The following is a 57,671-nucleotide window of genomic DNA, read 5'->3' as shown; positions in this document are numbered from 1 at the left end:
CCCGAACAGGAACCAGTAAGGCAGTACCCAGCCTAAGAGCGCACCGCAGAAACTACGGGGCTTGAGTGCCTGAAAACGGTGAGCTTCGAATATCCAGAGTACCGAAAGGAAGGTGAGTTGGGGGAAAAGCAGGCTTCCCGCTCCGATGAAAAGGAAGGAATAGAATAAATAGCCTGCTGCCTGCGGCTGCTGATAACTTTTGAACAGGAAATAAATGGAGAACAGGAAAGCAAGGGCTGCAATGTCTCCTGCATATAGCAAGTGCATTTCCGGGCAGATAGTGACCAACAGAAAGTATATGGCTGTCTGCATGGACGCCCGCATACGGATAATGCCGAAACGGTTGTTCAGCTCTATCAGGCTATAACCGATAACGGCATAAATCAGATAGCTGACAAGTCGTTCGGCCCATGCGGGAAGTAACAAGTCGCGGGCGGATTGCCAGAGGGAGAGAGTGCTGTCTTCCACTGTTGAGGCTGTGAGGTCGGGCAGTAAAAAGGATGTCAGTACCCAACAGAGGGTACAGATAAAGACAACGATAGGCAGCGTCCACCGCCCTGCTGTTACTTGACCTTGCAGCTTTTTATTTCTCATTTAATCTCGTTCAATTATTTTTTTGTTGCTTCTGTTTCTTCTGTGGTTTCTATGGTTTCTTTCCCTTCTCTCCCTTTCTTTCCTTTCTTTCCGAATGGTTTTCTCCGAATGGCTTCCCCTCCTTCCGGGAAGGAGGGGTGGCTGAAAGCCGGGGTGGTAGGTGCGCCTATCTGTTTTAATAATAGACTTATGTATTCACCTACCACCTCCCCCTACGGGTACTCCTCCTTCCCGAAGGAGGAGAATGGAGATAGATTTGCCTCTAGCGTGGCTTTACCAAGGTGATTCTTATCTAGCGTTGACATCGTCTCTTCTCTAGAATAAACATCGCCTCTCATTTGAAACAATGCCGTCGAATGGAAGCCTTGCTTCGGCGTTACGCCGGCAGTTATAGGTCGAAGCCGATGTCGCGGCGGAAGTACTTCTTGTCGAAGTCAATCATGTCCGCTACTTTGTAGCTCTGTGCCAACGCTTCTTCTTTAGTAGCTCCATAGGAGCAGACAGCGATAACGCGTCCTCCGTTTGTAACTACTTGGCCGTCTTTCATAGCTGTTCCGGCATGGAAAATGATACTTTCCGTAGCGGCAGCCTGTTCCAGTCCGCTGATCGGGAATCCTTTCTCATAAGCTTCCGGGTAACCGCCGCTGACGAGAATCACACAACCTGCCGAACGCGGGTCCATAACGAGTGTCTTTTCGTTCAGGTTGCCTGCGGCAGTGCCTTCCAGCAGTTCCACGAGATCGCTCTGAATGCGGAGCATGACGCTTTCTGTTTCCGGGTCGCCCATACGGACGTTGTATTCGATCACCATTGGCTCACCTTTCACATTGATTAATCCGAGGAAGATGAAACCTTTGTAGACGATATTCTCTTCTTTCAGGCCGTTGATTGTCGGCTCGATGATGCGGGTGCGTACTTTCTCCATGAACACTTCGTCGGCAAACGGAACAGGGGTTACGCTACCCATGCCCCCTGTATTCAGACCTTTGTCGCCTTCACCGATACGTTTGTAGTCTTTTGCTACGGGGAGGACTTTATAGTTTTCACCGTCGGTCAGGACAAATACGGAACACTCGATACCGCTCAGGAACTCTTCAATGACAACTGTTGCCGATGCAGAGCCGAACATACCGCCGAGCATTTCTTTCAGTTCCTTTTTGGCTTCGTCCAGCGTGGGGAGAATCAGTACGCCTTTTCCGGCACAGAGGCCGTCGGCTTTCAGTACATAAGGAGCTTCCAATGTTTCGAGGAAGGCCAAACCTTCTTCAATAGTTGCGGAAGTGATACTTTTGTAACGGGCTGTCGGGATGTTGTGACGCATCATGAAGCCTTTTGCAAATTCCTTGCTTCCTTCCAGTTCGGCTCCCTGTGCGGAGGGACCGATAACAGCGATGTGTTTAAGTTCGGGGCGGTTCTGGAAGTAGTCGTAGATTCCTTTTACCAACGGATCTTCGGGACCTACTACGACCATGGCGATGTCTTCCTTCAGGGCGAAAGCGCTGATAGCTTCAAAATCAGTAGCCTTGATGTTGACATTTTCGCCTACGGCAGTTGTTCCGGCATTTCCCGGAGCAATATACAGCTTCTCAACTTTCGGACTTTGGGCAATTTTCCATGCCAGTGCATGTTCGCGGCCGCCCGAGCCTAGTAATAAAATCTTCATCTTTATACTGTTATAAGTTATACTGTTATACGTTTGATTAGGTATGGATAAGCAGCCGCTTTTTACAGGTTCTGCTCAAAGTACCGGGTGATTTTTTCGTGCAGATGTACACGGTCGCGACCTGATACGTTGTGCTTGTGGCACGGGTAGATGAACAGGTCGGGGTAGGTGCGGGCGTCTACACAAGCTTTCATGAACGACAAGGTGTGTTGAGGCACGCAAGTGTCGTCATGGTCGTCATGGATAATCAGCAGATGACCTTTCAACTGACCCGCGAGGTTTTTCAGGTTGCATTCCTTGTAACCTTCAGGATTGGTTTCCGGTGTGTCCATATAGCGTTCGCCGTACATCACTTCATAATATCCCCAGTCGATGACAGGGCCACCGGCTACGCCTACTTTGAATATTTCCGGGTAACGGAGCAACAAGGCAGTGGTCATGTGCCCTCCAAAGCTCCAGCCGTGCACGCCGATGCGTCCGCCGTCTACGTAAGGGAGGGATTTCAGGAATTCGACACCTTTTACCTGGTCTTTGCCTTCTTCAATGCCGAGGCGACGGAAGGTGGCGTTCTCAAACTCCAGTCCGCGGCTACTGCTGCCACGATTGTCGATCGTAAACATGATATAGCCTTTGTTGGCCATATACGTGTCCCAGCCACGTGCGCCATTCTGCCAGCCTCCGGTGACACATTGGGCATGAGGACCTCCGTAGACGTAAATAATGGTTGGATATTTCTTGTTCGGGTCAAAGTTTGCCGGCTTCATCAGGCGGTAGTGAAGGTCGGTTGTGCCGTCGGCCGCTTTGATTGTCCCGGTTTCAATACTTGGCATTTGATAACCTTCATACGGGTCTTTGGCAGTCAGCAGGTTTACGGTTTCTTTGAAGTTCTTTGTATCTACCAGATTGATGATGCGGGGCTGGTCTTTAGTGGAATAACGGTCGATAAGGAACGTCCCGGAAGCGTTGAGCACTCCGTTGTGTTCACTCTCTTTACTGCTATCGAACGGGCGGCTCATCTTTCCGTTGTTCACGTTTACTGCGAAATGACCGCTTCTCAAGCCCTCTATGGCGGTGAAGATAACTTCTTTCCGCTTAGCGTTGAAGCCTAATATGTTTTTTACCAGCCAGTTGCCTTTAGTCAACTGTTTTACCTTCACTGATTCGCGATATTGGGCGCCGCCGGTTCCTTCCTGAAGGTCACCGTAAATGCTTGCTTTGGTATCAAACAGATAGAGGTGATTGTATCCATCGCGCTGGCTCTGATAAATGAATTTGCTGGTATCCCACGGCAAGAATATAATCGGGTTTTGCGGCTCTACGTATTTCGGGTGAGTTTCTTCGTAGAGCACCTTTGTCAGCTTGCCTGTTTCTGCGTTGTATTGGCAAAGTTTGGCATGGTTCTGGTCGCGGTTTACTTCAATCAGGTAGAGGCTCTTCTCGTCCGGTGCCCAACTGATGTTCGTAAAGTAGCGGTCGGTAGGGTCGCCTGCATCCAGGTAAATGCTTTTGCCCGTTGCGGGGTTGTAGATACCTACCTTCACTTGGTGGCTGGTCATTCCTGCCATTGGATAGCGGACATTGTTCACTTCGCCCACACGTGCGGTAATGTCTACAAGCGGGTATTGAGTCACCATACTTTCATCCATACGGTAGAAGGCGAGCAGATTACCTTTCGGGCTCCAGAATGTACCTTTGTTGATACCGAACTCATTGCGGTGTACGGACTGGCCGCAGACGATGCCTTCGGGCTCGTTCGTCACCGCCTGTTCGTTTACGTATAGATTGTTGCCGATTGTATAGGCTACATTTCCATTGGCGGTGCAGTAGTCTTCGTTTTCCGCTTTGGCTTTAGGCTTGCGACTGCTGACAATCCGGTTGTTCTTGAAATCATATACGATGTATTTTCCGGCTATGTTCAGTAACATTTGCGGCTTTTCCGCCCATGGGAAACGTACGGAATACAAATGGGATAACTTTCCTGCCTTGTCTTCTGCAAGCGCTTTGTTGATTTGCTCACGGGTGATGAGCATTGTTTCTTTGCCTGTTTGCGGCTGGATAGAATAGATGGTGTCGATGCCGGGTTTAATACACTCGTCGCCCCACCATTGCAGCCCGTACAGGTTTTCTGCATAACGATAACTTTCACCGCCCGGAATCAGGTCTTCCAGTGTCGGTTTCTTGGTTTCTTGTGCCATAACATTGATTACAATTGGGATTGCCAACAACAAAAGGAAGGCTCTTTTTCCAACTTTACTCATTGCTCTTTTCTTTATTATTTGTTTTTAAATCCTTTTATTTTTACTCTGTCCAAAGAAGTGCTCTTTATCCGAATAGCAGCACCCAACTTGGTAAAAGCATTGAATAATCCATTAAATTGCTTTTCGTTGCTAATTTCTTGTGAATGTGCAATTAACTATTAACGCTTGTTTACTCCTCTTCCTTCTTCGGAATCCTCGGTTCCCGATTTCCTTTGAACTCTCTCGGAGCTTTCGGGTCTCTTCGGCTACGGAATTCTCCCTGCGGTTTTCTCTCTCTGTTTCCTTCCCGCTTGAATTCTCCTTCTTCCCGGCGCGGCTTGTATTCTCCTTCTCTGCGAGGTCTGGAGTCACCTTCCCGGCGCGGCCTGAACTCACTTTCTCTACGGGGTTTGAATTCTCCTTCCCGACGAGGTTTATATTCTTTTCTTTCCCTGAACTTAGACGCTTGTTCTCCTTCCGTCTCTTTCTTTTCTTCTCCTGCTTCTTCCTGACTCTTGAATTCCTTGTATTTTCCGTCAAAGATTTCATATTTGCGGAATTCACATTCCAGTGGCCCGTTGAACAAAGGAACCTTTTGGCTGGCTTTCAAACCAATCTGGTCGAAACACTCTTCCCGGTAGGAGAGAACCCATGCCTCGTTTCCTACAAACGCGTGTTTCAGGCGCTCGCCAATCATTTGGTATAGTCCGAGTAAATCATTGGTGGAAATACGCTCTCCATAAGGAGGGTTGGTGATGATGACAGACTTCTCTTTCGGCTGTTCGAATTGCTGGAACGGTTGCAGTTTCAGTACGACATCTTTCGATACCCCCGCTGCCTTTATGTTATGAGTTGCTATTTCGTTCGCTTTCGGATTGTTGTCGTATCCGTAAATTTTATGTGTAAATTCACGCTCCTGACTGTCGTCATTGTAAAGCTCGTCGAACATATCCGCATCGAAATCCACCCATTTCTCAAATGCAAATCCCTTACGGAATACGCCCGGAGCGATGTTTCTTGCTATCAATGCAGCTTCCACTGGAATAGTACCCGAACCGCACATCGGATCAATCAAGTCACATTCTCCCCGCCAGCCGGTCATCAGAATCATACCGGCAGCCAATACCTCGTTCAACGGAGCTTCTACGGCTTCCTGGCGGTAACCGCGCCGGTGAAGTGATTCACCGGACGAGTCCAAAGACAAGGTGCAGGTCGTTTGTGCGATATGGATATTCAACAATACGTCCGGATTGCTGATGCGTACAGACGGGCGTTTGCCTGTCTTTTCACGGAAATAATCCACGATTGCATCTTTCACCTTGTACGAAACAAACTTCGAATGGCGGAATTCTTCGCTGAATACTACTGCATCTATTGCAAATGTCTTGTTTACGTCGAGATATTCCTCCCAAGGAATTGCCTGTATTTCATTGTAAACTTCGTCGGCATCCTTTGCCGTAAAGTTCTTGATCGGTTTAAGAATACGGATAGCAGTACGGAGGCAGAAATTAGCCTTATACATCATACGCTTATCCCCTGTGAATGACACCATTCGGCGGCCTATTTGAATGTCGTTGGCTCCTAGTGCTGTCAGCTCTTCTGCAAGTATCTCCTCCAGTCCCTGGAAGGTCTTGGCAATCATCTCGAATTGTTCGCTCATATATAGTTATTTGGTTTTATTTTTTTGCTTTGGTTTGTACGATTCTTGCTCCTGCGGGGACGTTCTCCGTCACCCAGATATTACCGCCTACGGTTGCATCGCGTCCGATAGTGATTCTTCCCAGGATAGTGGCGTTGGAATAAACGATTACATTGTCTTCCAGTATCGGGTGGCGCGGGATGCCTTTGATCGGCTTTCCATCCGCATCCAGCGGGAAACTCTTGGCTCCCAGAGTGACGCCCTGATAGAGTTTGACGTTGTTTCCGATGATACTCGTTGCGCCGATTACCACACCTGTGCCGTGGTCGATCGTGAAGTGACTGCCAATCTTGGCGGCCGGATGAATATCAATACCTGTTTCGCTGTGCGCCATTTCCGTAATGATACGCGGAATCAGGGGGACACCCAGTTCCAGTAGCTCATGCGCGATGCGGTAGTTACTGATGGCCTTGATAGCGGGATAGCAGAAAATAACTTCGCCATAACTTTCGGCGGCAGGGTCGCCGTTATAGGCGGCTTCTACGTCGGTAGCCAGCACTCTGCGCATGACAGGCAATTTGCTGATAAACTTGGCGGCAAGGCGGGCTGCTTCTTCTCTCTTGGAATCGGAGCAGGCATTACATCTTCCTTCTATACTGGTTCCAAAACACAATCCGGCAAGGATTTGCTCGGTAAGCAAATCAAATAACTTCTCAATATTTACACCGATGTGGTAATTGATTGTCCGGCTGTTGATAGTGGAATTTCCGTAATATCCGGGAAATAAGATAGAGCGTGAAAGCTCGATAATTTCATACAAGACTTTAGCAGAGGGCAGTGGTTCGCCATCTTTGTGTTGATGAAACAGTCCTTTGTAAGATTCGCTTTCCGATAGCTCATCGACTGCCTGTGTCAAAATGTGGGTGAAGTTCAGTGGACTCATTAGGTCAGTTGCTCATATTTATATGGGGACAAAGGTATTAAAAAAATAATAAAATTGGTTGGGATTCAGGATAAATAATGTATTTTTGTCACATTCAAAACATGACATGAATAAGGGATTGATGAATGGGAGGACTACTATGAAGCTGTTTGGCTTGTTCGGGCTTTTGATATTGTTGTATTGCGGGTGTGCTGACAGGCATCGCCATAAGCCTTTTTGTGAGCAGGAACTTGTCGATTCTCTCGAAGTCCGCGTTCAGGATTCTCTTTTCTCCAATGTACTTTATTCCCGTTCGCAGGTACGTGACGCGCTGGTGCAAGTGCAAGACTCACAAGTGTATTATCGTCTGCTCGCCCTTTATGGTAAAACCTTCTTTGTTTCTTCTGATTTTGACTCCATACTTTATTACAATCGACAGGTTAAGCAATTCTCCCGCAATGTTTCCGAGTGTCCTCGCTGGAACGATGTCCTGGCCGATGTTTATAATGTTGAAGGAAACGTTTGGATGCAGTTGAACCGTCCCGATTCTGCCATACTTGATTATCAAAAGGCGTATGCATATCGTCTGAAAGGAAAGCGCCTGCACCTTCTTCCCGACATTTGTATCAATATGGCTGACGCCTGCCTGCATCGCAGTGACTTGGCGCACACTGCCTCTTATTACCGCCGCGCCTTGTTTCTCTGCGATTCTCTGAGATTGTCCGAACATACGAAATTCCCTGTCTATTACGGTTTGGGACAAACTTATATGGACTTGCGCGACTTCGATTTGTCCAACCATTATTATGAACTGGCAGGAAAATTCTTTGACGAAATGAATGTGGGAGAACGTTGGACCTATCTCAACAATCGCGGAAATCATTATTATTACAGGAAGGATTATCAGGAAGCATTGAACTATATGCGCAGAGCCAATGCCTTAGTCTCCGCCCACCCCCAAATGGTGTTTGAACAGAACTTTATCAAAGTAAACCTGGGAGAATTATACTTGTTGACCAATAACTTGGATTCAGCACAGATATGCCTGGACGAGAGTTATCGTTTCTTTTCGGAAATTCAGCATAACTCGGCTGTATACTATATCGAAACTCAAATGATTGAACTGGCGTTACAGAAAGGAAATATGGCGCTGGCTCATAAAATGATAGAACGTACCGCTCCTGTGGGACATCTTGATGCCAATATGCTGACAATACGCAACCAATATCTCCAGCATTACTTCGAGCGTGCCGGCGACTACCGCCGTGCTTATGAATATTTGAAGCGTGACTGTCGTCTGGATGATTCTATCCGTAGCGAACGGGTACAGACACGTGTCGCAGAACTGGATATGCGCTATCGTCAGGACACTATTGTATTGCGGAAAGAAATGCAGATTCAACGGCAGGCAGGTGAAGTGAAAGCTTTGAAGTTGAGCGTTTATATATGGGTACTTGTTTGTGTGCTGCTAGTTGCAGGAACAGGCGGTATCATCTGGTATATGCGGAAGAAAAGAGAATTTCTTCGTGAACGCTTTTTCCGGCAAATCAACCGTGTCCGCATGGAGAACCTGCGGAGCCGGATTTCCCCCCATTTCACTTTCAATGTATTGGGACGTGAGATTAATCAGTTCACGGGGTCGGAAGATGTGAAGAATAACCTGTTGGAGCTGGTTAAATATCTCCGACGCAGTCTTGAACTGACGGAAAAACTAAGTGTTTCCTTACAAGACGAGCTGGATTTTGTACGTTCGTATATTAATCTCGAAAGAGGACGCGTCGGCGAAGATTTTACGGCAACGGTTACAGTGGAGGAAGGACTGGATGCAAGTCGTGTGATGATTCCTTCGATGATTATACAAATCCCGGTTGAGAATGCAATCAAGCATGGACTGGTTGGGAAAGATGGTGAAAAGGAGTTGACGGTACATGTCTCTCATGAAAAGAATGGTATCTGTATTACGATTTGTGATAACGGCCGCGGGTATCTTCCGAACGTAACTTCGGCAACACGGGGAACGGGTACCGGACTGAAGGTGTTGTATCAGACCATTCAACTGCTGAATACGAAAAACAAGAGTGACAAAATACGTTTTGAAATAACCAATAGAAACAGTGGACAGACCGGTACATTAGTTTCGGTATATATCCCGTTTCGTTTTTCTTATGATTTATGATGGATACAAAAGAAAAGTACAAAGTGGTCATCATTGATGACGAACGTTCTGCAAGTGACGCTTTGCGCCGTGAACTGGAGCCTTATCGTGAATTTGAGATAAAGGGAATTGCAAGCAGTGGTGCAAAAGGGAAAAAGATGATTATGGAGTTACATCCGGATTTACTCTTTCTTGATGTGGAGCTTCCGGATATATTGGGCCTTAATTTGCTAAGTGAGATAAGGGATGATGTATTGTGGGATATGAAGGTTGTGTTCTATACGTCCTATGATAAATATCTGCTTCAGGCTTTGCATGAGTCGGCTTTTGATTTCTTGTTGAAACCTTTTAGCGCGGAAGACTTGAAAGTTGTCATAGACCGTTATCGGAAAGCGATGCGTTCTGCTGTAGTGGCGCCTCCCTCTTTTGCTTCTTCTATTATAGCTCTGATGCCGCAACAGGGAATGTTTATGATTAGCACGGTGACAGGATTCAAGCTCTTACGGCTAGAAGAAATCGGATTTTTTGAATATTTGAAAGATAAACGTCAATGGCAGGTGGTTCTGTTTAATCAAATCCGGTTGAACCTGAAACGGAACACGAAAGCGGAGGATATCGTCAGTTATTCGCAGGCTTTCGTGCAAATCAGCCAGTCGGCCATTGTGAATGTAAATTATCTGGCTATGATCGATGGAAAGTGTTGCCAACTTTATCCGCCTTTCCACGATAAAGGTGATCTGGTCATTTCCAGAAGCTATCTGAAAGAATTGCAGGAACGGTTTTATGTCTTGTGATACAGCCTACGGTTATATAAAGTGAAAACGCCTCTTCTTCATCAGGAGCGGCGTTCTCTTTTGTTAGAATATTAGAATGAGAGAGAGTTTTTGTTACATATTTGTATTATCCATTGTTACAGTCATCTCGGGTACCAGTACATAAGCACGCTTTTTAGCGTTCCATTTATAGTAATTGGTAGTGACGGTCTTGCCTTCATAAATATAGTTGATACGCAAATTCTTTACCCATTCGTCCTTGTTGCTGTCCCATTTGAGGGCTTCGCTTTCGGTCATGCGTTTATTGTCGTCGTACTTATAATTGTACTTCATATAGTTGGCAAGTGTATTTCCGTCCATTTTGTAAACGGTCTGGCCTACTGTCATGCCATTTTCTTCTATCGGATTGTAAATCAACTGACCGTCGTTGTTACGTGCGGAAGCGGTGAAAGATGCAATAAGAAGAGCAGCGGATAAAACGAACATTTTTAAGGATACTTTTGCTTTCATGGCTATTTTAGTTTTAAGTTATACTTTCATTTGTCTACTGATGTATCAGTTTTACGCTGCAAACTTACATATTAATTTGATATTTATGCATTTTGGGGAGTGAAATATTATCAAATTGTCAAGTGTGGGTGCTGGCAGTAGTTTGCTTTTTGCCAAGATTAGTGACAAAAAAATATCCGGCAGTCAATCTGCCGGATATAGAACGAATCACTTCGTTTAAAAAGAAATCTTTTTTCTAGCTTTCGGATAGCGAGTTAAATAATGTTAGTGAGCTTCGAGCCAGTTCTTGCCCCACCCGCAATCAGCTTTCAGAGGTACATGCATACGGTATGCGTGTTCCATTTCTTCGATAACAATTTCTTCTACACGTTCTTTTTCTTCAACGGGAACACTGAAGTTCAATTCGTCATGTACTTGCAGGATCATTTTGGCTTGTATTCCTTCCGTTTGGAAACGTTGATAGATACGTGCCATAGCCACCTTGATAATATCTGCCGCACTTCCCTGGATAGGTGCGTTAATGGCATTCCGTTCCGCATATCCGCGTACAACGGCGTTTCGTGAGTTGATGTCCGGCAAGAAGCGTTTCCGGTGGAAAATAGTCTCCACATAGCCTTTTTCTTGTGCAACCCGGATACTTTTATCCATATAAGCCTTCACTCCCGGATAGGTTTCGAAATAGCCGTCGATAAGTTCTTTGGCTTCTTTCCGCTCTACGTTCATCCGTTCGGCGAGGCCGAATACGGATATACCATAGATAATGCCGAAATTGGCAGTTTTGGCTTTGCGACGCATATCAGAGCCTACATCTTGCAAGTCAATCTTATAAATCTTTGCGGCGGTGGCAGCGTGGATGTCATGGTTGCTGAGGAAAGCGTCGATCATGTTCTTATCCTCGCTCAGATGCGCCATGATGCGCAATTCAATCTGTGAGTAGTCCGCAGAGAAGAAAAGGCAGCCTTCATCGGGGATGAATGCTTTGCGGATTTCTTTTCCGTTCTCGTCGCGGATCGGGATATTTTGTAGGTTCGGATTGCTTGAACTAAGACGTCCCGTGGCGGTAACGGTTTGGTTGAAAGAAGTATGTACCCGTCCTGTACGCGGATTGATGAGTTGGGGGAGTGCATCGATGTATGTTCCCAATAACTTTTTCAGTCCCCGGTGTTCTAATATCTTTTCTACCACAGGATGTTTGTGGCGAAGGCTTTCGAGCACCTCTTCCGAAGTGACGTATTGCCCGGTTTTAGTCTTTTTTGCCTTCTCTACAATTCTTAATTTATCAAACAGCACCTCACCGACTTGCTTCGGTGAAGCAATATTGAACGTTTCACCTGCCAGTTCGTAAATTTCCTTTTCGATATTCTCCATTTGTGCCGTAAAGTGAGCGGAAGATTGTTTCAGCGCTTCCGTATCCAGCAGCACACCGTTGCGTTCGATATTAACCAGTACCGGAACAAGCGGCATTTCTATATCATAGAACAGCCGCTCGGCGTCATTCTCCTTTAATTCCTTTTCCAGAACGTTTTTCAGTTTCAGGGTTACGTCCGCATCTTCGCAGGCGTAACGATAAACGTCTTTCGGGGCGAGGTCGCGCATATTTTTCTGGTTCTTCCCTTTCGGACCAATCAGTTCATCAATATGGATTGTCTGATAACGTAGATAGATTTCGGCAAGATAATCCATTCCGTGACGGAGTTCAGGTTGAAGAACATAATGGGCGATCATTGTATCGAACAACGGGCCTTTTACTTGCACTCCATAATTTTGGAGAACGATCATATCATACTTGATATTCTGTCCGACCTTCAATGAGTTTTCATTTTCAAATACCGGGCGGAACTCATTGACGATTTTTAACGCTTCTTCCTGATCGGCGGGGACCGGGACATAAAAAGCTTCATTTTCGGCAATCGAAAAACTCATTCCGACCAATTCGGCGTCCATTGGTTCGGTTCCGGTAGTTTCCGTATCTAGCGAAAGAATTTTTGATGTAAGTAACTTTTGAATAATTTCTTCTCTTTTCTCTTCTGTATCAATAAGTTGGTAGTCGCAATTGAGCGTTTCTAACGTCGCTAGATTTGAATTTTTAGCTTCGCCCGGCTCGTTGCCCGTAAAATTCGCAAATAAATCGCCTTGCACGGCTCCGCCTTCCTCGGGAAAAAGTGGGAGAGGGGCGAGGTTACTTTTTTCTGCTGCCGTTTTGTTTCCGGTTGGAGTTGTTATTCCGTTTCCGGCATTCTCTTTTTTCAGAACGCGATCGATCAGTGTCCGGAATTCCAGTTCCTCGAAAATCTGTCGGAGCGAATCTTCGTCTGCCTGCTCACGAACGAGCGAATCCATATCGAGTTGGATAGGCACGTCGATTTTGATAGTCGCGAGGAATTTTGAGAAAGTAATCATTTCCCGGTTCGTTTCCACTTTTGTTTTCAGTGCTCCCTTGAGTTGGTCGGTATGTTCCAGAAGATTCTCAATGCTTCCGAATTCGGCTATCAGTTTTTGAGCTGTCTTTTCTCCTACTCCGGGGCAGCCGGGGATATTGTCCGAAGAATCTCCCATTAGGCCGAGCATATCGATGACTTGTGCCGGTGACTGAATATCGAATTTGGCTTTCACCTCATCGACACCCATTACTTCAAAACCTCCCGTATGTTTGGGGCGGTACATGAATACCTTGTCGCTTACTAATTGTCCGTAATCTTTGTCCGGGGTCATCATATAAGTAATAATCCCTTGGCGTCCGGCTTCGGTAGCGAGTGTTCCTATCACGTCGTCAGCCTCGTAGCCTGCCACTTCCAGAATAGGGATACGGTAGGCACGGATGATTTCTTTTATAATAGGTACGGAAAGACGGATTGCTTCCGGAGTTTCTTCACGCTGTGCTTTATATTGTTCGAAAGCCTCGTGGCGGAAGGTAGGGCCGGCCGGGTCGAAAGCCACTCCTATATGAGTGGGATTCTCCTTCTTCAATACTTCTTCGAGGGTATTGACAAACCCTAGAATAGCTGAAGTGTTGAATCCTTTTGAGTTGATTCGGGGATTCTTAATAAAGGCATAATAAGCCCGGTATATCAGTGCATAAGCGTCTAAAAGAAATAATTTATTGTCTGACTCCATAGATTTTATTAATTTTTCATGGTAAAAGTACAAAAAAATACCGTATTAAGCGTTTTATTATTACTTTTGTGCTCAAATTGTGCATGAATGGACAGCATCTCTATTATCAGAACACCGATTGAAAGCGAACTTGAGGCTTTCAAAGAACTTTATGATAGTTCTCTTTCCAGTTCGAATACACTGCTTGATAGCGTAGTAGCTCATATACGCCAGCGCAGTGGAAAGATGATGCGTCCTATTCTCGTCTTGTTGGTAGCACGCCTTTATGGCGTCGTGTCTCCTGCCACTCTTCATGCGGCGGTATCTCTGGAACTTCTTCATAATGCCAGTTTGGTGCATGACGACGTAGTGGACGAAAGTACCGAACGCCGTGGGCAACTCTCGGTGAATGCTATCTTTAATAATAAGGTAGCCGTACTGACGGGGGATTATCTTCTGGCAACAAGCCTGGTGCATGCCGAGCTGACGAACAGTCATCAGATTATCCGGCTGGTATCTTCATTGGGGCAGGATCTTGCCGACGGCGAGTTGCTCCAGCTCTCAAATGTAAGTAATCATAGCTTTTCGGAGACAGTTTATTTCGATGTGATTCGTAAGAAAACTGCGGCCCTATTCGCTGCCTGTACGGAGGCGGCGGCTTACTCGGTAGGAGTGAGTGAGGAAGAAGTGAAACTAGCCCGCTTGTTGGGTGAATATATCGGTATCTGTTTTCAGATTAAGGATGATATTTTCGACTATTTCGACAGCAAGGAAATCGGTAAGCCGACAGGGAACGATATGCTTGAAGGCAAACTGACACTCCCTGTCTTGTATGCACTTAATAGAGCGAATGACAATCAGGCTACTGAAATTGCTCTCAAAGTGAAAGAGGGTACGGCTACTCTCGCTGAAATAGCTCGTCTGATCGCATTTACCAAGGAAAACGGTGGTATTGAATATGCTGTCCGGACGATGAACGCATATAAGCAAAAAGCCTTTGGGCTGTTGGCCTCTTTGCCGGATTCTGCTATCTGCGTGGCTCTCCGGTCTTATCTGGATTACGTTGTAGACCGCGAAAAATAGCGGTTATCGATGTTTGTTCAAAAGTAAATAGCACGATAATAAACGGTCCCAATCTTCTATTTTCTCTGATTGCATTGCTCGCCCGAGGAGGAAACTCTTGTCTATTTCTTCCGGCGAACGGAGTATTTTGGAGCATAGTATTCCTGCCTGCTCAATATGTTCCCATGCTTGTCCTTTGGTGATATATCCGATTTCATAAGCCGCACGTGCCAGGTTGACCAATATCCCCATATCCCATGCGTCAATTCCTCTTTCCAAGTCATTTATCCATATAATCGGGTCTCTTCTTTCCTCTGTATATTTTACGAATCTGTATAAATTGTTTCCCTGCCGGACGAAACGTTCCACTCCGAAAAAGCGTTTATGTATGATTGTTTCAAATTCGTTGATATTGTCTGACGAGAGCAGGTAGGGGAGCATGATCTGATAGGGAACCCTGTCTCCTTCATTAGTCAGGAATTGTAATAGTCCGTTGGTTGATTCGGTGTCAACGCAGTGAAATTCTTCAGACAGCAGTCGGGTTAACTTTTGCGGGTGAACTCCTGTTTCTATTGAGTTGAGATAAAAACCTTTTAACGCAGCTTCCATATAGCCAATGCGCAACCCTAGCTTTCTTTTCGTCCCGAGGACTAGATTTAGCGGATTGCGGTTTATTCTTAAGGCTTGAATATGTGCTTCCATTTTTATACTCTTATGATTAAAGTTCACTGAAAAAGCGTGGGGACTGTTGCTATATATTTTCCTGAGGCTTCGGCAAGCCGTTATGAATTATACACAAGCAACAGTCCCACGCTCCGTTCGCTATATAACAACAGTATATACATGAAGGTGCGTGAGACCCGTTTGCTTATTACCATTCATAACTTTGAATTTTGCCGAATTCCAGGAATTTGGTAATAAATGAAACGTTCTCTGGTTCAATTATTTAGCTAGATATCCACAGCCAAATCTGAGACAAAGATAATGATTTTTGCGGATTGCTTGATAACTATCTTTAGTTTTTCTTAAATAAAAAATACCGCATCGGTTCCCGTTTTGCGGAGAGCCGTGCGGTAAGGCATATTTGATTGCTTATGTAGCCTTTCCTAGAAGAATTTTATTTCTTCTCCCTTGATATCAGAGAGTAGGAGATTTGCCAGGCGGCTTGTTCCCAAGCGGAATAACCGGTTGTCCAGCCATTCTTCACCCAATACTTCTTTCACAATAGTGTAATAAATAATTGCGTCATTGACTGTATTGATTCCTCCTGCCGGTTTGAAGCCAATCTTGTTTCCTGTCTTCTGATAGTATTCCTTGATAGCTTCACACATCACATAAGCAGCTTCCGGAGTAGCTGCAGGCTGCTGCTTTCCGGTCGATGTTTTGATGAAATCCGCACCTGAATACATGGATAGGATAGAGGATTTTTTGATGTTGGAAGCGCTCTTTAGTGCACCCGTTTCGAGGATTACCTTGAGGTGGCGTTCCTTGCAGACTTCCTTCAACTCCTGTATTTCCTCACACATTGCTTCGTAGTCGCCACTCAGGAACTTGCCTATGGAGATTACAATATCTATTTCGTCTGCGCCGTCTGCAATGGCCAGTGCAGTTTCCGCTACTTTTACTTCGGTAAATGTTTGAGAAGAAGGGAATCCTCCTGATACACAGGCGATATTCACTCCGTCTACCTCCAGCGTATTCTTGACGATAGCTGCAAAGTTGGGATACACGCAGATCGCAGCTACATTTTTCAAGTCAGGAAATTCATCATCGAACTGGTTTACTTTTTCAGTAAATCGCATAACGCTTTCATCGCTATCCGTACTGTTCAGTGTAGTCAGGTCAATGCACGTGAACAGGAATTTCTTGACTTCTTCTGTGTTGTTCTCCGGCACTTTCTTTTCAATCAGGTCAGCTACGCGAGCCTGAATATCTGCATCGCTCAGATGTGTATTATACTTCGCCAGAGCGGCATCGTACTTGTTGGACAGTGAATTATTCTCCTCCATGATCGTTCAGTTTTGGGTTATTGATATGTCTTTTACTATCTCGTTTCGTTTTCTTTTCCATACTCTTTTGAAGGGCGGCAGTGACGTCTACGCCTGTCTGGTTGGCGATGCATAGGAGCACCCACAGAACGTCTGCTATTTCTTCTTCGATATTGTCTTTCTCACCTTCCTTGAAGGATTGGTCACCGTATTTGCGGGCCATGACGCGGGCCAGTTCCCCGACTTCTTCCGTCAGTACTGCCATATTGGTCAATTCGCTGAAATAGCGGACGCCGTATGTCTTTACCCATTGGTCTACCTGTTTTTGAGCTTCTTCCAGGGTCATAGTTCTTTTATTATAAGTTGTTTACGTTATTCTTTGTTTTTCGTATCCATGCATATAGTAACAGGTCCGTCGTTCAAAAGTTCAACTTTCATGTCTGCACCGAAGGTACCCGTACCGATTTCTTTGCCCAATGCGGCAGTCAAATCTTTGCAGAACTTCTCATAGAGTGGGACCGATATTTCCGGCTTTGCAGCTTTGATATAAGAAGGACGGTTCCCTTTTTTGGTGGAAGCATGTAAAGTGAACTGGCTGATAACCAGAATTTCTCCTCCGTCTTCCAGTATGGATTTGTTCATTACGCCATTCTCATCGTCGAAAATGCGCAGATTTACTATCTTCTTGCAGAGCCAGTCAATGTCTTCCTGCCCATCGGCTTCCTCAATGCCAACTAATATCAGCATTCCTTTTCCGATAGCTGATTTGCAGTGTCCCTCAATGGTCACTGATGCATGGCTTACCCGTTGTATAACTATTCGCATTGCTATTTATTCTATTTCGTGATTATGAAAGGCAAATTTACGAATTTCGAAAGAGAAAACGATGTATTGGGAGGAAAATATTATCGAAGAAGAACGTGTTGCTGCCTCTTGAAACCTTCTAATTTTAGCCTCTGTTATTCATTATTCAATCCTTCCTTCACCGTCTTGGCCTTCGCTTCCCCAATAATAGCGCTGATGTCCTCTAGCGACGCCTCTTTTATCCGCTTTACACTCTTAAATTCTTTCAAAAGAGCTGTTTTAGTCTTTTCCCCGATGCCTTTGATGCTATCCAATGCAGATGCAACCTGTCTTTTGCTACGTTTGTCGCGATGAAAACTAATCGCAAAGCGGTGTACTTCATCCTGTATTTGTGTCAGCAACCGGAACAGGGGAGTGTGTTGTTTGATCCCGATAGTTTGCGGAGGAAACCCGAATAGCAATTCAGACGTGCGGTGGCGATTGTCTTTAGCCAATCCGGCAATAGGGATATTCAACCCTAGTTCGTTCTCAATGACCTCTCTGACGACCTCCATTTGCCCTTTCCCACCGTCGGTAATGATCAGGTCGGGCAACGGCGAACTTTCTTCAATTGCGCGCTGATAACGCCTTTTTACGACTTCTTTCATCGAAGCATAATCATCAGGCCCCACTACTGTCTTTATATTGTATTTCCGGTAATCTTTCTTCGAAGGTTTGGCCTTTTTGAATACCACGCAAGCTGCCACTGCGTCCGATCCCTGTATGTTCGAGTTATCAAAACATTCAATCTGCAAGGGCGGTCTCTCCAAGTGCAGTTCTTGCTGTATTTCTTTCATCAGGCGCATACTTCTCTGTTCAGGATTCAGTTTCTCCGCCTGTTTCATGCGGTCGGCCTTGTATTGCTTCACGTTCAGGATAGAAAGATCCAGCAATTTCTTTTTATCACCCCGTTGGGGAACGGTGAAAACGACATTATTTAATTCCAGGTCAAGTTCGAAGGGGACGATAATCTCCCGTGACCGGCTTTTATAACGTTCCCTCATTTCGATAATGCCGAGCGTCAGCAATTCCTCCTTGGATTCATTCAACTTCTTTTTATATTCGAAAGTAAATGCCTGGTTGATTGCTCCGTTTGTGATATGCAGATAATTGATAAATGCGGAATTGCTGTCATCCTCCTCGATCGAAAAGACATCTATATTATGCAGTACGGCACTTACCACTTCTGATTTGGAACGGTAGTTCTCTATCAAAAGATATTTCTCTTTAATCTTCTGTGCTTCCTCAAATTTCATTTCACCGGCCAAAGTCTGCATCTTCTCCAATAGCATACGGCTAATTTCCTGCGTATTCCCTTTTAGAATCTCTTTGATTTCATCGATGTTTTTTAGATATTCTTCTTGTGACTGAAGCCCGATGCAGGGTCCTGCACAGTTCTTTATATGATATTCGAGGCATACATTGAACTTCCCGGCCCGTATGTTCTCCGGAGTGAGGTTTAAAGAACAGGTACGTAACGGATATAAATGCTTTATCAAGTCCAGCACTGCATACATCGAGGGGATATGGCTGTACGGACCATAATAAGATGAGCCGTTTCTGATAATCTTCCGGGTTCTGAATATCCTGGGAAAATATTCGTTCTGTACACAGATCGAAGGGTAAGTCTTGTCATCCTTTAATAAGACGTTATAACGCGGCTTATATTTCTTGATCAGATTATTTTCCAATAGCAGTGCATCTTCCTCTGTGTTCACCACGATATACCGTATATCAGCTATCTTGCTTACCAATACCCGTGTCTTTCCCGGCTCGTGTTCTTTGCTGAAATAAGAGTATACCCTTTTCTTCAGGTTTTTAGCCTTTCCAACGTATATAATCGTTCCTTCCGCATTCAGGTACTGGTAGATTCCCGGCTTTTCAGGAAGGTTTGCCACGATTCCTTTCAAGTATTCATTGGTTTTGTTTTCCGCTTCTGTATTCATAATCTTTAGGAATGAAATAGCTAAAATGAAAAAGGGCGTAGTATCACTACGCCCTGCAAATATAAACAAATCCTTTATAAAGTCAATACGGATTCTACTTCTACATCATCTCCGAATACTGATTTTCCGTTGAGGTCTTTCAGTTCGATGATAAAGTTGATATATACTTTCTTCGGTTTCAATTTCTTCACCAGTTCACAGGCTGCTTTCATTGTTCCGCCCGTTGCCAGTAAGTCGTCATGCAGCAGCACTACATCGTTTTCATCCAATGCGTCTTTGTGAATCTGCACTGTGTCTTTTCCGTATTCTTTGTCATAGCTTTCTTCAATAGTTTCTGCGGGAAGTTTTCCGGGTTTACGGATAGGGATGAAGCCAGCATTGAGTCGGGTAGCCAGAATCGGTCCCATGATGAATCCTCTTGATTCTATACCTACAACTTTGGTGATACCTTTATCCTTATACATCTCGTACATAACGTCCGATAATTCTTGCAAGCACCACGGATCTTTGAACAATGTGGTTACATCGTAAAACAGGATTCCCGGAATCGGAAAGTCGGGAATTTCCCGGATACTTTTAATTAGCGTTTCTTTGCTCATAATCATTGATTTATCTCGTTTCTTTAAATGCTTTGTTTCACGTGAAACGTTGCCGCTTACCGGCCCGAAAGTACCAGCAACACGTTGATGTCGCTTGGCGATACTCCCGGAATCCGGCTCGCTTGGGCAATGGTTTCCGGATCTATTTTAGTCAGCTTTTGGCGAGCTTCGGTGGATAGGGACTGGATAGAAGAATAGTCAAACTTGCCTTTTATCTTTATACTTTCCAGGCGTGCCAACTTTTCTGCTATCATTCGCTCTCTGTCAATATAACCTTGATATTTGATTAAGATTTCGGCAGCTTCCAAAATTTCTTCTTTACGGTCTTGGTTGGCACTTGTTGCTTTTTCCAGTTCCCGTTGAAATGCCGGAACGTGTTCGGCTATGTTCTCTATCGTCACCTGCGGACGGTTCAATATCTCAATTAATTTGCAACCTTGACGTAGGGGAGTTGTTCCTATCTTTTCGAGGGCATCATTAATTAGTGCCGGTTTCATCGAATAGTTTCGTGCGAAAGAAATAATCTGTTCCACAGCTTCCTTCTTGCTTTTCATCAACCGATAACGGTCTTCCTTGGCTAATCCGAGTTTGTATGCCCGTTCGGTAAGTCTCATGTCTGCATCGTCCATACGGAGCAGAATCCTGTATTCTGCGCGTGAAGTAAACATCCGGTAAGGCTCGTCAACTCCCTTGGTAACTAAATCGTCGATTAATACGCCGATATATGCTTCATCGCGTGCCAACGTAAATTCTTCTCCACCATGGCAATTAATGTGTGCATTGATTCCGGCTATTGCTCCTTGTCCTCCGGCCTCTTCGTAGCCGGTGGTTCCGTTTACTTGTCCGGCAAAGAACAAGTTTTTAATAACTTTCGATTCCAGCGTATGTTTTAATTGTGTTGGATCGAAGTAGTCATATTCAATTGCATATCCCGGACGATAAATAACCAAGTCTTTGAAAGCGGGAATCTTTTTCAAGGCAGCAATCTGTATATCCATTGGAAGCGAAGAAGAGAATCCGTTGAGGTATAATTCCTGTGTCGTTTCTCCTTCCGGTTCGAGGAAAAGCTGATGCTGGTCTTTGTCGGGGAAAGTCACAATCTTGGTCTCTATGCTGGGGCAATAGCGCGGGCCGATACTTTGAATTTGTCCGTTGAAAAGGGGAGAGTCCGGCAATCCATCACGTAAAATCCGATGTACTTCTTCATTTGTATAGCATGTCCAGCATTGGAGTTGTTTCAAATGACGTGTACTTGTATTCATGAAAGAGAACTTGTGGAAGTCACATTCTCCGTCTTGCGTTTCCATTTGGTCGAAGTGCACGCTGCGTGCGTCGATACGTACCGGAGTTCCGGTCTTCATTCTTCCGTAAGTAATCCCATGGCGGGCGATAGATTCGGTCAGTTGATAGGAAGCCGGTTCGGCCATTCTTCCACCCGGCAGTTGGTGGCGTCCTACGTGCATCAGTCCGTTGAGGAAAGTTCCCGCAGTCAGTACGATGCACTTTGCTTTGAAAGTAACTCCCCAGACGGTGACGAGTCCTGTCACCTCTCCGTTTTCAACGAGAAGTTCGCATACGGTATCTTGCCAAATATGAAGGTTGGGGGTGTTTTCCAGTCTCTCGCGCCATGACCAGATAAACTTGGCGCGGTCGCATTGGGCACGAGGACTCCACATGGCGGGACCTTTTGAACGGTTTAAGATTCGGAACTGAATAGCTGTTTCATCTGTCACCAATCCCATTTGTCCACCCAGTGCATCTATCTCACGTACTATTTGTCCTTTGGCGATTCCTCCTACGGCCGGGTTGCAACTCATCTGTCCAATCTTGTTCATGTCCATTGTGATGAGACAAGTCTTGGAACCTAAATTTGCTGCTGCGGCTGCTGCTTCACAGCCTGCATGTCCGGCACCGATTACGATAACGTCGTACTTAAAATCCATTCCTATCTTATTTATTATCAAACGCTGCAAAGTTACGGAAAAGTTGCGAGACTTGTATCTTTCAGTTGTTTTTGCTTCCGAAAATTCGGGGGAGTGTCCGGAATGGTTCGAAAAATCGCCGTAATTTTGGAGTTTAAATATACAGAATGTCTACAATCTTATCTCTTATTTATTGCTTTGTACTTGCTTTTTGGAACGGAATGCTGGAATTTTGCATCTTTAATCTTTTATTTGCTGTCTTTTTGTAAGTAGAAAAATGGGCGGTTTCTCTGATGAAATAGAAGTGAAAAGAGAAGATCTGTCCGTGATTCCATGCATTTGAATAATGAATGTCCTTATTACACCTAATCGTTCCTTGTTTTCTTGATATAAATCAAAAAAATAGGGGAAAATATGTTTTTTAGCATACTAACTATTGTTGTTTTCTAAAACAGCTATACCTTTGCAGCGTAGTTGTGAAACTACTAAGATTTTAGGTATTAGAACAAGGTAATATTAAAGGATATTAGTTTATAAAATTAAGGTATTGGATTTTAAGATTAGTTTTTAGGAAAAAGGTTGTTTTGATTAGGTATTAGTAAAAAGTAGTTTTCAGGAAACGAGTAAATGAATGATGAAAAAGAAGAATCCCATTTATGGGGATTCTTTAATGGTGGAGCGGAATAATTCGCTCTTTTTTTGTACCCCTATATCGCTGTATGCTATAAGCATGGAGTTGTTCCTATTGGGACATTTAAGTTTCTGCAAGGGAAACAGTAGTTTCTCCGGCTTGAAACTTTAGTTCCAACGGTGCGAAACTAGAGTTTCTAAGCCTTGAAACTTTGGTTTCCATTACTTGAAACTATTTGTTTCTCGGCGTGAAACACCTGCTGCCAAGGTATAATCTGTTGGCCCTGTCTAAGGGATATATTTTTAGTAGGTGGATACCGGTTGGTTTTATATATTAATTTGTTTGAAAATGGTTGGTGATAGGTGATAGGTTGGGTGATAGGTTAAGAAACAACCTATCACCGTCGGAAAGTACGATGAATAAACGGTTTGCTTGATGCCGGTGATAGGTGATAGATGATATTGTGTTTTTTATATAGAGAAAGAACGTTTTTATTTTCTATTTTGTAGGCTACTTAAAGTCTGTGTTTTTGAAAAAAACAATATATTTGCATTCGTAAATATCGATATAGTAAGTGGTTATAGCGATTTCTACGAATTCTGTATTCTTTTTTGATGAGTAGAGTGACAATATGAGTGATAGAATTGACACCATAGTAGCAGGAGTTAACCGGAAGGATGAAAAGACGTGGGGCGATTTCTACGATCGTTTTTATGCTGCTCTATGTGTTTATGTTTCCAAGATATTGCCAATTCCCGATGCAGTTGAAGATTTGGTACAGGAAGTCTTTATTTCCGTATGGGAGGGTAAGCGTACCTTCTCTGATATTAAAGAGCTTACCAATTATCTTTATCGTGCCTGTTATAATAATACCTTATTATATATACGCAATAATCAGATTCATGACAGTATTCTAAGTTCCCTTGCTGAAGAATGTCGGCAAGACGAGGATATGATTTATGCATTGACAGTGAAAGAAGAGATCATCCGTCAGTTGTATTTCCATATTGAAGAACTTCCGCCTGAGCAACGCCGGATCATTCTGTTGAGAATCGAAGGGTATACTTGGGAAGAAATAGCGGAACGTCTGGAAATAAGTATCAATACCGTTAAAACTCAAAAGAGCCGTAGCTATAAATTTCTTCGTGAAAAGCTGGGAGACTCTATTCATTCTATAATTCTCTGTTTATTTTTCTAAAAAGAAATAAAGTCAATTTGATACTTCTTTGTCTTTTTATTGATTGATTAAGATTTGTTTTCTTTGTTAAATGTGACCGTATTTCTTCATTTTGATAGCATAATGCTATATCTTTCTCTTTAAAATCCCTCGTTGGATATTCCTTCTCCAAAAAAAGATCATCTTTTTGTCACCCTTTTCTATGAGTTATGTATAGTTATAATAAAGCAAGGATGAAATTGCAATTTAATTAAAAAATAGATAATAAGATGAATAAGTTCGAAAATATATATCAAGATGCTGCTTTAATGAGAAAGTTTCTTTTGGGAGAAGCGAATGAAGCAGAACGGAAAGAGCTTGAAAAACGATTGGCGGAATGCCCGGACTTAAAGAAAGTGTATGAGCAGTTGCAGAATGGTGAAACATTGAAGGCTGCGTTTGGAGAATATAAAGATTATTCATCAAAGAAAGCTTATCAATCTTTCCTTCAGAAAATCGGACGAATGGAGAAGAAGGAACGTAAGCCTTCTATTTCCCGGGTTTGGTGGTATGCTGCTGTGGCTGTCATAGTTCTGGCTGTCGGCCTTTCATTCTATATGTCGAATTTCTATTCGGCAGTAGAGGAGAAGAGAGTTCTTATTCAGCCGGGTACACAACAGGCGCAGTTAACGTTACCTGACGGTAGCATTATTGATGTGGATAAAAAAGAAGTGAATGTGGTAGTAGATGGCGTTCAAGTAAAATATAAGAAAGGAGTACTGTCTTATCAACCAACCGTTACAACACAACATGAGGAAGAAAGTACCGAAGAAAAACCGGTTAAATCCAATGAGTTGGTTATACCGCGTGGGGGTGAAAATACCGTAATCCTGGCGGATGGAACTACTGTTCATTTGAATGCCGGTTCCAAACTAACTTATCCGGTACGTTTTGCAGGTAAGCGGAGAGTTGTGGCATTGGAAGGCGAGGCCTATTTTGATGTCGTAAAAGACGAAACACGGCCGTTCATCGTGCAGACTCATCTTGGAGAGGTAACTGTGCTTGGTACTGCCTTCAATATCAATGCTTATACCGATGCGTCTGTTTATACAACGTTGGTACACGGAAAAGTACAGTTCTCTTCATCAAGCATCGGAACTATTATTCTTTCGCCGGGGGAGCAGGCTGTGGTTTCTGCCAACGGTTCGGAAAAACGTATGGTAGATCTGGATGAATATGTCGGTTGGGTAGACGGGAGGTATGTCTTTAATAACCGCCCTTTAGGAGAGATAATGCAGACATTCGAACGTTGGTACGACATACAGGTTTATTATGAGACTCCCCATTTGCGTGACATTACTTATAGTGGTAGTTTGAAACGCTATGGAACAATAAATTCATTCCTGGATGCACTGGAACTGACAGGAGATCTGACTTATAAAATCAGTGGAAGGAACATATTGATATATGATAAGGTAGAAGAATTGGAATAATATAGAATAGTTAGAATATTAGGTACACAAAAGTTTAATCATTAATTTATGAGAGAAAAACGATGGCTGCTATGTTTTCTAGTGGCAATGTGCTGCACGTTTAGTGCATGGGCTTTACCGTCACAAGACAAGACGGTAACTTTGAAACTGCACAATGTCTCTATCGAGACTGTTTTGGATGCAGTGAAGAAACAAACAGGTGTGAATATGTTGTATAATTCACAAATGTTTAAAGGAGTGCCTCCAGTGTCGATTGATGCGAAAAATGAGAAATGGGAGATCGCACTTAAGTTGATTCTTAATCCTCAGGGATTTGATTATGTGGTGAAGGACGGCATTGTGGTGATTCGCAAAATGCAGGCGGAAAAACGGGAAAACCGTATCCGCGGTATGGTTGTTGATTCGAATAGAGAACCGATTCCCGGAGCCAGTATTATTGTGAAAGGTACTCGTACAGGTACTTCAACAAACATTGAAGGTGAGTTTACGCTGGATGTGAAAAATGACAAAGTGACTTTGGAGGTCTCTTTTATCGGAATGAAAAAACAAACACTTCAGGTGGATGCTACCCGTAAGAAGATGCTTGAAATAACTATGGTGGACGATGTGAAAACATTGGAGGATGTAGTCGTTACGGGATACAGTAATGTTCGTAAATCCAGCTTTACGGGTAGTTCTACGCAAATAACAGGTGATGAATTGCGCAAGGTGTCACAGACGAATATTTTAGGTGCAATTCAATCATTTGACCCTTCTTTCCGTTTAGTAGATAATACTCAGTTTGGTTCTGACCCAAATACTGTTCCTGAAATGTATATCCGCGGGCGTTCAGGGTTTGGAATTAAAGACTTGGATAAAGATCTATCTCGTTCAAATCTCGAAAACAACCCAAATCTTCCAACTTTTATTATGGATGGCTTTGAAGTAAGCATTGAAAAAATATATGACTTGGACCCTACACGTATTGAGAGTTTAACGATATTGAAAGATGCTGCTGCGACTGCAATGTATGGATCTCGTGCTGCAAATGGAGTAGTTGTTATCACTACAGTAGCTCCTAAAGCAGGTGAAGTTCGTGTCTCTTATAATTTTACAGGAACCTTGGAAATGCCGGATTTGCATGATTATAACTTGGCAAATGCCGCAGAAAAATTGGAAATAGAACGTTTAGCCGGATTGTTCGAAAATGGTACAGGTAGTAATATAAATACAGGATCCGGATTAAATGCTTATTATAGAAAGTATGCTTTAATTCAGAAAGGGGTAGATACGGATTGGATGTCATTGCCTTTACAGAATTCATTTAATCATAAACATAGTATTTATTTAGAAGGTGGTACACCTAATTTGCGTTATGGTGTAGATGGTTCTTTTAATTTGTCGGATGGGGTGATGAAAGGAACAGAACGTAATCGATATAGTGCAGGTTTTTCTTTAGATTATAGAATGAAAAACTTTCAAATAAAAAATTACGTATCTTTCACTCATACTAAATCAAAGGCGTCTCCATATGGTTCCTTTAGTGATTATACAAGTTTACAACCCTATGATTCTCCTTATGACGATAATGGTAAGTTAGTACAAGGGCTGAAATTTTCTAAACCTTCAAACCGTGACATAAATAATCCATTGTATGAAGCTACTTTAGGTAATTATGATTGGAATGCCTATGATGAATTAATTGATAATTTGAGTTTTAACTGGTACATAGATAATTATTGGACTGTTAAAGGACAATTTAGTGTAACAAAGCAATACTCAAAAGCAGAGAAATTCATAGATCCGTTGTCTAGTAAAACAAGCGTGTATGGGACAGATGATAAGAATCTTTCCGGTGACCTATATACTACAAAGGGAGAAAGCATTAATTGGAATGCTAATGCATTCCTTTATTATACCCGTACATTTAAAGAAAAACATAATCTGAATGTATCTTTAGGTTGGGAGGCTTCTTCCAGTACAACAGAAAATACGAACGCGCATTATCGTGGTTTTCCTTCAGGAGAATTCCATTCATTAAATTATGCGGCAGAGATTTATAAAAAGCCGACTCGTTCCGAAAATACAACTCGTATGGTTAGTGCGATTGCCTCTTCCAACTATACTTATAATGATATTTATTTAGCTGACCTTTCTGTACGTTTTGATGGTTCTTCCGAATTCGGAACTAATCAAAAATGGGCACCTTTCTTTTCTGGAGGTTTAGGGGTGAATATTCATAACTATGATTTTTTAAAGACTAATCCATATATCAATAAATTGAAGGTTCGAGGCTCTTATGGACGTACGGGTAAGGTCAATTTTGCTCCTTATGCAGCTTCTACTGTTTATGAAGCATTATTTGATGAATGGTATAAAACAGGATATGGAGCAGTTTTGAAAGCATTGGGAAACAAGGATTTGACTTGGGAGAAAACAGATAAGTTCAATATTGGTATCGAAACTCAAACATTGAATAAACGTTTGACTATAGATTTTGAGTACTACTATGATAAAACTATTGATCTTGTAAATGATGTTACGCTTTCTCATACTTCCGGTTTTTCGACTTATAAAGATAATATGGGTGAAGTAGTAAACAAGGGAGTGGAAGTAGAAGTACGTGCGGATATATATCGTGATAGAAACTGGAATGTCTCTTTATGGGGAAATATGGCACACAATAAGAATGAGATTCTAAAAATATCGGATTCTCAGAAGGCCTATAATCAAAGAGTTGCAGAGTTTTATAAGAAAGAAGCTTTTAACCAAGAATTGACAGGTTCTTCATTGGATGATGCAAATTATTCTGTTCCTATTCCGCAGTATGCAGAAGGAGCGTCGTTAACTTCAATTTGGGCTGTACGTTCTCTAGGGATTGACCCTACAACAGGTAAGGAAATCTTTTTGAATAGAGATGGCACTGTTGCTGATAAATGGGATGCTACACAAGAAGTTGTAGTAGGAAATACAGAACCGAAATGTAATGGTGCATTTGGTGTGAATATGTCATATAAAAATTGGACATTGTTTGCTTCTTTCTTGTATGAATGGGGTGGACAGGAGTACAACCAAACTCTGGTAGATAATGTGGAAAATGCAGATTTGGCAAATAGGAATGTTGACCTGCGTGTCTTAACTGATAGATGGCAGAAACCTGGCGATATTGCTCAATTCAAAGATATTAAGGATAGAAGTCTTACAACGTTGCCAACTTCTCGATTTGTACAAGATAAAGCAGTCGTTCGCCTGAATAGTTTGACACTCAGTTATGATTTCGATCGTGAGTGGCTGAAGAAGCATCTTCATATGAATTTGCTTCGTTTAGAAGCATCTACAAGCGACTTATTGAACTGGACATCTATCAAGCAAGAACGTGGCTTGAGTTATCCGAGATCTTGGAAAGTAGAGTTCTCTGTGAAAGCACAATTTTAAAAGGAAATAGAGATGAAAAGAATATATAATACATTATTTATAGTTGGCTTTATAAGCTTATTTATGTCCTCCTGTAACGATTGGTTGGATGTGCGGCCATCGGACGAGATAAAAGAAGAATATTTGTTTGAAACAGGAAATGGTTACCGTACTGCTCTAAATGGTATTTACCGGAAACTGGCAACGTTCGATTTGTATGGCAGCAATTTAAGTTGGGGACTGATTGACGGCTGGGGGTTAGTCTATAATTTAGATAAGGCTCCTGATGATGGTGGTGGAAGAGCAATGAAAAAAATAGCAACTTTTTCATTTAAACATTCGGAATTGACTCCGACTACAGATGCAATGTGGGACGCAGCGTGGAATATTATTGCTAATTGTAATAATTTAGCTCAGCAAGTTGAAAATGAAGATACTCTGTTGTTTTATGATCGGACTCATGAACGAGATATGATATTTGCTGAAGCGATTGCATTACGAGCATATATGCATTTTGATTTATTGCGAATTTATGCTCCTTCTTTGCTCATGAATCCTGGTGAGCGTACTTTTATTCCTTATGTTGACAAATATCCGTCGTATTTGAGTGATAGACAGACTGTCAGTTACTGTTTGCAACATATAATTGATGATTTGAAGAAAGCTCAATCCATTTTGCTGTCAGTAGATAAATCTGCAAGTTTCAGTATGGAGAGTCGTTTTATTCAGAGTTATAATGGTGAGTCACGCTTTTTAGGCTATAGAGGTTATAGGATGAATTATTATGCTGTTACTGCAGAGCTAGCGCGTGTCTATTTGTATGCCCAAAAGGCTGATGAGGCTTATGCAGAAGCTAAAAAAGTAATCGATGTGGTGGAGTCAAAGAAATGGTTTGCTGCTTCTACCAGTTCTTCTGGTTTTAACAAAGGAAATATGAAGATGATGGAGGATATTATTTTTTCTTTGTATTCGACAGATTTGACTGATTGGGATCAAAAAATAAATCATTTATCAGATAATCCGGCAGATGAATATAATGAACATTATTTATGTTTAGGCGATGAATTGGTGAATGAGTTTTTTGGTTCGGAGAAATCATCAGACTGGCGTCTGATATATCAGTTGGAAGGTAAATACTATGATTATTATTATCGCACCTTAAAGTATAATAAACAAAAAGAAGGAACTACATATAGCAAGGTAAATGATGAGATGATACCAATGATCCGTATGTCTGAGGTATATTATATTGCTGCTGAGGCAATTTATAAAACAGATCCTGCCTTAGCTCAAAAATACCTTTCATCAGTAAAAAAAGGAAGGGGTATTAAAAATGTTGATTATTCCCAAGTGACATCTGAGGAAGAATTTATCAATATGATTGTTAGTGATGCCCGTCGTGAGTTTGTAGGTGAAGGTCAAACCTTTTTTATGTATAAACGTCTAAAAAAGAACCTGTTGGGGATGGAAGGGTATAGTTGGAAAGAAGTGGAAGCTAAAGAGGAAAATATGGTATTACCTCTGCCTGATTCAGAAAGTAATATTTAAGATAATGAAAAATGGAAATGATATGAAAAGAAAATTTCTTTATACAATAATTACTATTTGTCTGATATGCTCGTTTTTTTCTTGCGAACAGAATGACTTATTGACAAATGCGAATGATGTCTCTTATGTCATCTTTGATAAAGATATGACAACTGATACCACAGCTGTATCTTTCAAGTTTTATGATGAAGGAGAAGATGCTAAAATAGCATTAGGCGTCAAGGTATATGGTAAATTGCAGGAGAATGATTTGACATTCTCATTAGGATTTGATCCGGTTCGTACTACTTTACCTGAATCTCAATTTGAATTGCCTGAAAAATGCGTAATCAAAGCCGGTGAATTGAAAGGTGAGATTATTATTACTCTAAAAAACTATGACATATTAAAAGAAAATACCAAGTTGCTGGCTTTAAAAGTTAATGAAGAAGGTGAAGTACGTGAAGGAACCGCTAAATTTACTAGAGCTATAATCTCTGTGACTGATAGAATCTTTAAGCCTGTTTGGTGGTCTGTCGGTAATATAGGCAATGTAGATGACCGATTTAATATTGCCGAAGAATATTATTTGGGAGTATATTCAGAGACGAAATATTTAATGTTTCTAGATGAATTGAAGAAAGATGATGTTGTTTTCGATGGTAAGGATATGAATATCCTACGTAAATATTCTCTACGTTTAAAGAATACCTTGAAGAATATTAATGGAGATAAGCCGAAAGATAAGTGGCTGCGTGACGAGAACGGAGTGATAATAGAAGTTCCTATTGCTGGATAAAAGAAAGGAAATAATTATGAAAAGGATATTATTATATACTGTATTATTCTTATTGCTATGTTGTATCAGTAGCTGTTTGGATGATAAAAATGATTTTAATTATAGGCAAATCAATGAGTTGAATGGATCGATTGAGAATATGAATGGATGGTATACAGTATCTGTGGAAGAGGGTCTGTATTTAAAACCTACATTTAAATTTACAATTGATAGTATTCATCCGGATGTGAGTTATGAGTGGTATTTAGATGGGGAACTGCTAGATGTAAAGACTCCTGATTATACATTTAATGCAGCAAAAACAGGTAAGTATGAAGTGACATATTCAGTTGTGGATAATAAAACAGGTGTGAAGTTTTCTAAATCAGCGGAAATAACGGTGCGTTCTCCTTATTTGGTTGGCTGGTTAATACTATCGGAAAAGGACGGAAAATCCGCTCTTTCCTTTATAAAAATGAGAACGGTGAAGCGTGATGATATTGATGCGGAGGGGAATCCTGTTGAGCGTGATTCTATTATATTCTATGATGTTGAAAAGTATTTTCGTCCTGACTTGGGGACAGAGCCGAAAGGATTAATGGAGCATATTGGAGTGGAATATGATTTTGGCTTTTCGGATGCTGTATATGATGAGATCGTGGTTATGCAAGGAAAGGATAATTGGGTTGAACTGAATGGAAATACGATGGAGCATGAAGTTTATACAAAGGAAGAGTTTGGAAATGACCTTCCTGAAAACTTTGAACCGGTAGAAGCAGCGATGACATTTTCTTCAAAGCTAATTAGAGATAAAAATGGGTTTATATATTTGCATAGAAAAGTATTGGCTAATGACTATCATGCAGGTTCATATATTTCGGTACCATTAGCAAATAGTACAAAGTTTAAGGGATTATATCAGGCTCATAAATTATACAATCGTAATTATTATGTAATTCCTGCTTGTACAGAGGACAATTCTTTGGTCGGTATTTGGGATGCAGGTCGTTATAATGAATATTCTCTTGACGGAACTCCTTCTGCAATCACTGAGAATTCATCTAGAAACGATGGAAATATTGTTGAGCTCACAGAGAATACGGATGAGAAGCATTTTAAACAAATGAGCAAAAATGTCATAGCAATGATACCTGCAACCTGCGGACGTGATAATCGTTTTGATGTGACAGATTCATATATTGTTCCTAAATGGCTTGCGTTAATGGAAGAAAAAGGTACATATAGTATGCGCTATTTTGGACTTGAGGGAGATACAAGTGGGGGTATAGTGACTGTCACTGACTTTAAAGAGGTTCCGGTTGATGCTAGAGTGTTTGCAGCAGGTTATGTTGATATGGCTGTATTCCAACATAAAAAGTATGTTGTATTTGCCAGTGGAAAGGAGATATGGTATTGCCCATATGGCGGCTCTACTAGTAATGCTGTATTGTTGAAAAAGTTTGATCAAAATATAGTTTCTATATCCAGTCATGATGTAGAAGAGTATACAAGGGACGGTGATATATACCATAATGGTCATTTAGGGGTTGCATTAGAAAATGGTGATTTCTTTATTTATGAGGTAGTAGAGGAGGATAAAGTGTTGGACAATATAACCGTGAATCAGCTTTATCCAAGTCCGGAAACAGAGGATAAGGATAATAATAACTTTGGAAAAATAGTGGATACTTTGTATAAGTTTGGTAATGCTAGTGGAGTGTTTACTTATACTTTCCAATAGAATCTTTTTATAATACCAGGCTCACGTTGAAAAGCGTGGGCCTATCTTTATGATAACTAAACTTGTGTATGAATAAGAAAATATTGTTTACTATACTGTCAATGTATTGGAGTTTTCAGTTGGGGTTTTCTCAGCAGCAAGCTAATTATGAATTGGCACAGAAGTTTTATGATTTTACTTTAGGAGGTAAATTATCTCATAATAGTCTATCGATATATCCACGGGAAATTAATGATACAGATAATTTTTGGTTTGAGTTTCAAACGACAGTTGGTAAAGAATATTATTATGTGATGCCTGCTGCAGGAAAACGTGAACCTCTTTTTGATAAGGGGAAAATGGCTATGCAGTTGAGCGAATTCACCAAAGGTGTAGTAGATAAAAATAAATTGGACATATCATCTGTTACTTTTTCTAAAGACCAACGTTCGTTTGTGTTTGATTATAAGGGTAAACAATATAGCTATAATCGCTTGACGGATAAATTGACGCTGTTTGAGAAGAAAGAAGAAAATAAAGAGTCGTTAGAACCGACCTATACATGGATGAATTTCTCTCCTAATAAGAAATATATTTTGTATGCTAAGAATCATAATTTATACATAAAGGGAAATAAAGCATTAGGGGTAGATACAACCGAAGTGCAGTTGACCGTCGATGGTATGAAAGACTTTTCTTATGCACGCGATGATGATTATGAACCTGGAGAAGAGGGAGAGATGCCTACATTGGCACGTTGGTGCCCGGATAATCGGCATATATATGCTGTACGTGATGATAACCGTAAGCTACGTAACTTTTGGGTTATTAATTCTTTGAGCGACTATCCTTCATTAAAGTCGTATAAGTATGAGTTCCCGGGTGACAAATATGTGACTCAGAATGATTTGACAATTATTGATATAATAGAAAAGACTGCCAAAAAGGCTGAAATAGACAAATGGCAAGATCAATATGTTATGCCTTTATATGTCACTTCTGATAGTAAATATTTATTCTTTGAGCGAACGAAACGTACTTGGGATGAGGTGGATGTATGCTCAGTTAATCTTTCTACTTTGGAAGTAAAGGAAATTATTCATGAGGAAGATAAGCCATATCGTGATCCGCATGCTCGTAATGTTGCAATCCTGAATGATGGAAAGGATATACTGTTTCGTTCAGAACGTACAGGTTGGGGACATTATTATCATTACGATAGAGATGGAAATCTCAAAAATACAATGACTTCTGGTGAATGGGTAACAGGTTATATTAACTCGATTGATACATTGAAACGTAAGGTTTATTTGTACGGATATGGAAAAGATAAGAAGGTTAATCCTTTTTATTATATGCTGTATGAAGTTGATATTGATAAAGAAGGAGTGACCCCATTAAGTACGGAAGACGGACAACATAATGTGAGTTTCTTGAAATCTCATAATTATTATGTTGATACTTATAGTAGAGTAGACATGGAACCCAAAATCATGTTGAAAGATAGAAAGGGTAAAGTGATTATGGAATTGGCAAAACCTGATCTTGACTTAGTATATGCCGCCGGTTGGAAGAAGCCGGAAAATTTTGTGGTGAAAGCTGCCGATAATGTTACGGATTTGTATGGAGTGATGTGGAAGCCGTCTAATTTTGATCCGGAAAAGAAATATCCGATTATTTCGGTTGTTTATCCGGGACCATACTTCGGGTTCGTTCCTACTAACTTTACGTTGGATGATAGCTATTGTACCCGTATGGCACAGCTTGGCTTTATTGTAATCACTGTAGGCCATAGGGGAGATACTCCGATGCGTGGAAAGGCATATCACCGTTACGGTTACGGCAATATGCGTGATTATCCGTTGGAAGATGATAAGTATGCTATTGAGCAGTTGGCTCAGCGCCACTCGTTTATTGACGGTAAGAAAGTTGGTATCTACGGACATTCCGGTGGCGGATTTATGGCTGCGGCTGCTATCTGCACTTATCCGGACTTTTATAAGGCTGCCGTTTCTTGTTCCGGAAACCATGATAATAGTATCTATAACCGTGGTTGGGGAGAATGTTACAATGGTGTAAGAGAAGTAGAGAAGGTGGTGAAAGACAGTCTGGGTAACGAGACCAAAGAATATGAATACAAGTTTAGAGTAAAGTCGAATGCAGAGATAGCCAAGAATCTGAAAGGACACTTGATGCTTGTAACCGGAGATATGGATAAGAACGTGAATCCTGCACATACATACCGTATGGCTCAGGCTTTGATTGAGGCCGGTAAGGATTTCGATATGCTTGTCATTCCCGGAGCCGGTCATGGATATGGCTCTGCCGATGAGTATTTTGAGAAGAAAATGTACCGTTTCTTTGCCAAACATTTGCTAGGTGATACCCGTGCAGACTATTGGGGAGATATTAACCGTAGTAAATAAGACAATAGATAAGATTTTATGAAAAACTCTCTCTTTAGATATTTGTGCCTGGCGGTTGCATTAGTATCATGCAACCTTGCCGGTGCGCAACAAAAAGCGAATTATCAGTTAGCGGAAAAGTTCCGTTTGTTGGAGCAAAATCCTATAGATAAGTATTCTACAGAAGTCAGACCGACGTTTATCAACGATACGGATTGCTTTTATTACTCTTTTACAACACGTGAAGGAAAGAAATATTATTATGTCAATCCGAAGAAGAAGGAGAAACGATTGTTGTTTGATACGGATGAGTTATTGAGCAAAATTGCAGTATATACCAAGAAAGCCTATTCTTCGGCAGATCCGCATTTGTCTTTCACATTTATGAAGGACAACGAAACCATTCGTATTGATTTTGACCGCGGACTTTATACATACAATATCCATACAAAAGAATTGAAGCAACTCGATGAGAAGCCGACGTATAAAACCGGCGATCCGTATTGGATGAAATATTCTCCGGATAGCTTGTATTTTCTTTATGCCAGTAAGGATAACTTGTATTTCGTTGGAAACCCGAAAAAGGGACAGGATACAATTCCGGTTCAATTGACGACGGACGGTATGCCGGATTATACATTCAACCGTGAAGACGAAGGCAAGATGGAAGGCCGTTTCGGAGCCGAATCGGCTCACTGGATTCCGGGAAGCCACCGTTTCTACGCTGTCCGTGAAGACAACCGGAAAGTCCGTGACTTGTGGGTTATTAATTCTTTATCCAAGCCTTCTCCTGAACTGATCACTTATAAAGCTGAATTGGCCGGCGATAAAAATGTGACTCAATATGAATTACTGTTGGGAGATATAGACAAGCGGGAAGTTAAGAAGGTGGATATCAATCGTTGGCCGGATCAGTATATTGATGTATTGTATGCGTCAAAAGACGGAAAGCGCTTGTACTTCCAACGCTATAACCGTACATGGAACCAGTCGGATATTTGCGAAGTGGATGTAGAGACCGGAAAAGTGCGTGTGGTGATTCATGAAGAAAACAAGCCGTATCTCGATTATCAGATGCGTAATGTTTCTTTCCTGAATGACGGAAAAGAAATCCTGTTCCGTTCCGAACGTAACGGTTGGGGACATTATTATCTGTATGATACAGCAACAGGAAACCTGAAGAATCAACTGACAGACGGTACTTGGGTAGCCGGCCCGGTTGCGCAGATTGATACTGTCGGACGCAAGATGTATTTCTATGGTTATGGACGGGAGAAAGGAATTGACCCTTATTACTATATTCTTTATGAAGCTCATTTGGATCGTCCGAATGCACTCCGTCTGTTGACGCCGGAGAATGCGTCACACGAAGTCAGTATCTCTCCCTCCTGTCGCTATCTGGTAGATTCATATTCTACCGTGTCGCAGGAGCCGGTAAACGTGGTTCGCAACCGGAATGGGAAGGTAATCATGACATTGGAGAAACCGGACTTGCAACCTGTCTATGAAATGGGCTGGAAAGCTCCGGAACGTTTTAAAGTAAAAGCTGCCGACGGAGTAACCGACCTTTATGGTGTGATGTGGAAGCCCGCCGATTTTGATTCGACGAAAGTTTACCCTATTATTTCAAATGTTTATCCGGGGCCGTTCTTCGAGTACGTGCCGACTCGTTTCACAATAAATGATGTTTATAACACCCGTTTGGCTCAACTGGGATTCATTGTAATTACCGTAGGCCACAGAGGGGGTACTCCAATGCGTGGAAAGGCTTATCATACCTATGGATACAATAATATGCGCGATTATCCGCTGGCGGATGATAAATATGCTATCGAACAACTGGCTGCCCGTTATCCCTTTATAGATGCTACCAAGGTAGGTATTTACGGTCATTCAGGCGGCGGATTTATGTCGGCTGCCGCTATTTGCACTTATCCGGACTTTTATTCGGCTGCTGTCTCATCGGCCGGTAACCATGACAATCGTATTTACAATAAAGGTTTCGTGGAGATTCATTATGGTGTAGATGAGAAGGTGACAACGACTAAAGACAGTTTGGGAGTAGAGAGCAAAACGTATGATTATAGTGTACGTGTGCGTCCGAATCAGGAGTTGGCGAAGAATTACAAACATGGATTGCTGCTGTTTACCGGTGCCATAGACCAGACTGTGAATCCGGCCAATACTTTACGTCTGGTAGATGCATTGATTAAAGCGGACAAGGACTTTGATATGTTTGTGTTACCTAAATGTACTCATGGATTCTTCGGTGAGTCCGAGAGCTTTTTTGAGCATAAAATGTGGCGTCATTTTGCACGTCTGTTGTTACATGATAACTCGGCAGACTGTGATATTGATTTGAATAAAGATATGATAAAAGATGAAAGGAGAAGATAAAATGAAGCAGACAATAATGGGAATCGGATTAATAGTGGGAGTGTTAGCCGGTTTTGTCCCGAGTGTCGATGCTCAAACACAGAAGAAGCCGGTTGACATTGAAGCCTGCATGTCGTGGAAGCGTGTTGAATCGCCGGATATCTCCCCGACAGGACGTTGGGTTACCTACCGGATTGCACCTATGGAGTACAATCCTGAAAACACCGACGCAAAAACTGTACATCTGTTTGATACACGTACCCGCAAGGAGATTCTGCTGGATGATGTGGAAAACATTGAGTTTTATAATTCGGATCAAGCTCTTTCTTATCAGAAGGCTGACTCTACAGGAAATATGAAGACGATCCTGATGGAACTTCCTTCAGGTATCAAGAAAGAATGGAAATATAAGGAATCTTTCCGGCCGGTAAATGGAACTCCTTATTCAGTCTCAGTGACAAACGTTCCGAAAGATACGGTCAATCATGTCCCGTCTTTTAATCGTTTGGTGGTTCGCCATCTGAAAACCGGTACTGCTTTTCAGATTGACAGTATTGGCTATTATACCTTATACAATGAAGGACGTTCTATCATTTTTGTACGCAGGCAGGCAAAAGGAAACGCATTGTGTTATGGCCCATTGACGGGACCCTATCAGACTATCTATCAGAGTGCTGTAAAGAAAGAACCTGTTTCTTTCAGTTTGGATACAAAACTGATGACAGGAGAATTCAGTATTAAGGATTCGCTATGGTATAATTTCTCTTTAAAGAAGAATACCTGCGATTTGGTCTTCGACCGTAAAGAGGTGATTCTACCGGCAGGAATGGAACTTGCGCGGGCCACTCTGTCGCACAGTCAGAAGTTCCTGACAATGGAACTCAGACCTTATCAGGAGAAAGTAAATAAAGATAAAAAAGAAGAGGAAGTAAAGCCGGATAAGAGTTTCGAACTGGAGCTGTGGACTTGGGATGAATATGAAGTTCCTACGTTGCAGACTCGTGGTCGTTATTTCCGTCCTCAATATTCAAAATATATCTATGATATTGCTTCCGGAAAATTGACGGAAGTAGCTCCCGGTCATGCTGATTTGTTGGAACCGGACCGTGCAGAAGAAATACATTATGTGCTTTATACGGACGAAACTCCCTATCGTATGCAGAAAGAATGGCTTAATGAAGTGCCGTTTGATATCTATTCTGTGAATGTGCATACAGGAAAAAAGCAATTGGTAGGACGTAGCTATCGGACAAGGCCGAAGTGGTCAATGAACGGTAAATGGGCTGTGATGTATGATCCTGTTGCACAGGTATGGAATAAGTTTGACGGAACAACGGGTAAGGTTACCGATATTTCAACAGCTATTGGTTATCCGGTATTCGAGGAAACTTATGATAAACCGAATCCTGCGCCTGCCTATGGAATTGCAGGTTGGACTGCTGATGGTAATAATGTACTGATTTACGATGCTTATGACTGGTGGAAGATAGATTTAACCGGAGAACGTCAGCCGGAATGTTTCACCAAGGGATATGGCCGCAAAAATAAGAGATCTATCCGTAAAATGACCAGCAATATTGATAAGGAAGTTTTCAAACCGGACGAGACGGTTGTAGTCAGCGTGTGGGATGAGAATACGATGGATGAAGGCATTTATTCGCTTGACATGAAAGGTCGTTTGAAGAAGCTTGCGGAAGGTCCTTATATCTATGCGATTCATCGTTTCTCGGATAATCAGAAGTATTGCATCTGGAATCGTCAGAATATGTCAGAATTCCGTGATCTGTGGTGGAGCAAAGCCGATTTCTCCGATCCGATCCGTATAACGAATGCTAATCCTCAGCAAAGTGAATACAAATGGGGAACTGCAAAGTTGGTGGAATGGACAAACTATGAGAATAAACCCAATAAGGGAATACTTTATCTGCCGGAAGATTATGATCCTCAAAAAGAATATCCCGTACTGGTACAATTCTATGAAACGCATTCAGGTGGATTGAATACTTATCATGCTCCGATGTTGAGCAGCGCAATGGGTGATGTGATGTATTTCGTCAGCAACGGATATATCGTATTCATGCCGGATGTGCATTTCACTATAGGAACACCGGGACAGAGTTGTTATGATGCCGTAGTAAGCGGAACCAAATATTTGATAGAGCAGGGGATAGCACATCCGGGAAAGATAGGTCTGCAAGGACATAGCTGGTCGGGATTCCAAACCAGTTATCTGGTGACTAAAACCGATCTATTTACTTGTGCCAATATTGGTGCTCCTATCACTGATATGGTGACCGGTTATTTGGGCATTCGTGGTGGAAGCGGTTTACCGCGTTATTTCATGTACGAAGAATGGCAAAGCCGTATGGGAAAGAATTTGTGGGAAGCCAAGGACAAATATCTGGCAAACTCCGCTATCATAGAGGCCGATAAAATACATACGCCGTTACTGATCTGGCATAATGACAAAGATGAGGCCGTGGCTTATGAACAGGGGCGTGCCTTGTATTTGGCTATGCGCCGTTTACAGCGTCCGGCATGGCATCTCAACTACAAAGGTGAAGGACATTTCCTTAGTAATCAGGCTGCCCAGAAGGACTGGACTATCCGGATGATGCAATTCTTCGACTATTACCTGAAAGGAACAAAAGAACCGCGTTGGATGAAAGAGGGTATTCATCTGAGAGAACGTGGCATTGACCAAAAATATGATTTACTAGAAAAATAAATGAAATGAAGAAACTATTAATGACAGTTATGGCTCTGTCTTGCTTTGCATTCAGCAGCTATGGACAGAAGAAGGTGGAGAAACAAATTATAGGTAAATGGTGCAATCCTTATACCTATCAGTCTACCGGTGAACTGAAAGGATTTGAGTTTAAAAAAGGTGGGAAATGCTCTGCCGTCAATATTCCCTCTTTGGATTTGAAGACTTGGAAGATTGATAAAGATGGTTATTTAATCGTTGAAGGGTTTAGCAAAGGAGAAGATGGAAAGGTGGAAGTGTATAAGACACGTGAACGTATAGGTTACATAACACCTGATTCATTGGAATTGGTTGCGCAGGACGGACCTCCACGGTTGGCTTTCCTGTATCTGAATACCAAGTCTATCAAGAAGTTAGTCACTTCGGAAGTGGCTCCCGACAAGAAGTAATAAATCTCTCTCTTAAATAATTTAATGTTAATTAGCGAAGGCTAATGAGAATGCCCTGTCGTAGTGATTACGATAGGGCGTTTTTCCATTTATAGAGGATGATTGAGAAAGTCTGGTATTTAGTGTAGCATTGCCAACGCCTTATTTTCCGCCGCTTCCATAATTTCCCGTTCTCCGGGTCCTTTATCGTTTATACCGCAAAGATGAAGTATCCCGTGAATAATGACACGGTGGAGTTCATTGTCATAAGAAGCGCCGAATTGTTCTGCATTGGTGCGTACCGTATCCAAGCTGATGAACAAGTCTCCGGACAGGCGGTCGCCCTCACAATAGTCGAAAGTAATGATGTCCGTGTAGTAGTCGTGTTGCAGATATTGGCGGTTTACTTCCAGAATTTTTTCATCGGAACAGAAAATATAAGCGATTTCACCGAGTCTTTTTCCATAGGAAGCAGCTACGGCTTTGATCCATTCCGTAGTCTCGCGTTTCTTGATTTCAGGCATTTTGATGCCTTCTGTTTGATAAGTTACAGCCATAATTGAATGTTATGATTTAAAAGAAAAATAAATAACTGATTAAGATAGCGGCTATGATACCCGAGAAGTCGGCTATCAGGCCACAGGTGACGGCGTTGCGGGTCTTGGTGATACCTACGCTGCCGAAGTAAACGGCAAGGATGTAGAATGTGGTATCCGACGCCCCGCGTACCACGCAACTCATGCGTCCTACAAACGAATCCGGCCCTAGTTCCTTCATTGTATCAATCATCAACCCGTTGGCACCGCTGCCGCTAAGCGATTTCATCAATGCAGTGGGCAGTGCTCCCACAAAGCTTGTGTCGACTCCGCATAGTCCTACTACGTATCCGATACCTCCCACCAGAAAATCCATGGCTCCCGAAGTGCGGAATACCGCAATGCCTACCAGAAAAGCAACCAGATAAGGAATAATGCGCACAGCTGTCGTAAACCCTTCCTTGGCTCCTTCCACGAAAGAATCATATACGTTAATCTTCTTTCTGACACCCGTTAAAATAAACAGGATAATGACACTGAACAGAAGAATATTCGCTATCAGGGTAGAGTAAGTGCCCATATCTTCCCGAGAAACACTTAGGAACAGGTAAATCAAACCGGAGAAGAAAAGACAGATGATACCCATTAAAATCAGAATGGGCTTATTGATCAGGTTTATCTTCTGGGCGATACTGACTGCTATGACCCCGACCAGAGTGGAAATGAAGGTACTTAACAGAATAGGAATAAATACATCCGTAGGCTGGGCAGCTCCCATTTGTGCCCGGTAAACCATGATACTGATCGGGATGATGATGAGGCCGGAAGTATTAATCACCAGAAACATAATCATCGGATTGGAAGCGGTATCTTTTTTCGGATTCAACTCTTGCAATTCTTTCATCGCTTTTAGTCCCAACGGGGTGGCGGCATTGTCCAGTCCGAGCATATTGGCGGACATATTCATAAAGATAGAGCCTAACACCGGATGTCCTTTAGGTATATCCGGAAACAATCGGCAGAGTACCGGACTCAGGAAACGTGCCAGAGCATTAATCAGTCCGCTGTTCTCTCCGACTTTCATGATACCCAGCCAGAGGGCCAATACTCCCGTAAGTCCCAACGAGATTTCGAAAGCTGTCTTTGACGAATCGAATGTAGAGTTCATGATAGCCGTAAATATCTCCGTATCTCCCAGGAAAATTACTTTTATAAGGGCGATAATAAAGGCGACGACAAAGAATCCTATCCAGATGTAATTTAAAACCATAGTTGATAGCGTGTATATAGATGATGCAAAAGTAGTTATTACGTTTCAAATAAACTAATAACAGGATAAAAGGTTGTCTCCCGACACGTCATAGATGAAGACTTCGTTGCACAGACAGTGCTTCCCCGCTGGCACAACTGTGCCATCGCAGTGGCACGATAGTGCCAACAGGGTGGCATGGCTGTGCCAATACGTTGGCACAAGGTTGGCCCTATATTCTCTTAAATCTTTATAAATAGCCTTCCGATAGCTGCCATTCAGAGCGTGCCCGGAGTTTTTATTCGTTTTTCTTGTACTGAAAATGAATGTAAATCTCTATCTTTGTCTCCTACTTTCAAGAAATAAATGGAACAGGAAGATTTTAACATACGCGAACATCAGCTTACTTCAAGGGAACGGGATTTTGAGAATGCACTCCGGCCGTTGAGTTTTGAGGACTTTAGCGGACAGGATAAGGTGGTGGAAAACCTTCGCATCTTTGTGAAGGCGGCACGCTTGCGTGGCGAAGCACTCGACCATGTCCTGCTGCACGGACCTCCCGGATTGGGAAAAACAACGCTTTCAAATATCATTGCCAACGAGTTGGGAGTCGGCTTTAAGGTAACCTCCGGTCCGGTGCTCGATAAACCGGGAGATTTGGCAGGTGTGCTGACCAGTCTCGAACCGAATGATGTACTCTTTATTGATGAAATTCATCGCTTGTCGCCTGTGGTGGAAGAATATCTTTATTCTGCCATGGAAGACTATCGCATTGATATCATGATTGATAAAGGGCCTTCGGCACGTAGCATCCAGATAGATCTGAATCCTTTCACGCTGGTTGGCGCAACAACACGCAGTGGTCTGCTGACGGCACCGCTCCGTGCACGTTTCGGAATCAATCTGCATCTGGAATACTATGATGATGATATCTTGAGTAACATTATCCGTCGTTCCGCTTCCATATTGGATGTGCCTTGCTCGTTGCGTGCGGCAGGAGAGATTGCTTCCCGCAGCCGTGGGACGCCGCGTATTGCCAATGCCTTGCTCCGCCGGGTGCGCGACTTTGCACAGGTGAAGGGTTCCGGTTCTATTGACACGGAAATAGCCCAGTTTGCACTGGAGGCATTGAATATTGACAAGTACGGTCTGGATGAGATAGACAACAAGATACTTTGTACGATTATAGACAAGTTTAAGGGCGGTCCTGTGGGAATCACTACCATTGCTACGGCTTTGGGGGAAGATGCGGGGACGATTGAGGAAGTTTACGAACCCTTCCTGATAAAAGAAGGATTCATGAAGCGTACTCCTCGCGGACGTGAGGTGACCGAACTTGCCTACAAACATTTGGGAAGAAGCCTTTATAACAGTCAGAAAACATTGTTTAACGACTGATAGTGGGCGGTACCATTTCACCGGAATTGATTAAAGTAAAAAGTCGGTAGTATCTCCATTCTCCTCCTTCGGGAAGGAGGAGTACCCGTAGGGGGAGGTGGTAGGTGAATACATAAAACAATTATCTATGCACGATATAATGAATAAGCCCGAACTAAAATCCGTTCGAAAAGATCTAAGAAATATGAGTACTTCTGCCGAAGCCACTCTCTGGAAGTTAATCAAAGGGCAGCAAATAGATGGACTTAAGTTTCGTCGGCAGCATAGTGTCGGTCCTTATATTTTAGACTTTTATTGCCCGCAATTCCGGCTGGGGATAGAGTTGGACGGTGAAGTACATTCTACTACGGAAGCTATGGATTATGCTGATAATCGTGCACGTTTTCTCGTCAATGAGAAAAATATTTGGGTAATACGTTTTGAGAATAGAGTCGTATTTGAGAATCCTACGCGGATTGTGGAGGAGATTCGGGAGGTTGTGAAAAAAAGGAGAGAAAATCCTACCACCTCCCCCTACGGGTACTCCTCCTTCCCGAAGGAGGAGAATGGAGATACTACCGACTTTTAATCAATTTTGGTGAAGGTAGTATTATAATATCATTAATCTGATAAAATAGAACATGGCTGGACTGAAATCATTAGCAAAAGATACTGCGATTTATGGACTGAGTAGTATTGTCGGTCGATTCCTCAATTATATGCTGGTACCGTTGTACACAGCAGTTTTACCGGCTTCTTCCGGAGGCTATGGAGTAGTATCAAATGTCTATGCATTTACAGCTTTGATGCTCGTACTGCTCACGTTCGGTATGGAAACGGGTTTCTTCCGCTTTGCCAATAAATCAGGGGAAGATCCGATGAAAGTGTATGCAAACTCTTTGCTTTCAGTAGGCGGGGTATCCTTGATTTTCGTCCTTCTCTGTCTACTGTTCCTGCAACCGATCGCCAATCTGCTGGATTATGGCAATCATCCCGAGTTTATAGCGATGATGGCTATGGTGGTGGCTTTGGATTCTTTCCAGTGCATTCCTTTCGCCTACTTACGTTATAAGAAAAGACCGATTAAGTTTGCGGCTATTAAACTGCTTTCCATTATCGGTGGAATCGGCTTGAATCTGTTCTTTCTGTTGCTCTGTCCGTGGCTGAATGTTCATTTTCCGGCAACGGTTTCCTGGTTTTATGATCCGGATTATCTGGTAGGTTATATTTTCATCAGTAATCTGATTATTTCGGCAGTGCAGATGTTCTTCTTTATTCCTGAATTGAGAGGCTTTGCTTATAAGTTGGACAAGGCACTGCTAAAACGAATGATAGTATATTCTTTCCCGGTGTTGATTCTGGGGCTGGTCGGTATTCTGAATCAGACGGTGGATAAGATGATTTATCCGTTTCTTTTCGAGGATCGTCAGGAAGGACTGGTCCAGTTGGGCATTTATGCGGCTACCAGTAAGATTGCTATGGTAATGGCTATGTTTACGCAGGCTTTCCGTTATGCATACGAACCCTTTGTTTTTGGAAAAGACAGAGAAGGGGACAATCGTAAAATGTATGCGGCTGCAATGAAATATTTCCTCATCTTCTCATTGTTGGCTTTCCTTGCCGTGATGTTCTATTTGGATTTGTTGCGCTATCTGGTGGCAAGAGGATATTGGGAAGGGCTGGGAGTAGTGGCTGTTGTGATGCTTGCAGAAATATGTAAGGGAATCTATTTCAATCTTTCCTTTTGGTATAAACTGACGGATGAAACACGTTGGGGGGCTTATTTCTCACTGATAGGATGTGCCATTATTGTGGTGATGAACATTGTGTTTGTGCCTGTGTATGGTTATATCGCTTCTGCGTGGGCTTCTGTTGCCGGATATGGGGTGATTATGCTGTTGTCCTATTGGATGGGACAGAAGAAGTATCCGATTCAGTATGACTTGAAAAGTCTGGGGCTTTATATCCTGCTTGCTGCGGTACTGTATGTGATCGGCGAACAAGTGCCGATTTCTGATCTTGTGCTCCGTCTGGCTTTCCGTACTGTGCTTTTATTGTTGTTTGTAGCATACATCGTCAAGAAAGATTTGCCGTTAAGTCAGCTACCTGTTATTAATCGATTTATAAAGAAGAAATAACTTATGAAGACAGATGAACGTAATAAATTCGCCATAAAGTCCTTTTTAGGCGAATATCTGGATTTGAGAAAGGATAAGGATAATGAACTGGCAACAGTTGATTCTATCCGTAAAGGTGTGGAGTTCAAGGGGGCGAACCTGTGGATTCTTATCTTTGCCATTTTCATGGCGTCACTTGGCTTGAATGTGAACTCTACCGCCGTGATCATCGGTGCCATGTTGATTTCTCCGTTGATGGGGCCTATCATGGGAGTAGGGCTTTCTGTCGGCTTGAACGACTTCGAACTGATGAAACGTTCTTTAAAGAGTTTTCTTATTACGACCGCTTTCAGTGTGACGACGGCGACAATCTTCTTCCTTCTGGCGCCTATTGCCGGTTCGCAGTCAGAGTTGCTGGCCCGCACATCGCCGACAATTTATGACGTATTCATCGCACTTTTCGGTGGTCTGGCAGGTGTGGTGGCTCTTTCTACGAAAGAAAAAGGGAACGTAATTCCGGGTGTCGCTATCGCTACGGCATTGATGCCGCCGCTTTGTACGGCAGGTTACGGGCTGGCTTCCGGTAATCTGATCTATTTTCTGGGAGCCTTTTACCTCTACTTCATAAACTCCGTATTCATTAGCCTCGCAACTTTTATCGGTGTGCGTGTGATGCATTTCCAGCGGAAAGAGTTCGTTGATAAAAACCGTGAAAAGACGGTGCGTAAATATATCATCCTGATTGTGATTCTGACGATGTGCCCGGCTGTTTATCTGACATTCGGCATTATCAAAAGTACTTTCTATGAAGCGGCGGCCAACCGGTTTATCAACGAACAGTTGGGATTCGAGAATACGCAAGTGCTTGATAAAAAGGTCAGCTATGAACATAAGGAAGTCCGTGTTGTCCTGATCGGCTCGGAAGTGCCGGACGCTTCGATCTCCATAGCCCGCAGTAAACTGAAAGAGTATAAACTTGAAGATACCAAGCTGATAGTATTGCAGGGTATGAACAACGAAGCGGTGGATGTGTCTTCTATCCGTGCCATGGTAATGGAAGACTTCTACAAGAACAGCGAACAACGGCTTCAGGAACAGAAAGTCAAAATAACTCAACTGGAGACAACTCTCCAACAATATAAATCGTATGATGAAATGAGTCGTACACTGGTGCCGGAACTGAAGGTGCTTTATCCTTCTATCACTACGCTTTCCATTGCTCACTCGCTCGAAGTACGGGTAGATTCGATGAAAACGGATACGGTGACGCTGGCTGTCATGAAGTTTGCCAAACATCCGACGAATACGGAGAAAGAGAAAATCAGCGAGTGGCTGAAAGCCCGGGTAGGGGCGAAAAAGTTGAGGTTGATTACCGAATAAAGAATCTAAAAATAATAGCATGAAATTCAGACTGACCGCAGTTATTGTCCTTGCTCTTTGCTTGTCGAATGCTTTTGCCGATGAGGGAATGTGGCTATTGGGAAATCTTAAGAAGAATAAGCAAACAGACCGGGTAATGAGAGAACTTGGTTTGCAGATGCCTGTAAATAAATTATATAATCCGAAGAAGCCGTGTCTGGCGGATGCCGTTGTCAGTTTCGGCGGCTTTTGTTCGGGAGTAGTCGTATCGGAAGACGGGTTGGTGTTCACCAATCATCATTGCGGTTTCAGTAGTATCCAGCAGCATTCTTCGGTAGAACATGATTATCTGAAAGACGGTTTTGTGGCCCGTAGCCTCGAAGAAGAACTGCCGAATCCCGAGTTATATGTCCGTTTCCTGCTTCGTACGGAAAATGTGACCAAGCGGGTATTGTCTGCCGCCAAACACGCTAAGACGGAATCCGAGCGGCGGGTGGCAGTCGATTCTGTGATGAATGTAATCGGGATGGAAGTATCGGAAAAGGACTCCACCTTGACGGGTATTGTTGACGCCTACTATGCGGGAAATGAGTTCTGGCTGTCTGTTTACCGTGATTATAATGATGTCCGTCTGGTATTTGCTCCCCCTTCCTCTGTCGGTAAGTTCGGGTGGGATACGGACAACTGGATGTGGCCGCGTCATACGGGCGATTTCAGCGTATTCCGTATCTATGCGAACACTCAGAACGGTCCGGCGGATTATTCTCCGGACAATGTGCCCTATCATCCTGAATATGTAGCTCCTGTCTCTTTGGAAGGATATAAGGAAGGCTCTTTCTGTATGACGCTCGGTTATCCGGGGAGTACGGAGCGTTATCTCTCTTCGTATGGTATCGAGGAGATGATGAACGGCATCAATCAGGCTATGATTGACGTGCGTGGAGTGAAACAGGCTATTTGGAAGCGGGAAATGGACCGTCGTCCGGACATCCGTATCAAGTATGCCTCAAAGTACGATGAAAGCTCTAATTACTGGAAGAATAGTATCGGAACCAATAAAGCGATCCAACACCTGAAAGTGCTGGAAAAGAAACGTGCTGCTGAGGCTGCACTGCGCGAATGGATTCAGGCGCATCCCGAAGAAAGGGAGAAACTTATCCGTTTATTCTCTTCCCTGGAGCTGAATTATGGCAATCGTCGTGAGATAAACCGTGCCTTGGCTTATTTCGGTGAAGCATTTATCAATGGTCCTGAATTGGTTCAGCTTGCGCTTGAAATTCTGAACTTCGACTTTGAGGCGGAAGAAAAGCAAGTGGTAAGCCGTATGAAGAAGCTGTTGGAAAAGTATGACAACCTGGATACTGCCATTGACAAGGAAGTCTTTGCCGCCATGCTGAAAGAGTATCAAACGAAAGTGGACAAGAAGTATCTTCCCGCTATGTACGATAAGATCGACACGCTCTATAACGGGAATATCCAAGCCTATGTAGACTCCTTGTATGCAACATCCAATATAACCTCGCCTAAAGGTTTGAAACGCTTTCTGGAACGGGATACGACGTATAATCTGATTGAAGACCCTGCCGTATCTTTGAGTCTTGACCTGATTGTGAAATATTATGAGATGAACCAGAGTATTTCCGAAGCTTCCGAGCAGATCGAACAGGGAGAGCGCTTATTCAATGATGCCATGCGCCGTATGTATGCCGACCGTAATTTCTATCCCGACGCCAATTCGACCATGCGGCTCAGTTTCGGGACGGTCAGTGGTTATTCTCCTTTCGACGGGGCTACTTACGGCTATTATACAACAGTGAAAGGTATCTTTGAGAAGGTAAAAGAGCATGCCGGAGACATTGACTTTGCCGTGCAGCCGGAACTCTTGTCTTTATTATCTTCCCGCGATTTCGGCAGGTATGCCAATGAACAGGGAGATATGAATGTCTGCTTTATCTCCAACAATGATATAACAGGAGGAAACTCCGGCAGTGCCATGTTCAACGGTAAGGGAGAGTTGCTCGGTCTGGCGTTTGACGGCAATTGGGAAGCCATGAGCAGTGATATTGTATTTGAACCCGATTTACAACGATGTATCGGTGTGGATGTGCGTTATATGCTCTTTATTATCGAGAAATACGGGAAAGCGGGGAATCTGATAAAAGAATTAAAAATAAGGTGAGTTTGATATAACTTCATTCTCATGCTTCTCCTTCCTTTCCAAAGGAAGGGAAGCATAATCATTAAGTTTATATTGAACTCACCTTATAAAAGGTTATATAAACGTTTTTGGTACAACTTTTTTAAAGAAGTAACCATTCCCTCAAAAGGGGAATTCTATGGTTTTTGCTTTGAAAGTTTTTATTTCTTTGGTTTTCTGCGTGCCCACCCTTCTTCACTGAAGTCTGGTTCTTTGTCTTTAAAGAATTCCTGCCAGTCGTCTTTCTTTTTTGGACCGCGAGCATCCGAATAGCCTCGTTCTGCACGACTCGGTTTTTCTTTTTTGCCGGATTTTGGACCTTTGGTAGAAGCATCTTTTGTTTTTCTATCTTTATTGTCGTAGCGTGGAGTACGATCTTCTCCTTTGCCGAATCGTTTTCCGCCTTTGCGTTCACTTGAACCGTTTTCATGTCCTTTTCCGCCTTCTTCACTAGATACTTCTACTACGACTTTCCGTCCGTTCCATTTCGCACGGCTTAGAGCTTTTACGACATTGATAGCCTCTTTTTCGGGAACTTCAAAGAAAGAGAAGTTCTGCATTAAGTCGATACGTCCTAATTCAATGCGTCCACGTGTATTGCTATTCAGCAAGCCGATGAGGTCACTGGGGAAGAAACTGTCCGTTTTGCCCAAGTTAATGAATAAACGGTTGAAGCCCGGAGCAGCTTTCCGGCTTCTTTTTTCGAAACCACCTTCTTTTCGGTCACCTCTTCCGGTACGTTCGCCACGGCTATCGGTCGGTACTTCTATTTCTGCGCGGTTGCGGTAATATTCGGCAAAGCGGTTAAATTCGTGAGAAACCATTCGTTTAATCAAGTCTTCCTTACTTAACCATTCTAGCTTACGGTAAATATCGGGCATGAATTCAGAAATCTCCTCTTCGTTTACTTTTACTTTCTCGAGGTCGTCAATTACTTTAAGTAACTGTTTCTGACAAATTCCTGCTGCAGTCGGCATTTCTCCGGGAATAAACTTCTTGCCGATAATACGTTCAATCTCACGCATTTTCCCTTTCTCACGCAGGTTGATAATGGCGATAGAAGTACCTGTCTTGCCGGCACGTCCTGTACGTCCGCTACGGTGAGTATAGCTTTCCGTATCATCCGGCAATCCGTAATTGATGACGTGTGTCAGGTCGTCCACGTCCAGCCCGCGGGCAGCTACGTCCGTAGCAACGAGCAGTTGCAGGTTACGGATACGGAATTTCTGCATCACGGCGTCACGTTGTGCCTGTGACAATTCACCGTGCAATGAGTCGGCATTATAACCTTCCTGCATCAGTTTATCTGCAATTTCCTGTGTTTCCTTACGTGTGCGGCAGAAAATGATACCGTAAATTTGCGGATAATAGTCTACGATACGCTTCAGTGCTTCATACTTATCTTTAGCATGAACGGTATAGGCAACGTGCTTTACGTTGCTGGTACTTTCATTCTTGCGGCCGATAGTGATTTCTTTAGCGTTGCGCAGATAGTTCTTTGAGATACGCGCAATTTCCGGGCTCATTGTTGCAGAGAAAAGCAACGTATTACGTTCTTGGGGAACATCGGCAAGAATAGCATTGATGCTATCCGTAAATCCCATATTCAGCATTTCGTCCGCTTCGTCCATTACCACGTTGCGAATAGTGGACAAGGATACGGTCTTGCGCTCCATTAAGTCCAATAAACGTCCGGGAGTGGCCACGATGATATGTACACCGCGTTTCAGGCTGCGTATCTGACTGTCAATAGAAGAACCACCGTATACCGGGAGTACTTTCAGCCCGTCAATGTATTTGGAATAATCGTTCAAATCTCCTGCTATCTGGAGACAAAGCTCACGAGTAGGGCAGAGGATAAGCGATTGTGGAATTCTGTTCTTTACGTCAATCTGTTGGAGCAAGGGCAGGCCGAATGCGGCTGTTTTACCTGTTCCTGTCTGTGCAAGAGCTACTACATCATTATTTTCTCCTAAAAGGTACGGAATCACTTCCTCTTGTACCGGCATGGGATTCTCGTATCCCATTTCTTCAATTGCTCTACGTATCTCCGGAGAAACGCCAAGCTCTTCAAATGTCTTCATTAAATCTCTGTATATCTTTTATTTCGGGTGCAAAGATAGTCAATATAGTTGAATCAACTATCATTTATCAGTTAATAAAATATTGTACCGCTATTCTATTTCGCGGGTATTATTTATAGCTTTCCGCAAATTCTACGGATACGGAGTTGCTGAAACTCCGGCAGACTTCTGCGGCAAAGTCTTTTCCGCACTGGATAACCTTATCCCAGGTTGCTTCGTTCAGGTTGTTCAAATCACGATATCTGACGTCGTATTTAAGTAATCCGTAGATCAGCCCGGCATTGAAGTTGTCACCTGCTCCAATGGTACTGACAGCTTCCAATGGTTCTATCGGATAATCTTTATTAACTAAATTTGTACGGAGTGATACTTTTTCTCCTCCCGCAGTACAGATAAACCGAGGACAGTAAAATTTGATTTTATCCTTGTATATCTTGTCCGCGTCCTGCATGCCGTACATATAGAAAAAGTCCTCCAATGAGCCTCGTACAATATCCGCATATTCCAAATTCTCGATAATGGTGGGAGCGAGTTTCATCGCTTCGTTTTTGTGTGAAGAACGGAAGTTGGGGTCATAGTAGATAATAGCTTTTTTCTCGCGCGCCTGGTCGAGCAGTTCGAGAATCTTTTCCCGCAATACCGGATTCAAGGCGTAGTAGGAGCCTATCATGACAATGTCGTCTTCTTCCAGTTTGGGGAACAGGACATCGAGACGTTGTTTGGGGTAATCCTTGTAGAAGATATATTCGGCATCACTTTGCTCATTGAGAAAAGCCAGAGATACCGGTGATTTCCCGTCAGGGAATACATTCACATGGTCGGTCGGGATATTGTTGTCACGCATGAATTGCAGGATAATGTTTCCCACGCGGTCGTTACCGGTTTCGCTGATGAAACCGACGTTTGCTCCCATCCGGCCTAAGGATACGATGCCGTTGAATACAGAGCCTCCCGGTACGGCTGCGGAAGGCTGGTCGCCTCGAAAGATGATGTCGAGGATTGTTTCTCCGATACCGATTACTTTTCGCATAGTGATCTTGATTTTTCTCCCAGATAACCTCCGTGGTGGCGTTTCGAATATTCGGCAATGGTGAATCCGGTTTCCTTCATGGTCTGTACTACCAGAATATCGCCGATAACAGTCATGGCAGTAGTCGAAGTAGTAGGAGTCATACCCAGCGTACAAACTTCGGCAGGTTTACCGGTACTCAGGCAAACATCCGATTCGTGCGCCAACGGACTATCTGGATTTCCCGTGATAACGATAAACTTCAGTTCCGGGTCCAGATTGTGAGCAAGTTGGGTAAGTTCGACGATTTCACGCGTCTTGCCGGAGTTGGAGATAAGCAGGAGCAAATCATTTTTCTGCAGGATACCCAAGTCACCATGTTGTGCTTCGCTAGGGTGCAGAAATACAGAGGGAATACCCGTAGAACAGAAAGTGGTAGCAATGTTCATCGCAATTTGTCCGGCTTTCCCCATACCGGAAGTTACTAGTTTTCCCTTCTTCTGATGTATCTGTTCAACAATAAGTTGTACTGCTTTCTCATAAGCGTCTGTTACAGGGATATTGAGCACAGCCTGTGCTTCCTGTTGCAAAAGTTGTTTAATGGAGTCTATCATATGATCAGTTTATTTTTTCTTTTAGTTCATCCGGAGTGTTTGCTATTTCGTAATAGGTTGAGAAAGGTTGGCGGGCAAAGCCTTTTTCTTCCAAGGTTTTGAGTGCTTTCAGCAGCTCGTTGTAGAAACCATATTCGTTATAGAAGATAACTTTCTTGTGGTGGTAGCCAATAGAAGCGGCAGCTATAACGTGGAAAACTTCGTCGAGTGTGCCTACGCCTCCAGGCAGTGCCACCAATACATCCGACTTTTCCGTCATTATATCTTTGCGGTCGCTCAGGTTGCGGGTATGAATCACCTCGTCCAGTAGAGAGCTTACTCTACCATTTTCTTCCAGTTTGGTCGGGACTACTCCAATGACCTTACCCCCGTTTTCTTTTACGGTGCGTGCTACGCATTCCATAAGTCCGAGGTTGGCTCCTCCGTAAATCAACGTTTTGCCTGTCTGTCCTATCCATTCGCCTATTCGGCGAGCACTTTCGAAGTACATTTTGTCAATGTTTTCAGAGGCAGAACAGAAAATTCCTATCTTTTCCATATACGTTGTAACTGTTATAGTCCACAAATATCTGCAATTTTCTATAAACAGCAATAAGTTTTATTGTATTTTTGTGGCATTAATTCAATAAGGAAGTAGAAAACAATGCATTGCAACGAATATACATTACCTAATGGCCTGCGTATTATCCATGAACCGACGCTTTCAAAAGTAGCTTATTGTGGTTTTGCGATTGATGCCGGCACCCGTGATGAAGCGGCAAATGAACAGGGAATGGCTCATTTTGTAGAACATCTTATTTTTAAGGGAACGGTGAAACGGAAAGCTTGGCATATTCTCAACCGAATGGAGAATGTAGGCGGTGACCTCAATGCTTATACGAATAAAGAAGAAACGGTTGTCTATTCCGCCTTCCTGACAGAACATCTGGAACGTGCGCTTGAGCTACTGGGGGATATTGTATTCCATTCTACTTTTCCGCAACATGAGATTGAAAAGGAAACAGAAGTGATTATTGACGAAATCCAATCCTATGAAGACAATCCTTCCGAATTGATCTTCGATGATTTCGAAGATATGATATTCCGTAATCATCCGCTGGGAAGAAACATTCTGGGGAAACCGGAACTTCTGAGGAGTTTTCGAACGGAGGATGTCCTGTCCTTTACCCGTCGGTTCTATCAGCCGGGGAATATGGTGTTTTTCGTTCAAGGACAATATGATTTCAAGAAAATTATCCGTCTGGCAGAAAAATATATGTCGGATATTCCTGCTGTGGAAATTGAGAACCGCCGTACGCCTCCGCCTCTTTATATTCCTGAACATTTAACGGTAACTAAAGACACACATCAGGCACATGTAATGATTGGTAGCCGTGGATATAATGCATACGACGACAAACGTACCGCACTCTATCTGCTGAATAATATCCTCGGCGGTCCTGGAATGAACAGCAAACTGAATGTTTCTCTTCGTGAACGCAGGGGATTGGTTTATAATGTCGAATCCAATCTGACTTCTTATACCGATACAGGTGCTTTCTGCATCTACTTCGGGACGGATATTGAAGATATGGATACTTGTTTGAAATTGACCTATAAGGAACTGAAACGAATGCGGGATGTGAAAATGACTTCTTCTCAGTTGGCGGCAGCCAAGAAGCAGTTGATCGGACAAATCGGGGTGGCCTCCGATAATTTTGAGAATAATGCGTTGGGCATGGCGAAAACTTTCCTGCATTACCATAAGTACGAATCATCCGAGCTTGTCTTTAAACGTATAGAGGCTTTGACTGCAGAGACTTTGTTGGAAGTCGCCAATGAGATGTTTGCTGAGGAATATTTGTCAACGCTGATTTACAGGTAGTATTGTGAGATTGCTATGCAGTAAAAGATAGTGGTATACGGATTAAACCATTTGGATCCATCCCCTTGTATTAACTCTATACCGTTATACTAGAGGATAATACAGGAGGATGGTAATTGGTTATTTAATCACAACATTTTTATTGTTTATATACAAATTTTCATGCCTTGCTAAGTTATAAAGGTTGGTTTCTGGACCATTTGATAACCCTGTTTTAGTATTCCACTTTGTAATCTTTGTGTAGATGTCCTCCTTTCCAAGCTTTTTTGCTAGTCCAATCTGCGTATGCATCTGTCCAAAACGGATCATCAGCGGGAAGACCGAGAGGTAGAAAACTTAAGGTTGCCATATAAAGGCTGCCAGTGGAGGTATAACCATCAGCACATTCTGGCTGATGACCGTTGAAGCCGAGCACTAACCAACCATCCTTATCGAAGTTCTGATTTCCCTCATACATATTTCGGTGTACGGCAGTCAGGGCGCAACGTACTTGGGCGGGAGAAACGTGTGAGGGCAATTTTTTGCGTAGAGCTACGTCTGCTAACGATTGGAATGCAGCGGTACGATAAGTAACCGAACGTCCGAAAGCGGGATATGTGCCATCGGGAGCTATCATACGTTCACAAAATTCAGAGTGGCGTATCATGCGGTTCATAGCTTCGTCTAGCTCCTTCTGACTTGCCCAACGTTTGGGTAAAAGATTTTCCAGCATAGCTACCATCATAGAATGCATCACGTAGGCGTTATAATTATCCATACTGAATGATGGACCATCACTATACCAGCCATCGCCTACATACCATTCTTTTACCTTATTTTTACTTACACGAATACGGAACTGGTCGTATTGTACACCTTTTCCCAACAGAAATGATTCTGTTAGTCCGGTGAAGAGTAGCCAGTTGTTGTAAGCACCAGTACGATCACGTAAGGATTGGAAGGATTTAATATAGCGTTCTTTTGTAACTTCATCCAATGGTTCCCATAAAGCTTTGGGGGCACGGAGGAAGGCATGTACCAGATAGGCGGCATCTACGATAGGTTGAGCGTGTTTGGTGAAGTTCAGTAAGTCGGGTGATGCAGGATCTACTGCATTTTTTAATCCTTTCAGTACTTCTTCACGCATCTGCTTGCGTAGTTTACCTTCTTCTGTATCATCATCGGGGAGTGCTAGCCAAGGGGCAACCCCGGCGAGTGTGCGGCCTACAGCTTCCAGATGTGTCATGTCTTTGTAGCCTGCTGTTTCACCGCTACGGGTCTCAATGGGCATATTCTGGTGTAGTGTTCCTTCTGCGAGGTTATGGATGACAGGATATGATATTTTCCAAAGTAGCTTTACCCATATGGCGCGATCTTGGGTGCCAGTGGTTTGAATTTCCGTCATGGGAATATTCTTCTTTCCTTTTTTCTTGTCTTTGGCTTGTACTCCTATTGGCAGTAGTATTATAGCCGTTAGTAAACAGATTAGATAATTCTTTCTTTTCATGTTTTTTCCTTTTATTTATAGTGGACTTTTTCCGTCCAGCATTCGGTTATAACGATGTAAAGCTTCGATGAAATAGTAGTCGGCATACGTTAGCGGCACATCTATTTCTGAATTGTGAGGTACGGCACCTACACTATGCATCAGTATAAAGTTTGCATTCTTACCTAGCTCGGCACGGTAGTTGGTACTACCTAGTGCATGTAGAATCTGTTTGGCACTTTCCAGGTATTTCTTGCTTTTGCTACCTTTGCTATAAGTACTCAGTTCCAGTAATGCCGAAGCTACGCAGGCTGCGGCGGAAGCGTCGCGGTAGTTATTTACCATTTTACAGGCGTTGGAACGGATACCGGGTGTGTAACCTTCTTGAAAGGCGTTAAAGTCCCACCAGGCAACCTTGTCGGAAGGAAGGTTGGGATGATCAAGGTAGAAGTCTGCCATCTTTTCTGCAGTTTTCAAGAAGCGTTTGTCTTTCGTCTCACGGTAACACATGGTAAATCCATAGATTCCCCAAGCTTGTCCACGTGACCAGGCTGAATTATCGGAATATCCCTGAGAAGTCTCTCCTTTGATGGGCTTGCCTGTTTTTTTATCATAATATATGATGTGGAAGCAACTGTAGTCCTTACGTACTTGATGGTGCATTACTTGTTCTGCATGTGAAATAGCCACTTTACGAAAACTTTCATCACCCGTCACTTTGGAGGCATGGAATAATAGTTCTAGATTCATCATATTGTCGATGATAACAGGAAAATCATATACTTTGTCACCGTGCCAACTGCGAAATCCATTCCATGATTGAATGACTTTTGCTTGAGGGCGGAAACGTGTACAGAGTGAACGTGCCGATTCTACTAATATGTCCTCATATTCGTCTTTTGGTGCGAAGCGATTGGCATTACCATAGCTGCAATACATCATGAATCCAATATCATGATTGTCTGTGAAGGTCTTTGCGGGTTCCATTTGATGTGTATAAACTAAGGCAGAGTCTTGCAAAGCTTTGTCACCTGTGTAGTTTGATAGATACCATAATGTACCAGGGAAAAAGCCTGCTGTCCAAAGGTAAATACTTCCTTTGCTGGGAGTACCGTCTTTGCGCATACTGTGTGGCATGATAGCTTTTCCATTTTTTCCTTGTGCAGGGGTTTGCATCATCAAACTATATTGTTTGGTGGCGAATTCCATATTCTCTTTGATAAATGCTTTTTCTGCTTGG

General features: G+C 42.8%; 43 protein-coding genes (1 of these 43 running past the window's edge). 20 read left to right on the top strand and 23 right to left on the bottom strand.

Translation table 11 applies throughout. The features are described 5' to 3' along the window. The 6 genes from BHV72_RS07725 to BHV72_RS07700 all read right to left on the bottom strand — a co-directional run. On the bottom strand, positions 1 to 594 hold the 5' portion of the coding sequence (locus tag BHV72_RS07725; protein WP_055256095.1) for a hypothetical protein. 417 nt of this gene lie to the left of the window's left edge; 594 of the gene's 1,011 nt are visible here — the first part of the coding sequence; its start codon is at positions 592 to 594; its stop codon lies beyond the left edge, outside the window. Positions 595 to 608: 14 nt separating this feature from the next. Then, positions 609 to 800 (bottom strand): hypothetical protein, encoded by a 192-nt coding sequence (locus BHV72_RS07720; RefSeq protein ID WP_032838428.1) that lies wholly within the window; start codon positions 798 to 800, stop codon positions 609 to 611. 182 nt (positions 801 to 982) lie between these two features. After that, positions 983 to 2,257 (bottom strand): phosphoribosylamine--glycine ligase, encoded by a 1,275-nt coding sequence (gene purD, locus BHV72_RS07715; RefSeq protein WP_005682516.1) that lies wholly within the window; start codon positions 2,255 to 2,257, stop codon positions 983 to 985. 62 nt (positions 2,258 to 2,319) lie between these two features. After that, a complete protein-coding gene (locus tag BHV72_RS07710; protein WP_286855548.1) occupies positions 2,320 to 4,515 on the bottom strand; it encodes a S9 family peptidase in 2,196 nt (731 codons plus the stop codon). Between the two features lie 169 nt (positions 4,516 to 4,684). Beyond that, a complete protein-coding gene (locus tag BHV72_RS07705; RefSeq protein ID WP_122264054.1) occupies positions 4,685 to 6,154 on the bottom strand; it encodes a THUMP domain-containing class I SAM-dependent RNA methyltransferase in 1,470 nt (489 codons plus the stop codon). Positions 6,155 to 6,170: 16 nt separating this feature from the next. Then, positions 6,171 to 7,076 carry a serine O-acetyltransferase gene (locus BHV72_RS07700; RefSeq protein ID WP_005676874.1) on the bottom strand — a complete coding sequence of 302 codons (906 nt, stop codon included), beginning with the start codon at positions 7,074 to 7,076 and terminating at the stop codon, positions 6,171 to 6,173. Between the two features lie 121 nt (positions 7,077 to 7,197). On the opposite strand from BHV72_RS07700, the gene BHV72_RS07695 reads away from it, so the two are divergent. Then, on the top strand, positions 7,198 to 9,231 hold the full coding sequence (locus tag BHV72_RS07695) for a tetratricopeptide repeat-containing sensor histidine kinase (RefSeq protein WP_286855555.1): 2,034 nt from the start codon (positions 7,198 to 7,200) through the stop codon (positions 9,229 to 9,231). Then, positions 9,228 to 10,004: a LytR/AlgR family response regulator transcription factor gene (locus BHV72_RS07690; protein WP_286855547.1), complete on the top strand. Its 777-nt coding sequence runs from the start codon at positions 9,228 to 9,230 to the stop codon at positions 10,002 to 10,004. The genes BHV72_RS07695 and BHV72_RS07690 overlap by 4 nt, the downstream gene beginning before the upstream one ends. Before the next feature lie 93 nt (positions 10,005 to 10,097). On the opposite strand, the gene BHV72_RS07685 is transcribed toward BHV72_RS07690, so the two are convergent. After that, positions 10,098 to 10,493, bottom strand: a complete 396-nt coding sequence (locus tag BHV72_RS07685) for a DUF3836 domain-containing protein (protein WP_005676878.1) — start codon at positions 10,491 to 10,493, stop codon at positions 10,098 to 10,100. A gap of 264 nt (positions 10,494 to 10,757) precedes the next feature. Next, positions 10,758 to 13,607: a DNA polymerase I gene (polA, locus tag BHV72_RS07680; protein ID WP_286855546.1), complete on the bottom strand. Its 2,850-nt coding sequence runs from the start codon at positions 13,605 to 13,607 to the stop codon at positions 10,758 to 10,760. A gap of 87 nt (positions 13,608 to 13,694) precedes the next feature. On the opposite strand from polA, the gene BHV72_RS07675 reads away from it, so the two are divergent. After that, complete coding sequence (locus tag BHV72_RS07675) at positions 13,695 to 14,669, top strand: polyprenyl synthetase family protein (RefSeq protein WP_122264052.1); 975 nt, start codon at positions 13,695 to 13,697, stop codon at positions 14,667 to 14,669. 3 nt (positions 14,670 to 14,672) lie between these two features. Here BHV72_RS07675 and BHV72_RS07670 read toward each other — a convergent pair whose 3' ends face one another. From BHV72_RS07670 to mnmG, 7 genes are all read right to left on the bottom strand, one after another. After that, entirely contained in the window at positions 14,673 to 15,350 is a 678-nt protein-coding gene (locus BHV72_RS07670; RefSeq protein ID WP_122264051.1) for a DUF1266 domain-containing protein, read from the bottom strand. A 404-nt stretch (positions 15,351 to 15,754) separates the two neighbouring features. After that, positions 15,755 to 16,657 (bottom strand): deoxyribose-phosphate aldolase, encoded by a 903-nt coding sequence (gene deoC / locus BHV72_RS07665; protein ID WP_286855545.1) that lies wholly within the window; start codon positions 16,655 to 16,657, stop codon positions 15,755 to 15,757. After that, a complete protein-coding gene (locus BHV72_RS07660; protein WP_005676884.1) occupies positions 16,644 to 16,982 on the bottom strand; it encodes a nucleotide pyrophosphohydrolase in 339 nt (112 codons plus the stop codon). The genes deoC and BHV72_RS07660 overlap by 14 nt, the downstream gene beginning before the upstream one ends. A 26-nt stretch (positions 16,983 to 17,008) precedes the next feature. Beyond that, complete coding sequence (gene dtd, locus BHV72_RS07655; RefSeq protein ID WP_005676885.1) at positions 17,009 to 17,461, bottom strand: D-aminoacyl-tRNA deacylase; 453 nt, start codon at positions 17,459 to 17,461, stop codon at positions 17,009 to 17,011. A gap of 134 nt (positions 17,462 to 17,595) precedes the next feature. Continuing rightward, a complete protein-coding gene (gene uvrC, locus BHV72_RS07650) occupies positions 17,596 to 19,425 on the bottom strand; it encodes an excinuclease ABC subunit UvrC (protein WP_286855544.1) in 1,830 nt (609 codons plus the stop codon). Positions 19,426 to 19,499: 74 nt separating this feature from the next. Further along, positions 19,500 to 20,030, bottom strand: a complete 531-nt coding sequence (locus BHV72_RS07645) for an adenine phosphoribosyltransferase (RefSeq protein WP_005676887.1) — start codon at positions 20,028 to 20,030, stop codon at positions 19,500 to 19,502. A 50-nt stretch (positions 20,031 to 20,080) separates the two neighbouring features. After that, the gene (gene mnmG / locus BHV72_RS07640) at positions 20,081 to 21,967 is read right to left on the bottom strand and encodes a tRNA uridine-5-carboxymethylaminomethyl(34) synthesis enzyme MnmG (RefSeq protein WP_022043180.1); all 1,887 of its coding nucleotides are present in this window, start codon (positions 21,965 to 21,967) and stop codon (positions 20,081 to 20,083) included. A 610-nt stretch (positions 21,968 to 22,577) separates the two neighbouring features. Between mnmG and BHV72_RS07635 the strand changes: the two genes are divergently transcribed. The 11 genes from BHV72_RS07635 (at position 22,578) to BHV72_RS07585 (ending at position 40,581) form a co-directional block, all read left to right on the top strand. After that, positions 22,578 to 22,748: a hypothetical protein gene (locus BHV72_RS07635; RefSeq protein ID WP_153880953.1), complete on the top strand. Its 171-nt coding sequence runs from the start codon at positions 22,578 to 22,580 to the stop codon at positions 22,746 to 22,748. A 460-nt stretch (positions 22,749 to 23,208) separates the two neighbouring features. Next, positions 23,209 to 23,775 carry an RNA polymerase sigma-70 factor gene (locus BHV72_RS07630; RefSeq protein ID WP_005676890.1) on the top strand — a complete coding sequence of 189 codons (567 nt, stop codon included), beginning with the start codon at positions 23,209 to 23,211 and terminating at the stop codon, positions 23,773 to 23,775. Positions 23,776 to 24,023: 248 nt separating this feature from the next. Then, a complete protein-coding gene (locus tag BHV72_RS07625; RefSeq protein WP_055169854.1) occupies positions 24,024 to 25,226 on the top strand; it encodes a FecR domain-containing protein in 1,203 nt (400 codons plus the stop codon). A 48-nt stretch (positions 25,227 to 25,274) separates the two neighbouring features. Next, positions 25,275 to 28,640, top strand: coding sequence for a SusC/RagA family TonB-linked outer membrane protein (locus BHV72_RS07620; protein WP_286855541.1), 3,366 nt, complete (start codon positions 25,275 to 25,277; stop codon positions 28,638 to 28,640). A 12-nt stretch (positions 28,641 to 28,652) separates the two neighbouring features. Next, positions 28,653 to 30,167, top strand: a complete 1,515-nt coding sequence (locus BHV72_RS07615; RefSeq protein ID WP_055169860.1) for a RagB/SusD family nutrient uptake outer membrane protein — start codon at positions 28,653 to 28,655, stop codon at positions 30,165 to 30,167. Between the two features lie 22 nt (positions 30,168 to 30,189). Then, on the top strand, positions 30,190 to 30,945 hold the full coding sequence (locus BHV72_RS07610; RefSeq protein WP_055169863.1) for a DUF4843 domain-containing protein: 756 nt from the start codon (positions 30,190 to 30,192) through the stop codon (positions 30,943 to 30,945). 16 nt (positions 30,946 to 30,961) lie between these two features. Next, positions 30,962 to 32,665, top strand: a complete 1,704-nt coding sequence (locus tag BHV72_RS07605; protein WP_286855540.1) for a PKD-like family lipoprotein — start codon at positions 30,962 to 30,964, stop codon at positions 32,663 to 32,665. A 68-nt stretch (positions 32,666 to 32,733) separates the two neighbouring features. After that, complete coding sequence (locus BHV72_RS07600; protein WP_122270333.1) at positions 32,734 to 35,070, top strand: S9 family peptidase; 2,337 nt, start codon at positions 32,734 to 32,736, stop codon at positions 35,068 to 35,070. Between the two features lie 18 nt (positions 35,071 to 35,088). After that, positions 35,089 to 37,446 (top strand): S9 family peptidase, encoded by a 2,358-nt coding sequence (locus BHV72_RS07595; RefSeq protein ID WP_005682500.1) that lies wholly within the window; start codon positions 35,089 to 35,091, stop codon positions 37,444 to 37,446. Beyond that, a complete protein-coding gene (locus BHV72_RS07590; protein WP_286855539.1) occupies positions 37,430 to 40,153 on the top strand; it encodes a S9 family peptidase in 2,724 nt (907 codons plus the stop codon). The genes BHV72_RS07595 and BHV72_RS07590 overlap by 17 nt, the downstream gene beginning before the upstream one ends. Positions 40,154 to 40,158: 5 nt before the next feature. Further along, entirely contained in the window at positions 40,159 to 40,581 is a 423-nt protein-coding gene (locus BHV72_RS07585) for a lipocalin-like domain-containing protein (protein WP_005676899.1), read from the top strand. A gap of 119 nt (positions 40,582 to 40,700) precedes the next feature. Here BHV72_RS07585 and ybeY read toward each other — a convergent pair whose 3' ends face one another. Both ybeY and BHV72_RS07575 read right to left on the bottom strand, forming a co-directional pair. Continuing rightward, positions 40,701 to 41,117: an rRNA maturation RNase YbeY gene (gene ybeY, locus BHV72_RS07580; RefSeq protein WP_005676900.1), complete on the bottom strand. Its 417-nt coding sequence runs from the start codon at positions 41,115 to 41,117 to the stop codon at positions 40,701 to 40,703. A 16-nt stretch (positions 41,118 to 41,133) separates the two neighbouring features. Further along, entirely contained in the window at positions 41,134 to 42,366 is a 1,233-nt protein-coding gene (locus BHV72_RS07575; protein WP_005676901.1) for a spore maturation protein, read from the bottom strand. A 345-nt stretch (positions 42,367 to 42,711) separates the two neighbouring features. Between BHV72_RS07575 and ruvB the strand changes: the two genes are divergently transcribed. From ruvB to BHV72_RS07550, 5 genes are all read left to right on the top strand, one after another. After that, the gene (ruvB, locus tag BHV72_RS07570; RefSeq protein WP_005676902.1) at positions 42,712 to 43,743 is read left to right on the top strand and encodes a Holliday junction branch migration DNA helicase RuvB; all 1,032 of its coding nucleotides are present in this window, start codon (positions 42,712 to 42,714) and stop codon (positions 43,741 to 43,743) included. 184 nt (positions 43,744 to 43,927) lie between these two features. After that, positions 43,928 to 44,311 (top strand): endonuclease domain-containing protein, encoded by a 384-nt coding sequence (locus BHV72_RS07565; RefSeq protein WP_229066542.1) that lies wholly within the window; start codon positions 43,928 to 43,930, stop codon positions 44,309 to 44,311. 52 nt (positions 44,312 to 44,363) lie between these two features. Further along, positions 44,364 to 45,860: an oligosaccharide flippase family protein gene (locus tag BHV72_RS07560; protein WP_122295603.1), complete on the top strand. Its 1,497-nt coding sequence runs from the start codon at positions 44,364 to 44,366 to the stop codon at positions 45,858 to 45,860. Positions 45,861 to 45,863: 3 nt separating this feature from the next. Then, a complete protein-coding gene (locus tag BHV72_RS07555; protein ID WP_005676905.1) occupies positions 45,864 to 47,219 on the top strand; it encodes a TIGR00341 family protein in 1,356 nt (451 codons plus the stop codon). 19 nt (positions 47,220 to 47,238) lie between these two features. After that, positions 47,239 to 49,377 (top strand): S46 family peptidase, encoded by a 2,139-nt coding sequence (locus BHV72_RS07550; RefSeq protein WP_022043171.1) that lies wholly within the window; start codon positions 47,239 to 47,241, stop codon positions 49,375 to 49,377. Between the two features lie 179 nt (positions 49,378 to 49,556). Here BHV72_RS07550 and BHV72_RS07545 read toward each other — a convergent pair whose 3' ends face one another. The 4 genes from BHV72_RS07545 to BHV72_RS07530 form a co-directional block, all read right to left on the bottom strand. After that, positions 49,557 to 51,479 carry a DEAD/DEAH box helicase gene (locus BHV72_RS07545; RefSeq protein ID WP_005676907.1) on the bottom strand — a complete coding sequence of 641 codons (1,923 nt, stop codon included), beginning with the start codon at positions 51,477 to 51,479 and terminating at the stop codon, positions 49,557 to 49,559. 109 nt (positions 51,480 to 51,588) lie between these two features. Then, entirely contained in the window at positions 51,589 to 52,509 is a 921-nt protein-coding gene (locus BHV72_RS07540; RefSeq protein WP_005676908.1) for a carbohydrate kinase family protein, read from the bottom strand. Then, positions 52,497 to 53,102, bottom strand: a complete 606-nt coding sequence (locus BHV72_RS07535; RefSeq protein WP_005676909.1) for an SIS domain-containing protein — start codon at positions 53,100 to 53,102, stop codon at positions 52,497 to 52,499. The genes BHV72_RS07540 and BHV72_RS07535 overlap by 13 nt, the downstream gene beginning before the upstream one ends. Positions 53,103 to 53,106: 4 nt before the next feature. After that, positions 53,107 to 53,640, bottom strand: a complete 534-nt coding sequence (locus BHV72_RS07530) for an LOG family protein (protein ID WP_005676910.1) — start codon at positions 53,638 to 53,640, stop codon at positions 53,107 to 53,109. 105 nt (positions 53,641 to 53,745) lie between these two features. Between BHV72_RS07530 and BHV72_RS07525 the strand changes: the two genes are divergently transcribed. Then, positions 53,746 to 54,966 (top strand): M16 family metallopeptidase, encoded by a 1,221-nt coding sequence (locus BHV72_RS07525; RefSeq protein WP_005676911.1) that lies wholly within the window; start codon positions 53,746 to 53,748, stop codon positions 54,964 to 54,966. A 214-nt stretch (positions 54,967 to 55,180) separates the two neighbouring features. On the opposite strand, the gene BHV72_RS07520 is transcribed toward BHV72_RS07525, so the two are convergent. Both BHV72_RS07520 and BHV72_RS07515 read right to left on the bottom strand, forming a co-directional pair. Next, a complete protein-coding gene (locus BHV72_RS07520; protein ID WP_005676912.1) occupies positions 55,181 to 56,452 on the bottom strand; it encodes a DUF2264 domain-containing protein in 1,272 nt (423 codons plus the stop codon). Positions 56,453 to 56,467: 15 nt separating this feature from the next. Next, a partial coding sequence (locus BHV72_RS07515) for a glycoside hydrolase family 88 protein (protein ID WP_286855538.1) occupies positions 56,468 to 57,671 on the bottom strand: 1,204 nt, incomplete at its 5' end.

The organism is Bacteroides sp. 43_46, assembly GCF_001915455.1.
Lineage (GTDB): Bacteria > Bacteroidota > Bacteroidia > Bacteroidales > Bacteroidaceae > Bacteroides > Bacteroides caccae.
The sequence above is the reverse complement of the archived record's forward strand: the minus strand, read 5'-3'. Positions and strand labels throughout refer to the sequence as shown.

Bases quoted from the DNA above. Each gene is read 5' to 3' on its own strand.
- BHV72_RS07545 (WP_005676907.1), bottom strand. From the start codon at position 51,479: ATGAAGACATTTGAAGAGCTTGGCGTTTCTCCGGAGATACGTAGAGCA.
- BHV72_RS07535 (WP_005676909.1), bottom strand. From the start codon at position 53,102: ATGATAGACTCCATTAAACAACTTTTGCAACAGGAAGCACAGGCTGTG.
- BHV72_RS07675 (WP_122264052.1), top strand. From the start codon at position 13,695: ATGGACAGCATCTCTATTATCAGAACACCGATTGAAAGCGAACTTGAG.
- BHV72_RS07610 (WP_055169863.1), top strand. From the start codon at position 30,190: ATGAAAAGAAAATTTCTTTATACAATAATTACTATTTGTCTGATATGC.
- BHV72_RS07660 (WP_005676884.1), bottom strand. From the start codon at position 16,982: ATGACCCTGGAAGAAGCTCAAAAACAGGTAGACCAATGGGTAAAGACA.
- BHV72_RS07590 (WP_286855539.1), top strand. From the start codon at position 37,430: ATGAAAGGAGAAGATAAAATGAAGCAGACAATAATGGGAATCGGATTA.
- dtd (WP_005676885.1), bottom strand. From the start codon at position 17,461: ATGCGAATAGTTATACAACGGGTAAGCCATGCATCAGTGACCATTGAG.
- ybeY (WP_005676900.1), bottom strand. From the start codon at position 41,117: ATGGCTGTAACTTATCAAACAGAAGGCATCAAAATGCCTGAAATCAAG.
- BHV72_RS07520 (WP_005676912.1), bottom strand. From the start codon at position 56,452: ATGAAAAGAAAGAATTATCTAATCTGTTTACTAACGGCTATAATACTA.
- BHV72_RS07705 (WP_122264054.1), bottom strand. From the start codon at position 6,154: ATGAGCGAACAATTCGAGATGATTGCCAAGACCTTCCAGGGACTGGAG.
- deoC (WP_286855545.1), bottom strand. From the start codon at position 16,657: ATGGAGGAGAATAATTCACTGTCCAACAAGTACGATGCCGCTCTGGCG.
- BHV72_RS07605 (WP_286855540.1), top strand. From the start codon at position 30,962: ATGAAAAGGATATTATTATATACTGTATTATTCTTATTGCTATGTTGT.
- BHV72_RS07600 (WP_122270333.1), top strand. From the start codon at position 32,734: ATGAATAAGAAAATATTGTTTACTATACTGTCAATGTATTGGAGTTTT.
- BHV72_RS07560 (WP_122295603.1), top strand. From the start codon at position 44,364: ATGGCTGGACTGAAATCATTAGCAAAAGATACTGCGATTTATGGACTG.
- BHV72_RS07630 (WP_005676890.1), top strand. From the start codon at position 23,209: ATGAGTGATAGAATTGACACCATAGTAGCAGGAGTTAACCGGAAGGAT.
- BHV72_RS07645 (WP_005676887.1), bottom strand. From the start codon at position 20,030: ATGATTATGAGCAAAGAAACGCTAATTAAAAGTATCCGGGAAATTCCC.
- BHV72_RS07625 (WP_055169854.1), top strand. From the start codon at position 24,024: ATGAATAAGTTCGAAAATATATATCAAGATGCTGCTTTAATGAGAAAG.
- BHV72_RS07690 (WP_286855547.1), top strand. From the start codon at position 9,228: ATGATGGATACAAAAGAAAAGTACAAAGTGGTCATCATTGATGACGAA.
- BHV72_RS07550 (WP_022043171.1), top strand. From the start codon at position 47,239: ATGAAATTCAGACTGACCGCAGTTATTGTCCTTGCTCTTTGCTTGTCG.
- BHV72_RS07530 (WP_005676910.1), bottom strand. From the start codon at position 53,640: ATGGAAAAGATAGGAATTTTCTGTTCTGCCTCTGAAAACATTGACAAA.
- BHV72_RS07635 (WP_153880953.1), top strand. From the start codon at position 22,578: ATGATGAAAAAGAAGAATCCCATTTATGGGGATTCTTTAATGGTGGAG.
- BHV72_RS07615 (WP_055169860.1), top strand. From the start codon at position 28,653: ATGAAAAGAATATATAATACATTATTTATAGTTGGCTTTATAAGCTTA.
- BHV72_RS07565 (WP_229066542.1), top strand. From the start codon at position 43,928: ATGAGTACTTCTGCCGAAGCCACTCTCTGGAAGTTAATCAAAGGGCAG.
- BHV72_RS07700 (WP_005676874.1), bottom strand. From the start codon at position 7,076: ATGAGTCCACTGAACTTCACCCACATTTTGACACAGGCAGTCGATGAG.
- uvrC (WP_286855544.1), bottom strand. From the start codon at position 19,425: ATGAATACAGAAGCGGAAAACAAAACCAATGAATACTTGAAAGGAATC.
- BHV72_RS07585 (WP_005676899.1), top strand. From the start codon at position 40,159: ATGAAGAAACTATTAATGACAGTTATGGCTCTGTCTTGCTTTGCATTC.
- purD (WP_005682516.1), bottom strand. From the start codon at position 2,257: ATGAAGATTTTATTACTAGGCTCGGGCGGCCGCGAACATGCACTGGCA.
- ruvB (WP_005676902.1), top strand. From the start codon at position 42,712: ATGGAACAGGAAGATTTTAACATACGCGAACATCAGCTTACTTCAAGG.
- polA (WP_286855546.1), bottom strand. From the start codon at position 13,607: ATGGAGTCAGACAATAAATTATTTCTTTTAGACGCTTATGCACTGATA.
- mnmG (WP_022043180.1), bottom strand. From the start codon at position 21,967: ATGGATTTTAAGTACGACGTTATCGTAATCGGTGCCGGACATGCAGGC.
- BHV72_RS07525 (WP_005676911.1), top strand. From the start codon at position 53,746: ATGCATTGCAACGAATATACATTACCTAATGGCCTGCGTATTATCCAT.
- BHV72_RS07575 (WP_005676901.1), bottom strand. From the start codon at position 42,366: ATGGTTTTAAATTACATCTGGATAGGATTCTTTGTCGTCGCCTTTATT.
- BHV72_RS07685 (WP_005676878.1), bottom strand. From the start codon at position 10,493: ATGAAAGCAAAAGTATCCTTAAAAATGTTCGTTTTATCCGCTGCTCTT.
- BHV72_RS07695 (WP_286855555.1), top strand. From the start codon at position 7,198: ATGAATGGGAGGACTACTATGAAGCTGTTTGGCTTGTTCGGGCTTTTG.
- BHV72_RS07595 (WP_005682500.1), top strand. From the start codon at position 35,089: ATGAAAAACTCTCTCTTTAGATATTTGTGCCTGGCGGTTGCATTAGTA.
- BHV72_RS07710 (WP_286855548.1), bottom strand. From the start codon at position 4,515: ATGAGTAAAGTTGGAAAAAGAGCCTTCCTTTTGTTGTTGGCAATCCCA.
- BHV72_RS07555 (WP_005676905.1), top strand. From the start codon at position 45,864: ATGAAGACAGATGAACGTAATAAATTCGCCATAAAGTCCTTTTTAGGC.
- BHV72_RS07540 (WP_005676908.1), bottom strand. From the start codon at position 52,509: ATGCGAAAAGTAATCGGTATCGGAGAAACAATCCTCGACATCATCTTT.
- BHV72_RS07670 (WP_122264051.1), bottom strand. From the start codon at position 15,350: ATGGAAGCACATATTCAAGCCTTAAGAATAAACCGCAATCCGCTAAAT.
- BHV72_RS07620 (WP_286855541.1), top strand. From the start codon at position 25,275: ATGAGAGAAAAACGATGGCTGCTATGTTTTCTAGTGGCAATGTGCTGC.